This window comes from Paraglaciecola sp. 25GB23A (assembly GCF_040012495.1).
Classification (GTDB): domain Bacteria; phylum Pseudomonadota; class Gammaproteobacteria; order Enterobacterales; family Alteromonadaceae; genus Paraglaciecola.
On sequence record NZ_JBDYKM010000015.1, the window covers coordinates 1 to 57,671 of the forward strand.

Annotated in this window: 56 protein-coding genes (1 of these 56 running past the window's edge); 26 read left to right on the top strand and 30 right to left on the bottom strand. The window is 41.6% G+C overall.

Annotated elements, in window-relative coordinates:
- The first annotated feature begins 341 nt into the window (after positions 1-341).
- Positions 342-995 carry a hypothetical protein gene (locus ABKW31_RS16360; RefSeq protein WP_348617645.1) on the top strand — a complete coding sequence of 218 codons (654 nt, stop codon included), beginning with the start codon at positions 342-344 and terminating at the stop codon, positions 993-995.
- A gap of 349 nt (positions 996-1,344) precedes the next feature.
- On the opposite strand, the gene ABKW31_RS16365 is transcribed toward ABKW31_RS16360, so the two are convergent.
- Positions 1,345-2,946 (bottom strand): methyl-accepting chemotaxis protein, encoded by a 1,602-nt coding sequence (locus tag ABKW31_RS16365; RefSeq protein ID WP_348617646.1) that lies wholly within the window; start codon positions 2,944-2,946, stop codon positions 1,345-1,347.
- Between the two features lie 519 nt (positions 2,947-3,465).
- On the opposite strand from ABKW31_RS16365, the gene ABKW31_RS16370 reads away from it, so the two are divergent.
- The 3 genes from ABKW31_RS16370 (at position 3,466) to ABKW31_RS16380 (ending at position 5,819) form a co-directional block, all read left to right on the top strand.
- The gene (locus ABKW31_RS16370; RefSeq protein WP_348617647.1) at positions 3,466-5,121 is read left to right on the top strand and encodes a response regulator; all 1,656 of its coding nucleotides are present in this window, start codon (positions 3,466-3,468) and stop codon (positions 5,119-5,121) included.
- A gap of 114 nt (positions 5,122-5,235) precedes the next feature.
- On the top strand, positions 5,236-5,559 hold the full coding sequence (locus ABKW31_RS16375; RefSeq protein WP_348617648.1) for a hypothetical protein: 324 nt from the start codon (positions 5,236-5,238) through the stop codon (positions 5,557-5,559).
- Positions 5,535-5,819: a hypothetical protein gene (locus ABKW31_RS16380; RefSeq protein ID WP_348617649.1), complete on the top strand. Its 285-nt coding sequence runs from the start codon at positions 5,535-5,537 to the stop codon at positions 5,817-5,819. The genes ABKW31_RS16375 and ABKW31_RS16380 overlap by 25 nt, the downstream gene beginning before the upstream one ends.
- Before the next feature lie 137 nt (positions 5,820-5,956).
- On the opposite strand, the gene ABKW31_RS16385 is transcribed toward ABKW31_RS16380, so the two are convergent.
- The 8 genes from ABKW31_RS16385 to ABKW31_RS16420 all read right to left on the bottom strand — a co-directional run bounded on the left by ABKW31_RS16385 (position 5,957) and on the right by ABKW31_RS16420 (position 15,850).
- A complete protein-coding gene (locus ABKW31_RS16385; RefSeq protein ID WP_348617650.1) occupies positions 5,957-6,748 on the bottom strand; it encodes a transporter substrate-binding domain-containing protein in 792 nt (263 codons plus the stop codon).
- A gap of 213 nt (positions 6,749-6,961) precedes the next feature.
- Complete coding sequence (locus ABKW31_RS16390) at positions 6,962-7,762, bottom strand: formyl transferase (protein WP_348617651.1); 801 nt, start codon at positions 7,760-7,762, stop codon at positions 6,962-6,964.
- A 3-nt stretch (positions 7,763-7,765) separates the two neighbouring features.
- A complete protein-coding gene (locus tag ABKW31_RS16395) occupies positions 7,766-8,629 on the bottom strand; it encodes a mechanosensitive ion channel domain-containing protein (protein ID WP_348617652.1) in 864 nt (287 codons plus the stop codon).
- An 80-nt stretch (positions 8,630-8,709) separates the two neighbouring features.
- Positions 8,710-10,410: a D-lactate dehydrogenase gene (gene dld / locus ABKW31_RS16400; RefSeq protein WP_348617654.1), complete on the bottom strand. Its 1,701-nt coding sequence runs from the start codon at positions 10,408-10,410 to the stop codon at positions 8,710-8,712.
- 27 nt (positions 10,411-10,437) lie between these two features.
- Positions 10,438-11,505, bottom strand: a complete 1,068-nt coding sequence (locus tag ABKW31_RS16405; RefSeq protein WP_348617729.1) for a peptidase M42 — start codon at positions 11,503-11,505, stop codon at positions 10,438-10,440.
- 36 nt (positions 11,506-11,541) lie between these two features.
- Positions 11,542-13,431 (bottom strand): bifunctional glutathionylspermidine amidase/synthase, encoded by a 1,890-nt coding sequence (gene gss / locus ABKW31_RS16410; RefSeq protein WP_348617655.1) that lies wholly within the window; start codon positions 13,429-13,431, stop codon positions 11,542-11,544.
- 32 nt (positions 13,432-13,463) lie between these two features.
- Positions 13,464-14,393 carry an alpha-E domain-containing protein gene (locus ABKW31_RS16415; RefSeq protein ID WP_348617656.1) on the bottom strand — a complete coding sequence of 310 codons (930 nt, stop codon included), beginning with the start codon at positions 14,391-14,393 and terminating at the stop codon, positions 13,464-13,466.
- 2 nt (positions 14,394-14,395) lie between these two features.
- Positions 14,396-15,850, bottom strand: a complete 1,455-nt coding sequence (locus tag ABKW31_RS16420) for a circularly permuted type 2 ATP-grasp protein (RefSeq protein WP_348617730.1) — start codon at positions 15,848-15,850, stop codon at positions 14,396-14,398.
- A 142-nt stretch (positions 15,851-15,992) separates the two neighbouring features.
- On the opposite strand from ABKW31_RS16420, the gene ABKW31_RS16425 reads away from it, so the two are divergent.
- Positions 15,993-16,775 carry a peptidase gene (locus ABKW31_RS16425; RefSeq protein ID WP_348617657.1) on the top strand — a complete coding sequence of 261 codons (783 nt, stop codon included), beginning with the start codon at positions 15,993-15,995 and terminating at the stop codon, positions 16,773-16,775.
- Positions 16,776-16,777: 2 nt separating this feature from the next.
- Here ABKW31_RS16425 and ABKW31_RS16430 read toward each other — a convergent pair whose 3' ends face one another.
- On the bottom strand, positions 16,778-17,881 hold the full coding sequence (locus ABKW31_RS16430) for a putative zinc-binding metallopeptidase (RefSeq protein ID WP_348617658.1): 1,104 nt from the start codon (positions 17,879-17,881) through the stop codon (positions 16,778-16,780).
- 200 nt (positions 17,882-18,081) lie between these two features.
- Between ABKW31_RS16430 and ABKW31_RS16435 the strand changes: the two genes are divergently transcribed.
- Entirely contained in the window at positions 18,082-19,002 is a 921-nt protein-coding gene (locus ABKW31_RS16435) for a diguanylate cyclase (protein WP_348617659.1), read from the top strand.
- A 2-nt stretch (positions 19,003-19,004) separates the two neighbouring features.
- Here ABKW31_RS16435 and yrfG read toward each other — a convergent pair whose 3' ends face one another.
- The gene (gene yrfG / locus ABKW31_RS16440; RefSeq protein WP_348617660.1) at positions 19,005-19,697 is read right to left on the bottom strand and encodes a GMP/IMP nucleotidase; all 693 of its coding nucleotides are present in this window, start codon (positions 19,695-19,697) and stop codon (positions 19,005-19,007) included.
- A 107-nt stretch (positions 19,698-19,804) separates the two neighbouring features.
- Here yrfG and nudE point away from each other — a divergent pair, with 107 nt between their 5' ends.
- From nudE to ABKW31_RS16455, 3 genes are read left to right on the top strand one after another with little or no spacing between them, the layout of a single operon-like run.
- Entirely contained in the window at positions 19,805-20,368 is a 564-nt protein-coding gene (gene nudE / locus ABKW31_RS16445; protein ID WP_348617661.1) for an ADP compounds hydrolase NudE, read from the top strand.
- Positions 20,368-21,204, top strand: coding sequence for a 3'(2'),5'-bisphosphate nucleotidase CysQ (gene cysQ, locus ABKW31_RS16450; protein ID WP_348617662.1), 837 nt, complete (start codon positions 20,368-20,370; stop codon positions 21,202-21,204). Before nudE ends, cysQ begins: the two co-directional genes overlap by 1 nt.
- Positions 21,201-21,782, top strand: coding sequence for a YceI family protein (locus ABKW31_RS16455; protein ID WP_348617663.1), 582 nt, complete (start codon positions 21,201-21,203; stop codon positions 21,780-21,782). Before cysQ ends, ABKW31_RS16455 begins: the two co-directional genes overlap by 4 nt.
- Here the strand turns inward: ABKW31_RS16455 and ABKW31_RS16460 are convergent.
- From ABKW31_RS16460 to ABKW31_RS16470, 3 genes are read right to left on the bottom strand one after another with little or no spacing between them, the layout of a single operon-like run.
- Positions 21,779-22,012: a YheU family protein gene (locus tag ABKW31_RS16460; protein ID WP_348617664.1), complete on the bottom strand. Its 234-nt coding sequence runs from the start codon at positions 22,010-22,012 to the stop codon at positions 21,779-21,781. The genes ABKW31_RS16455 and ABKW31_RS16460 overlap by 4 nt on opposite strands.
- Positions 22,009-23,046, bottom strand: coding sequence for a hydrolase (locus ABKW31_RS16465; RefSeq protein ID WP_348617731.1), 1,038 nt, complete (start codon positions 23,044-23,046; stop codon positions 22,009-22,011). The genes ABKW31_RS16460 and ABKW31_RS16465 overlap by 4 nt, the downstream gene beginning before the upstream one ends.
- 26 nt (positions 23,047-23,072) lie before the next feature.
- Positions 23,073-24,983: an ATP-binding cassette domain-containing protein gene (locus ABKW31_RS16470; RefSeq protein ID WP_348617665.1), complete on the bottom strand. Its 1,911-nt coding sequence runs from the start codon at positions 24,981-24,983 to the stop codon at positions 23,073-23,075.
- A gap of 79 nt (positions 24,984-25,062) precedes the next feature.
- Here ABKW31_RS16470 and ABKW31_RS16475 point away from each other — a divergent pair, with 79 nt between their 5' ends.
- Complete coding sequence (locus ABKW31_RS16475; RefSeq protein WP_348617666.1) at positions 25,063-25,269, top strand: YheV family putative zinc ribbon protein; 207 nt, start codon at positions 25,063-25,065, stop codon at positions 25,267-25,269.
- Between the two features lie 19 nt (positions 25,270-25,288).
- On the opposite strand, the gene ABKW31_RS16480 is transcribed toward ABKW31_RS16475, so the two are convergent.
- The 3 genes from ABKW31_RS16480 to ABKW31_RS16490 form a co-directional block, all read right to left on the bottom strand.
- Entirely contained in the window at positions 25,289-26,227 is a 939-nt protein-coding gene (locus ABKW31_RS16480; protein ID WP_348617667.1) for an AEC family transporter, read from the bottom strand.
- Between the two features lie 79 nt (positions 26,228-26,306).
- On the bottom strand, positions 26,307-26,519 hold the full coding sequence (locus tag ABKW31_RS16485; protein WP_348617668.1) for a SlyX family protein: 213 nt from the start codon (positions 26,517-26,519) through the stop codon (positions 26,307-26,309).
- A 1-nt stretch (position 26,520) separates the two neighbouring features.
- A complete protein-coding gene (locus ABKW31_RS16490; RefSeq protein WP_348617732.1) occupies positions 26,521-27,459 on the bottom strand; it encodes a hypothetical protein in 939 nt (312 codons plus the stop codon).
- A 152-nt stretch (positions 27,460-27,611) separates the two neighbouring features.
- Here ABKW31_RS16490 and fkpA point away from each other — a divergent pair, with 152 nt between their 5' ends.
- The 4 genes from fkpA (at position 27,612) to ABKW31_RS16510 (ending at position 31,705) form a co-directional block, all read left to right on the top strand.
- The gene (fkpA, locus tag ABKW31_RS16495; RefSeq protein WP_348617669.1) at positions 27,612-28,364 is read left to right on the top strand and encodes an FKBP-type peptidyl-prolyl cis-trans isomerase; all 753 of its coding nucleotides are present in this window, start codon (positions 27,612-27,614) and stop codon (positions 28,362-28,364) included.
- A gap of 567 nt (positions 28,365-28,931) precedes the next feature.
- Entirely contained in the window at positions 28,932-29,411 is a 480-nt protein-coding gene (gene greB / locus ABKW31_RS16500; protein ID WP_348617670.1) for a transcription elongation factor GreB, read from the top strand.
- 122 nt (positions 29,412-29,533) lie between these two features.
- Positions 29,534-31,363, top strand: a complete 1,830-nt coding sequence (locus ABKW31_RS16505; protein ID WP_348617671.1) for a PAS domain S-box protein — start codon at positions 29,534-29,536, stop codon at positions 31,361-31,363.
- A gap of 3 nt (positions 31,364-31,366) precedes the next feature.
- Positions 31,367-31,705 carry a response regulator gene (locus ABKW31_RS16510; protein ID WP_348617672.1) on the top strand — a complete coding sequence of 113 codons (339 nt, stop codon included), beginning with the start codon at positions 31,367-31,369 and terminating at the stop codon, positions 31,703-31,705.
- A 10-nt stretch (positions 31,706-31,715) separates the two neighbouring features.
- Here the strand turns inward: ABKW31_RS16510 and ABKW31_RS16515 are convergent, their stop codons facing one another.
- From ABKW31_RS16515 to ABKW31_RS16535, 5 genes are all read right to left on the bottom strand, one after another.
- Positions 31,716-32,924: an EAL domain-containing response regulator gene (locus tag ABKW31_RS16515; RefSeq protein WP_348617673.1), complete on the bottom strand. Its 1,209-nt coding sequence runs from the start codon at positions 32,922-32,924 to the stop codon at positions 31,716-31,718.
- A gap of 93 nt (positions 32,925-33,017) precedes the next feature.
- Complete coding sequence (locus tag ABKW31_RS16520; protein WP_348617674.1) at positions 33,018-33,209, bottom strand: hypothetical protein; 192 nt, start codon at positions 33,207-33,209, stop codon at positions 33,018-33,020.
- A 68-nt stretch (positions 33,210-33,277) separates the two neighbouring features.
- Positions 33,278-34,441: a response regulator gene (locus ABKW31_RS16525; RefSeq protein ID WP_348617675.1), complete on the bottom strand. Its 1,164-nt coding sequence runs from the start codon at positions 34,439-34,441 to the stop codon at positions 33,278-33,280.
- A gap of 151 nt (positions 34,442-34,592) precedes the next feature.
- Positions 34,593-35,696: a PAS domain-containing sensor histidine kinase gene (locus tag ABKW31_RS16530; RefSeq protein ID WP_348617676.1), complete on the bottom strand. Its 1,104-nt coding sequence runs from the start codon at positions 35,694-35,696 to the stop codon at positions 34,593-34,595.
- Positions 35,697-35,783: 87 nt separating this feature from the next.
- Positions 35,784-36,398: a response regulator gene (locus ABKW31_RS16535; RefSeq protein WP_348617677.1), complete on the bottom strand. Its 615-nt coding sequence runs from the start codon at positions 36,396-36,398 to the stop codon at positions 35,784-35,786.
- A 438-nt stretch (positions 36,399-36,836) separates the two neighbouring features.
- On the opposite strand from ABKW31_RS16535, the gene ABKW31_RS16540 reads away from it, so the two are divergent.
- The 8 genes from ABKW31_RS16540 (at position 36,837) to ABKW31_RS16575 (ending at position 47,143) form a co-directional block, all read left to right on the top strand.
- Positions 36,837-37,202 carry a response regulator gene (locus tag ABKW31_RS16540; protein WP_348617678.1) on the top strand — a complete coding sequence of 122 codons (366 nt, stop codon included), beginning with the start codon at positions 36,837-36,839 and terminating at the stop codon, positions 37,200-37,202.
- Positions 37,203-37,219: 17 nt separating this feature from the next.
- A complete protein-coding gene (locus ABKW31_RS16545) occupies positions 37,220-39,145 on the top strand; it encodes a chemotaxis protein CheW (protein ID WP_348617679.1) in 1,926 nt (641 codons plus the stop codon).
- Positions 39,138-39,650 carry a chemotaxis protein CheW gene (locus ABKW31_RS16550; RefSeq protein ID WP_348617680.1) on the top strand — a complete coding sequence of 171 codons (513 nt, stop codon included), beginning with the start codon at positions 39,138-39,140 and terminating at the stop codon, positions 39,648-39,650. Before ABKW31_RS16545 ends, ABKW31_RS16550 begins: the two co-directional genes overlap by 8 nt.
- Positions 39,651-39,756: 106 nt before the next feature.
- Complete coding sequence (locus tag ABKW31_RS16555) at positions 39,757-42,036, top strand: methyl-accepting chemotaxis protein (RefSeq protein ID WP_348617681.1); 2,280 nt, start codon at positions 39,757-39,759, stop codon at positions 42,034-42,036.
- Positions 42,037-42,047: 11 nt separating this feature from the next.
- Positions 42,048-42,875, top strand: a complete 828-nt coding sequence (locus ABKW31_RS16560) for a CheR family methyltransferase (protein ID WP_348617682.1) — start codon at positions 42,048-42,050, stop codon at positions 42,873-42,875.
- A 2-nt stretch (positions 42,876-42,877) separates the two neighbouring features.
- The gene (cheD, locus tag ABKW31_RS16565; RefSeq protein ID WP_348617683.1) at positions 42,878-43,495 is read left to right on the top strand and encodes a chemoreceptor glutamine deamidase CheD; all 618 of its coding nucleotides are present in this window, start codon (positions 42,878-42,880) and stop codon (positions 43,493-43,495) included.
- An 11-nt stretch (positions 43,496-43,506) separates the two neighbouring features.
- Positions 43,507-44,553 carry a chemotaxis response regulator protein-glutamate methylesterase gene (locus ABKW31_RS16570; protein WP_348617684.1) on the top strand — a complete coding sequence of 349 codons (1,047 nt, stop codon included), beginning with the start codon at positions 43,507-43,509 and terminating at the stop codon, positions 44,551-44,553.
- Between the two features lie 253 nt (positions 44,554-44,806).
- Positions 44,807-47,143 (top strand): Tex family protein, encoded by a 2,337-nt coding sequence (locus ABKW31_RS16575; RefSeq protein ID WP_348617685.1) that lies wholly within the window; start codon positions 44,807-44,809, stop codon positions 47,141-47,143.
- 78 nt (positions 47,144-47,221) lie between these two features.
- On the opposite strand, the gene ABKW31_RS16580 is transcribed toward ABKW31_RS16575, so the two are convergent.
- From ABKW31_RS16580 to bioH, 3 genes are all read right to left on the bottom strand, one after another.
- Positions 47,222-48,202 (bottom strand): putative metalloprotease CJM1_0395 family protein, encoded by a 981-nt coding sequence (locus ABKW31_RS16580; RefSeq protein ID WP_348617686.1) that lies wholly within the window; start codon positions 48,200-48,202, stop codon positions 47,222-47,224.
- Positions 48,203-48,209: 7 nt separating this feature from the next.
- The gene (locus tag ABKW31_RS16585) at positions 48,210-48,539 is read right to left on the bottom strand and encodes a hypothetical protein (protein ID WP_348617687.1); all 330 of its coding nucleotides are present in this window, start codon (positions 48,537-48,539) and stop codon (positions 48,210-48,212) included.
- 64 nt (positions 48,540-48,603) lie between these two features.
- A complete protein-coding gene (bioH, locus tag ABKW31_RS16590) occupies positions 48,604-49,371 on the bottom strand; it encodes a pimeloyl-ACP methyl ester esterase BioH (RefSeq protein ID WP_348617733.1) in 768 nt (255 codons plus the stop codon).
- 54 nt (positions 49,372-49,425) lie between these two features.
- Between bioH and ABKW31_RS16595 the strand changes: the two genes are divergently transcribed.
- Positions 49,426-50,103 carry a ComF family protein gene (locus tag ABKW31_RS16595; protein WP_348617688.1) on the top strand — a complete coding sequence of 226 codons (678 nt, stop codon included), beginning with the start codon at positions 49,426-49,428 and terminating at the stop codon, positions 50,101-50,103.
- Here ABKW31_RS16595 and ABKW31_RS16600 read toward each other — a convergent pair.
- Complete coding sequence (locus ABKW31_RS16600) at positions 50,097-52,646, bottom strand: M14 metallopeptidase family protein (RefSeq protein ID WP_348617689.1); 2,550 nt, start codon at positions 52,644-52,646, stop codon at positions 50,097-50,099. The genes ABKW31_RS16595 and ABKW31_RS16600 overlap by 7 nt on opposite strands.
- A 155-nt stretch (positions 52,647-52,801) precedes the next feature.
- Between ABKW31_RS16600 and nfuA the strand changes: the two genes are divergently transcribed.
- Together nfuA and ABKW31_RS16610 are read left to right on the top strand one after the other, a co-directional pair.
- Positions 52,802-53,380 carry a Fe-S biogenesis protein NfuA gene (gene nfuA, locus ABKW31_RS16605; protein WP_348617690.1) on the top strand — a complete coding sequence of 193 codons (579 nt, stop codon included), beginning with the start codon at positions 52,802-52,804 and terminating at the stop codon, positions 53,378-53,380.
- A gap of 14 nt (positions 53,381-53,394) precedes the next feature.
- Positions 53,395-53,658, top strand: coding sequence for a hypothetical protein (locus ABKW31_RS16610; protein ID WP_348617691.1), 264 nt, complete (start codon positions 53,395-53,397; stop codon positions 53,656-53,658).
- On the opposite strand, the gene ABKW31_RS16615 is transcribed toward ABKW31_RS16610, so the two are convergent.
- Entirely contained in the window at positions 53,621-54,883 is a 1,263-nt protein-coding gene (locus ABKW31_RS16615; RefSeq protein WP_348617692.1) for an MATE family efflux transporter, read from the bottom strand. The two genes, ABKW31_RS16610 and ABKW31_RS16615, sit on opposite strands and share 38 nt — an antisense overlap.
- A gap of 101 nt (positions 54,884-54,984) precedes the next feature.
- Here ABKW31_RS16615 and ABKW31_RS16620 point away from each other — a divergent pair, with 101 nt between their 5' ends.
- A complete protein-coding gene (locus ABKW31_RS16620) occupies positions 54,985-56,040 on the top strand; it encodes a polysaccharide deacetylase family protein (protein WP_348617693.1) in 1,056 nt (351 codons plus the stop codon).
- Here ABKW31_RS16620 and ABKW31_RS16625 read toward each other — a convergent pair.
- The 3 genes in view from ABKW31_RS16625 to cyoE are tightly spaced (at most 15 nt apart) and all read right to left on the bottom strand, a layout consistent with a single transcriptional unit that may run on beyond the window.
- A complete protein-coding gene (locus ABKW31_RS16625; protein ID WP_348617694.1) occupies positions 56,032-56,649 on the bottom strand; it encodes a GNAT family N-acetyltransferase in 618 nt (205 codons plus the stop codon). The genes ABKW31_RS16620 and ABKW31_RS16625 overlap by 9 nt on opposite strands.
- 15 nt (positions 56,650-56,664) lie before the next feature.
- Positions 56,665-57,297: an SCO family protein gene (locus ABKW31_RS16630; RefSeq protein ID WP_348617695.1), complete on the bottom strand. Its 633-nt coding sequence runs from the start codon at positions 57,295-57,297 to the stop codon at positions 56,665-56,667.
- Between the two features lie 2 nt (positions 57,298-57,299).
- Positions 57,300-57,671: the final stretch of a heme o synthase gene (cyoE, locus tag ABKW31_RS16635; protein WP_348617696.1), read on the bottom strand. It continues 540 nt past the right edge of the window; only the last 372 of its 912 coding nucleotides appear in the window; the start codon falls outside the window, past its right edge; its stop codon occupies positions 57,300-57,302.

Sequence of the window (57,671 nt, forward strand, 5' to 3'; positions counted from 1 at the left end):
TTCTATCTACTATTTACTAGCAACTATCTACTCATCCTTCGCCCCTAAAGGAGCTCCTACAAAAGAAACCTCCGTGACTCTGTGCCCTCTGTGGTGAGATCGCTTTTGCATTTGTATTTGCAGTTGTTTTGTCTATCTACTATTTACTAGCATCTATCTACTTATCCTTCGCAGATCCAAATAATAAAGACTAGGCTTTTGGCAATCAAAAGAAGACCATAGGGCAGAGAGAGGTTGATGTTATAAACGGCCATATTGCAAGCCGAGTATTTTCTAACAACTTCGGTGCTATTAAAAAAGTTGCCGTGGCTTGAGTTTTAGTTTTTCTGTCGTGAGGTTATATGTGGTACCACCTGTTGGGTTGGCTTAGTTCACTGGTTTTTGTATTTACTTGGTATGGTTTATCACACCAAATTTTTCAAATGCTAAGTGCAAAAAAGAATGGAAAGGCTGCCAGTCAAAGTCTGTCTATTAATCAGTTTTCTGCTAGTTTTTTTGCATTTTATGCTAATTTCATTTTTGGTTTATCCGCTGATAATTTTAATCATTATTTAGTTTGGACTCGCCTCGGAGCCTTGCTATTACTGTTGGTGATTTTAGGGTATATCTGGAAGGACAGGCGCTCATTTCTAAGTCTTTTTGCCTTTTCTGGCGCAACATTGGCTATTGTAATGGGTTTTGTGGCGATGTATTTTCGACCGTTTCCAGCCCTCGCCACTTATGGTACCAATGGTTTTGTGGTCATAGTGGCTCTTATCTTGGTGCAAGGTACGGTTCATCAATGCATGGTTATCAACAAACAAAAAACCGTCGGCTCTTTATCTGAATCTATGATCTTATCTATAATATTAAAAGACCTGAGTACTTTAGCCTTCGCTCTTACTATGCCTCTTGCAGTGGCTTGGCCATTATTATTTATGAATGGCTCTAGTATTTTGAGCCGAGGGTTTTTGTGGCTAACAATGCGAAAGGTGGGCCGACAAAGTGACAATTAGGTGACTGATATAAATTATCAGGAAATTACAAAAAATTACGAAGACATCAACGATAATTATTAAACATCTATTCGTCCCTCAGTCTTTCGGAAAGCTTTTCCAAAGACTATTGCCTCATTGCGATGAAGTAACCTGCTTACACTGCGGAAAACTATCTCCCACAGGGCTCTGATGAAGCTTTGTCAGGTTCAACTTATGGGCTTAATACCCTGCACTCCACTAATAATATTGCTTGTTCTTTAGGTAGTTACCCTTATTACCACTACTGATGTAAAGGTAATAAAAGGGTAACCAAGCCTTCATAAATAGCTAGCAGCAATCTCAATCGTTAACAATATTCTCTGATTGTCTATTTTAAGAACGAAGCCAGTTGATCAACATGAGATTGAGTTTCGTTGATGAGTAAGCCAATTTGCACAGCCGCCTGATTTGATGTTTTCGCAAGGTTACGCACTTCGTCAGCCACTACTGCAAAACCTCGGCCCGCTTCACCTGCTCTGGCTGCTTCAATAGCAGCATTTAAAGCAAGTAGATTAGTTTGGTCTGCCACTGCGTTAATTGTCGTCACGGTAGTTTGAATTTTGCTAAGCACCGTAGACATTGCTTGATGTGTTTCAGTGACTAGCTTATTGCGCGAAGACACATTACTACCAAACACAATGTACTTAGAAACATTACCATTTAAATCTGTAATCGACGAAATAATACAATCCAAAATAACTTCAATGCCTTGGTAACTAAGTGTTATTAATACAGCAGTCGGCTCGCCTTGCTGAATTTTCTTCTCCCCCGCTTGATCCAAATGGTCTTTTAAATTGCCGACCACTTTTTGCATTTGTGAATGATCATGAATGTTTAACTGCTCTAGGGTGTAGTCATTAGCTGAAATAAATTGGCCACCGTGACTAAATTCCAACACAGCAGAATGGCTGCTAATAGCATCTCTTTGATTGATCTGCTCTAGGACTAGACGTTTAATATCTCGTACATCCGAGCTAACACCAACAAACCCAGTATGTTCGCCTTTTTTACTAAAAATTGGATTCACTGATAAAACAATCCAATAGGGCACGCCTGCTTTATCAAAGTTGAGTATCTCTTCATAAAAGGGCTCTCGTGCTTTGAGTTTTTGCGAAATCCGTTTAACCGTTTCTTTATCGGTTTGTTCGCCCTGCAATAAAACCCCAGGTTTTTTACCCTTTACTTCTGCCAAAGTTAAACCTGATAGTTTTTCAAAGCCGGGGTTAACATATTCGACCAACCCATTTTTATCTGTGATCAAGACACTAGTACTGGTATTACTTACCACCTTGGACAACATTTCAAACTGCTTATAATCAGCGTTTTGAGCTTGATGGGATAACACAAAAGCAGTTAACGGGCCTCGTTCCGAAGAAAGCGTGCAAGAGTTTACATGATAATAAAGATCATCTTGCTCAGATAAACAAAGTATCTGATCTGTAGATTTTTGAGCGGTTTGCAATATTTGTAATAGGTGTTTGTCTGCTTGGTCTAGATACCTGACCCCAGCATTTATTGGCTCTAAGTTCGCGATGACCAATTTACCAAATTTATCAAACACCACATACGCATCTTTATTAAGGGCTAACAGTTGTTGCCATGCTTGTTCGCTAAGTATTTTTAAAGGCACAGCTTCGAACACGTATAACGAACAAGATTCTAGGTCTTTAACTGTGAGTGAGACAGAACTTTGGCTTAGTTGTAATTCTGCATCGAGATGAATTGTCTTGCTATCTTCGTTATAAAGTTTACGCAAACTAGTAAAAGTTTGATTGTGGTCAGACAGTTTCATGCGCCGACTCAATTGGTTAAATGCTTCATTAGTCGCGATAAACTGCTGCTCGGCATCAATCACGATAGCGGCTGATTGATGAGTTAACACTAGCTGTTCAGCCAGCGTTTTTCTTTTAACTTTTGCACTAAACCACATGACGGCAATCACTTGATACAGGAATACGGAATATGTATACGCGAACTATTGGAAAAGAGATAATAAAAATGAAAATATATTCTAACTCAGGTATGAGGGAGCGATGCAAGACGCCTTAACACTGGCTCTCGGTCTGGTTAATTAAAGGGCGCCAAACATTAAACTGTGTTACAGCTTTAAATTGCTAAGCTTTTATTGATGAATTAAACCCTACCATTTTTGTCCACCGTAGGTAGAAATATTCACTGTCGAATTAAGGTGTGCTCACTTCTTTTGGCTATTGACCATAGTTACGGAATAAATATACAGTAGGCGTAGTCAGGAAGGCTTTATTTATCAGAATTTTAGATTATATAACTCAACCGAGCCGACACATTAGACATGCATTCGTTGCACTGACGTTATTTAAACGTTTAGTTAAACCCTTGCTTTTAAAACAGAATTTAATACTTGGTGTTATGTCATATAGGCATATACTAAGGGCTCATCCAAGCATTATAAAAGGTTGGAAAGCAGGACGTGATAGAGATCCCAGCGCAAAAGACTATTGAAGCACAAAAGGTACTGATTATTGATGGGCAAACTTTAGTCCATGAAGTCATCAAATCAGCCTTATTAGAGCTTGGGATTAAACAAGTTCAAAGTGCCGAAAATGCTTATTTTGCCTTGAGACTATGTGAAAAAACCAAATTTGACGTGGTTCTCGTGTCTTTTGATGTAAAAAGCGACAAAGATGGCTTTAATTTATTAGAAGAAATGAAGTTTAAAGGTTTTATCACTAAAACTACCACTGTCATTTTTCTTAGCGCTGATACCTCCTCTGGTTTAGTTAATTGTGTCGTTGAACTACAACCTAATGATTTTTGGGTCAAACCCCTTGATCGCCATAAAATAGAAAAACGCTTTATTTATTTGTTCACCATTAAACAAAAGCTTTACCGCCTTAATTACTGTGTTGATAAACAAGAATATGCCACAGCAGTTTATTATGCTGAGCGTCAGTTAGCCGATCCTGGGCTGACACAGTTTCATCCACAAATAAACCGCGTAATTGGTGATTGCCTACTACTACTTTTGCAATTTGAACAAGCCGAAAGTTTTTTTAAGAAATTGTTAGAGCAATATAAATATGGTTGGGTGTCGGTCAATTTAGCCCGTAGCTTGCTAAAACAAGACAAGCTAGAGGAAGCACAAACCCTGATTGACCAACTCTTAGAAAGAGATGATACGCGTTTTACCACCTATGACATATTAGCCGAATATTACATTGAAAAAGAAAACTATGAAAAAGGCTACGAGATAATTAAAGAAGCGACCAAGCTTGCTCCGCGAAACATTTCTCGAAATAAAAAATCTTGGAATTTAGCGCGCTTAAATCATGATCGCCATGGCCAATATATCGCCACCCAGAATATGGCAAAATATGCTAAAAATTCCATTCATGACTCCCCTCATCTAGCGCTAAATGTGATTCGTGCGGCCATTGATCTTGCTGCCACATTGCCGGGTCCAGAGGGTATTAAGCTGCTAACTAAAACGGAACGCGACTTTGGAGTATTACAAGAGAGTTTTGGTGCCCAAAATCAGTTAGGCGATCAATTAAGTATTATTAGTGCACGCATGTTAAACCTCAGATGCGATAAAAATGGCGCAGAAACCATTGTTCGCGATCATATGGATGTGCGTAAAGAACATTCAATTGAAGACAATTTAGACAAAGTAAAAGCCTTTCATGAATTAGGTTACTGGGAACACTCACTCGCACTGTTAGATAAAATCAAAACCCAAATCGAGGGGGACTCTTTTATAGCCCAAGTGATTAACGAATACCTTGAGCAAGAGTCTCAAGAACGCACGGCAATTCATTATTCACCAAAAGAGTTGGTCGATATGGCCTCAACTCATTATAAAAATAAACGTTATAAACCTTCCTATGCTTTGTTGAAACAAGCCATCGTCCTCACACCTAAAAATGCCAACATTGCCTTAAGTTTGGTCAAAGTCATCGCCAAAATTGCCATAGATGCGCGCTTAGAAAGTGAACACCTTGAAACATTTGAAAAATGTAAGATTTTAGTCAACACCTCTCCCCTCACAGCAGCCCAAAGAACAAAAATGGAAGAATACAGCCACATTATTCATCCCGCAATTGTGCGAAAAATGCACAAAGGTTGAAACTCACGCAGATTTTTTGGGTACTTGTTTAAAATTTTTATTTGTCGCATTTGCTTAAAACACTCCGCCTTGACTATGCTTAAGCGCTAAGTAATCACAGAGATTTTAAAGCTTATGACCACCATTAAATCTAAGCAACTTAAAGTTAACAAAACCATCAGCACCACAGACACGAGTCTCAATATAGAAAACGACAGCGCAGAACCATTAGTGCCGGGGGTTTATGATTTTCAGCTAATAGTAAACGATGACTCGGGCAATCAGTCCTCTCCAACCATCGCCAGAGTGATTATTGTTGATGATAAAAAACCAACGGCAGTTATCGATGCACCTAGCCGGATTGGATTTGCTGAAGATCTGTTATTGAGCGCACAACGCTCGGTCGATATTGGTGGCAAGATCGTGGAGTATAAATGGACGTTAATCAAAAACCCGTAACACTTCAATTGAACAGCCCCAGAATCACTGACACCACCACTTTGTTGGTGGCTGGATTAAAGCAGCCAGGTGAGTACGCAATTCAACTGGTGGTTACTGATGCTGTAGGCAACAAAAGTGCTGCCTTTGAGCATAAATTCGCTGTGAATTATCCTGTTAGCTTGCGTCAAAAGCTATCTTATTACTACGTCTCTTTGCTTCTATGGTGGTCAAGACTTGGATTTCAAACAACCACGAGCCAAAATCGACCTTTTGAATAAGACAGTCTTACTGAAACATCTTTTAAGGGATTTATTTAGCACTTAATTTGATGATTCTAAGCTGTTGAGCTAAGTCTAAACAACTGAGATAAATGCGTTACATAAGCTCATTTTCTTTAAGTTTTTCAAGAGGTGATTTAACAACTAGGCAAGATTGGAAAGTGGCGTCCTTTTGAATGCCTAGCAAGAGATGCATCAAATTTACCACTCGAAATATAATCTTGTAGTTGCGCATCGATAAGAGTTTTTATGTTCTGCATGTCTTGGCGCATCATAAAAACCAAGTCGACCGAGCTTGTAGCTAAGGGGGATTGATGAATACTAAGACCACAAAAACTATGGTCAGAAAAGGTCACTGCCGCGTTAAAATCATTCATAACTGCATAATCACAGCGTTGTTTAGCTAACATGGCAGCCATTGCTGCTTGGCTGCTTGAATCAACTCTAAGCAGCACATTGCTATTAAATAAGTCTTCTAAACCTGTATAAACAAAGCCACTTCGGGTGCAAATTCGTTTACCAGCGGCCTTAGCCAGCTCAAAATCAAGTGGAAACTCATTCAAACTGTATAAAAATGAGTGATGAGATAAAATAGTAGTGCTCGCGATAAAATCTTCAGGTTGTTTTAACCATTTAGGGTTGGCTAAAAACATATCTATCTTGCCTTCCCTTAAAAACTGTTCGCTACGGCTACGGTTAGAATCTACATAGTTGGCGGTAAACGAGCCATGACCCGCGGTAAATTCAAAAAAATCGCGCACCAAACCTTGGTAGGATTGACTATCAGTATCAAAATACGCATAGGGTGGAGAACCCGGTGAATTAACCGCAAACACCAGTACAGACACTTCGCCTGCAAGCGCTACTTTGACGGTCGGTAAGGGTGTAAACAACAGCAACAAACCAATTAATAAAGTTTTTTTAAACAATCTAACTCCCTGTTGCTTTAATTTGTAAAAGTTAAAATTAACAAAGATGGGCCAAACCACCTAGGACAAATATCTTAAAGATCTTGGCTTAACTGGCTGAAGATAGTAACCCATGCTGGGGCTTAGAAAAAGAATCTTACCAAGCTCTGCTTGATCAAATTTACTGTAATAAAATACTGTCGATCAAAAAAAACAGCGACAATAAAGTCATGCTTAAAGATATTGCTCAACGACCTGAGCTAAATGTGCATAATCAAACAAGCGTAGACCGCTTGCCCTAAAGTCATCAATTTCAGCTTCAGATGGGAAACTATAATAATTTCCCTGTGAAGATTGCGGAAAACTGGCAACCACACCATCACGTTCTATAGTACTTATGGCCCGCAGCACCTGTTTTACTCCACCTTGATACAGGTTTAGCACATTTTCTAGATAGGAGAGCTGGTAATTTAATGCAGTAGTGCTGTAGCTAATAATATCGCCGCAATCGATACTATCATCTCGAATATAATGCAAGGTACTGGAATGCTGTATCTCATTGTTTTGCATGGCCCTAAAACACGCCATTACACCACGATAATCAGGTAATTTACCTGAATGTAGGTTTATTACTCCATATTCTGGTATCGCCAATACCGCCTGTTTTAGGATCAAACCAAAACGAATAGACACAATCAGATCGGGTTTACTGTCCCTGATAATCTGCTGCCCTTGGGCGCAATTGACAGAACTTATATCCTTAATTTCAAGTCCTAGAGCCTTAAGATCACCAAAACCTAAAAGTCTGTCTTTGAGTTTACCGCCACGGCTACGCAAGGCAGGAAAAATCATCTGATTAAATAAAGCCTGCTCAGCAAAAGCGAGCTCTTGTAACGCTAGTGGTTTCTTGACTCGACCGCCTACCTGGGCTGACAGCAAAACGCGCAATACATGCTGAGGCTCTAGTCCCTGATACAAGTAATTTAAGGCTAGATTACTGGCTAAGTCTCGATTTGCCAGCAGGGTAATATTCATTGATTAGTCTGCTTTATGTAAGGTCAATTTGCCATCAACATGAATATCTCGCTGAGGGAAAGCAATACAAATATCATGTTCACTGAATAGCTCATCTATTCGATAACGAATATTGCTGCGGATCATGCGTAAATGTCCTTCAACACTGGCATTCATCCAAAAATACACCACAAACATTAAGGCATTGTCGCCAAAATCATCAAAAATAACCACCGGGGCAGGCGTCTTAAGAATATCAGCTTGTTCATCTACCGCTTGGGCAATTAATTCAGCGACTTTGCGACATGGCGAACCGTAAGCCACACCGACACTCACCGTCGTGCGAGTCATATTGTCAATTAAGGTCCAATTAACCACGGTATTTTCAAGCAACAAACTATTGGGTATCATCATATGCACGCCATCGGTACGTCTGATGCGGGTAGAGCGAGTATTTATGGCTTCAACATTACCCTTTACCCCGTCCACCTCTAAAAAGTCACCGATTCGAATGGGACGTTCCCACATTAAAATCCAGCCACTGATAAAGTTATTAATAATGTTTTGTGCACCAAAACCGAAGCCAATGGCTACCGCGCCCGATAAAAAAGCAAAGGCAGTGATAGGCACATTGATTAAGTCTAAGATGGTGATAAACAATGCTAGCAAGGCAATAATGAATAATATGCGTCTAACCAAATGCACCACATCAGGGGCAACGCCCTTTTTGCGCATGCGCATGGTAATCAGTTTTATGCTCCAACTGATCAGGAAATAACCGACAAATAAAGCGCTTGGCAATAGTAATAAATCGCCTAGAGAAATGACTTTGTCATGGATACTAAATAGGGGCTCTTTAAAAAACGCGACAATTTCTGTTAGATTCATTGTTATCTCATTTATATATTTGCGGTTAATCAGAAGCTAAAAATGGCGTTCACTGAAAGCTTCAACCAATCTGCTTTGAATTAAGCTTGGCAACTGCAATTGCGGCGGTGTCGCTCAGTTTTCCCAATACCTGGATTAAAAGAATTGGTAGGGTCAAGTTGGGTGTAAAACTCACGTAAACTTTGCTCGGCTGAATAGAGGTGGCCTACGTTATGTTCAGCTGGATATTTTGCAGCACGCCCCTCTAACAAAGCTAGCATATGTTGTTTTACTTTTTTGGCATCAACGCCCTTTTTCAAGATATAGTCTTGATGGAAAACATGACAGAAGAAATGCCCATAATAGAGTTTCTTGTCGAGTATGTGTTCAAGTTTTGGCGGCAAAACTTCAAGCCAGTCAACATCATTACGGCGTAAAGCGATGTCTAGTGACAACAAATCTCCTACCGTTTGCTGGTGCAGCAGTTGGTAACGCATGGCCGCTCCCGCAGCCGCAAACCGATGTAAAAGTGCGCTGGCGCCTTCATCTGCGTTGCATTCAAAATAGTCGCCCTGATGTTGCTTAAAAAATACTGCCAAGTGGTCGCGGGCTTCAGTTATGCCCTCGTCGCTCATTTTAAGGATCAGATGATGTTCGTATTTATCGCGATATTGCAGCATTCGTGTAGGCAAGTGCTGAGGAAAAAGCCGCGCTGCCAGTTGCATTACTTTGTCGCTAAGATGCACAGAAACCATTGGTAAGGCTTTGCACCACGCATCAATACGCCCTTTTAAAGAAAATAACGCGGGCAAGCGGTCAGTACCAAGGTATTTCACACTCAAAAACGTGTCTTTGCCATATTTGGCGGAAATATCAAAAACATCTTTGTGTAAGTACTCACCCACCTCTGGCAAGTTGCGATAGTTTTTTAAAATGTCACGTCTGAGCTGCCCCAATACCAATGGGTCATTACTACCGATATAAAAAACTTGCTCTTGTTTTGCCGTGACAAAAGTATCTAAACGTACAGCAAAAACCGCTAATTTTCCGGCACATCCACTGGCTTCAAACAAACGCCTAGGATCAGCATTGAAACGACTTGGCGTACTTTCATCAATAGCTCTGACCCGTGCTTGATATTCTTGATCAGAAGCGAGGGCCGAACCTTTTTTTAAGTTTTCGGTGGCAAAATTACCCTGCATAAGATTGTTGAGTATTTGCTCCGGCTCTTCACCTAAGTCAATACCCAAATGGTTGACTAATTGCAATTTGCCTTGCTCATCAATACGCGCAAATAAAGCCAGCTCAGTATAAGCCGGCCCACGTTTAACCAATGCACCGCCAGAGTTATTGGCGATACCGCCAACCACTGAAGCGCCGAGACAAGATGAACCTATGACCGAATGCGGTGCGCGCCCCAATGGTTTCAGCTGTTTTTCTAAACTGAATAAAGTCGTACCAGGAAAGCTCAATACCTGTTGGCCCTGCTCTAATAGATAGATCTTATCCATAGCCAAGGTGTTAATAATGATAATAGGGCGGTCATAGTCATCACCATTAGGCGTAGAACCTTCGGTTAAGCCAGTATTCGCAGCTTGCATGATTATAATCGCTTGATGTTCAACGCAGACCTGTAAAATTCGATAATAAATAAGTAAGTCTTGCGGAATCACTACCGCTAATGCTTTGCCGCCGCCTGAACGCCATCCATGTCGAAATTTTTGCGACTTTTTTTCATCACTAAGCACAAATGGCTGACCCGCAATGGACTGAAGTTGAGCAAGTAAGCTTGCGTTTTGCATAATTTGACTACTAAAAAAGAGACGACATTAGCTATTGGCTAATTCAGTCATAATACTTAAGAAGGCAACTACTGAGCCTAAGGGTGCTGATTCAGACATGGTGTGATAACCACTTGAAGGAATTTGCAAGGTGGTGCCATCAACCAAACCATTAGATGCGGCGATAATGCGGCCCATTTCGGTAGAGCCATAAGACGATAAAGGCTCGCCTTTTTGTTCTTGTAGCCGGTTTTGTGCCGCCACGTACTCATCTTTGAATTGATAACTCACGCCAAGACGCTGGCAAATACTGACTAACTCTTGGTTGAGGGAAGCATTAAAATTAGCGTTAGCGTCTTTATTGCGTAGAACCAATTGCTGCTGCTTAGCCGTCGGTAAATCTGGATAGGGGCTGGTATCCACCACTATCAGTTTGTTGGTTGAACCACCAAATCGTCTGAACCATTCTAGTAAATAACGCCAACTTTTGCCCGCTTCTTCCTGAGCGGTAAAAAATGCCGTGCCTTGAAAGCCATTTTCGAAAAGATGCACTAGGGCAGCAGTGGTTAATACATTATCTAATTGCCCCACTAAGGCTTGCTCAGTGATGGTCAGCTTATCGGTAAAAGCTACCGGTGTGCCGGCAACAAGATGCTCTAGCCCATCGACTTTAAAAATCAGGTTATTACGATATTCACAAATGTAAGCACCAATGATTTTACCTCGTCCTCGGTAAGCACCAGACCAAGGTTCAAATGCATAAACACTTTCAGCATCAAAGCGGTCAACGATCTTTTGCATCAAGGACTCACTCACCGAGTTACCCAGTAAATCAGAACGAGCTCCTGCAACAAAAGCAGCATATTGAAACTCATTGGGTCCGGTGCAAACTAAGCCATGTCTGTCGATATGCGCCGAAAACATGCGGGAATCAGGTTTACTGCCTTGGGCCACCAGCAAACCTTCATACCAAGTGACCTTGGCACCACGCTCTTCTAGTTCACGCTGCAAAACACGAAAAAAAGAGTGCTCTGCACCCGTTACACTGGGGCTGCGCATCAAGGTACGCAGGAGTTCAATAAAAGACTCTGGTAAGTCGGTTTGTCCATTTAACATTGCATCTACAGCCTTGACCTTGGTATTCACTATTTATTACTCATCTAAAAAGGATAAATCATCGTCTATACGCAAAGCCATACAGTCACTGTCTTTACCAATAATCATCGACGGATCAACTCTGACACCACTTCCAGCGTAATTTCCGGCCGCGGTAAATGTACAGACTTGTACATAGTAACTACCCACTTTAGGTAAGGCAAAAAGCTGTTGATAAATTTGCGTCCTATCGGCAAAAGCCCCTCCCTTGTCTGCGAGTACATTACGGTCTTTATCGATAAGCTGAATATTGGCACCACAGCGCCCCACAATAGGCTTGACCACATATCCACTGGCTTCCAATTCAGGACTAAGTTCAAAACTAGTATTAAGCAGTAAGGGGTGATTTGGAAATAAGGACCAAAGGACTGGCAAAATGGCTTTATTACTTGGTATTAGGGTCCAAAGTGGTTCAAATACCATGATTTCTTTTCTCAGCAATACATCACTCAGGTTAGGTACCGAACCGGGTGGCCTAATTTTATCGGTAATGGTTTGCTGCTCATCTTGCTCGACCCGCAATTGGTCTAAGGCTGTTTCCCACGCCCAGGTTTTCCATACCCAACACACCTTATTACCATGGGCATCAACAATATCACCCTGTTCATTCCAACTAAGTGAACTGAGTCCAACCACTCGTTCACATTTGTGACCTGCTGCTTCAATGGCCGACAACATAAACAGTGCATGGTAGTCTTCTTCTGGATCAGTATCTTGTAATACGTGGACTAAACCTTCAACTTCACTTTCGCGCCACGCCTTAACCAATTCTGCAAAGAGCTCGCCACCAGCATCTTCACCATGTTTTAGGCCCAGATGTTTGGCCCACTTACCCTGCACTTTTCCGGTTTCCATATAACAAGAAGCGGAATCGCAGTTGTATTCATAAACTTTTAAGCCCTTGTCAGACATGGAAAAGTCAAAACGACTAGTAATTAACTGATTTAAGCGATTATCCCACGATTGACGAATTCGCGGCAAAATAGACTCAGGCAAACCAAAAGATTGCAGCAAGTCATCGTGTTGCAGTACGTAGTCAGTGGCGTGCATAAACAAACCATGTAGTTCATCGGTGGCTGATTCAAGCGCTTCTTGAGCGCTTTGCGACATCATATAATAACTAAGATGATCCGCTTCGACCGACGTCAGCCAGTGGCCTTTCATCATCTCAACATAGGCTGCTTCATCATCATTAGCGATATTCAACCAAGGTTTGACTGCTTGAGCTGAACTATGGGCCGTAGCGGGTTTTAAGTTAAATAACTCTCGCAGTTCTGGCTCTGATATCTCGGCATGAGCCTTATCATCTGTTTGAATCATCCATCCCAGTATAGTAGCGTCACTGAATGAGCACTCTATCCAGAAGTCATTTTCGCGGCCAATCTTGACTTTAATTTCACGAGAATAGTCTTGTCCCTCAGGCCAAGGTACAAAATTCATATTTTGCTCAACAATGCGCACATAAGCATCACTCACCTCAGTGATGATAGCCACATGACCCGTATTGACAAATTCTCCACCCTCTTCCCAAATCAGCAAACTGCCAACCTCAGGATGACGCTGAGCACCGTTTTTATAAGATTGCAAAGGCAGCAATTCGTTGCTGGCGATTTCTCTTACGCTGGGTAAATTGAAAATCTCATAGGCCATGGACACATCATTAAAGATGTAACCTTTATTGATATATAACCAACGCCTTGCAAACTCCACACATTGCCACTTATAACCCATGTAAATACCATCAAAATAACTTCGATAGGCACTGCGATTGGGATAAAGGGATTGATCAGCGGTTTCATAATCACTTGAGTATGAAACAACACCGCCGGGCGCGGTGCCCAGCGGTGTGCCAAAAGGAGTGGATCCTAAGTCTATTTTAGGCGACATAGATTTCCTTGTGGTTAGTAATAACAGACCTATTAGTTATTTGGAAAATAGGTTTGGTTTATTTTGTCAAAAATCGTATTCAAGCCGAGCTGCATATCATCAATAAAGTCATGTAACTTTTCTTGAATCAAGGTTTGCGGGTTAGCTTCCAACAATTGATTTTCCACTACCCGAATTTGCATAATCGCTTCTTCGTTATTGGGTAATTTTTTCAAACACTCTTCTACCTGCTGCAAGGTGTGTAACAAGGAACGTGGAAATCTGTCTTCCAATAGCAGAAACTTCAATACATCAGGCCGACGTATACGTAAACGCACTTCACGACGATACATTTGATAAGCGGTTAAGGACTTTAATACACTCATCCATTGCAGGTTTTCAAATGCGGATTGCGAGGTTTCGGTTTCTTGCAATAACGAAGCTGACCTGACATCAATGATACGTGTGGTCATGTCGGCACGTTCTAGGTTTCGCCCGATACGTAAAAACTGATAACCTTCATCATGGGTCATGGTGCCAGCCAAAATACCGGTAATAGTTTGGTTAGAACGAATTATTTCATTTAAAAAACCATAACGTGAACGTCTGGCTTGCGCCTTCTGACAGTTTTCCTTGGCATAGGTAAACAATTCATTAATCTGTTCCCATGCCTCACGTGGAATAATCTCTCGAATGGTACGTGCGTTTTCACGAGCAGCACTTAAGGCGCTAATAATTGAGCCTTGGTTTTTTTGATCGGCAACCATAAAGTTAATCACGTTACGCTCTACGGCTTCTTTATGATTAGAGTAAAATAAATCACGATACGACAGAATATCAACGATGGGCTCCCAGCCCAGCGAAATACTCTTAGGCAGGTCCAACATTAAATTTGAGTTAACGTTAATGATGCGCGCGGTATTTTCAGCACGCTCTAAATATCTTCCAAACCAACATAGGTTACTGGCGACTCTTGATAACATAATTAAGACCCCTCCATATCAACAATCCAGGTATCTTTACTACCACCACCTTGTGATGAGTTTACTACTGTTGAACCTCTTATCATGGCCACGCGAGTCAATCCGCCCGTGGTCACTTTGACGTCTTTGCCACTTAAAATAAAGGGACGCAAATCTAAATGTCGTGGTTCAACTTTGGTATCAACCATCACCGGAGCAGTGGATAAAATTAACATCGGTTGAGCAACATAGTTGCGCGGATCTTCTTGAATTAATTTACGAAACTTATCATGTTCTTTGGCGTTAGAATGCGGGCCAATTAGCATACCGTAACCACCCGATTCATTGGCTGGCTTGACGACCATAGAAGCTATATTTTCTAATACATAAGCACGCTCATCTTCGTTGACACACTTATAAGTGGGTACGTTTTGCAAGATAGGCTCTTCGTTTAAGTAATATTTAATAATATCAGGCACAAAGGCATAAACCACTTTGTCATCTGCGACACCCGAACCAGGTGCATTAGCCAGCGCTACGTTACCAGCCTTCCAAGCTCGCATGATACCCGGCACACCTAGGGTGGATTCAGGGTTAAATACTTCAGGGTCAAGAAACCAATCATCAATCCGACGATAAACCACATCTACTCGAGACAAACCATTGATAGTGCGCATGTATACACAGTCGTCTTCACCCACGACCAAATCTGGGCCTTCAACCAATTCTGCACCCATCTGCTGAGCTAAGTAGGCATGCTCAAAATAAGCTGAATTGTAAGTGCCGGGAGTCAGTACCACGATTTCTGGCTCTGGAATATCGCGGGGTGACATCGCTGCCAACATATCGTACAAGTCAGAAGGGTAATCATCCACGGGCATAATATTCAGTTTTTCGAACATTTCTGGAAAAACTCGCTTCATCACTTGGCGATTCTCTAGCATGTAAGATACACCTGAAGGAACGCGCAAGTTATCTTCTAATACATACACAGTGCCTTTATTGTCTCTGACAAGATCAGAACCACAGATATGCGCCCACACACCCAATGGCGGGCTAAAGCCCTTACATTCCTCTAGAAAGTTTTTGGACTTATCCAGCAAATCAGCGGGGAATACCCCGTCTTTGATAATATTTTGGCCGTTATACAAGTCATCGATAAACATGTTTAAGGCTTTGACGCGCTGCTTCAAACCAATTTCAATATCATTCCATTCTTTTTTATCAATTAATCGAGGAATAATATCAAAGGGCCAAGCGCGGTCTATTGAGCCTTCTTCGTCGTTGTATACTCGAAAGGTAATTCCCATTACTTGAATGGCCGAATCAGCTGCAGCTTTGTATTCTATGATTTCAGCGTCACTCAAATCGCGCAAATAATCGCATAAATCTTGTGCATAAGGTCTTGGTTTACCACTAGCTCGCAGTAGTTCATCGTGCAAATTTGCAACTTTATAACTTCCCCATCGAATAGCCATAGGCGTCCCTTTTGCTGATAAATTAGTCATTCAGTATACGGGGAACTCAAATGTTTAAAAGACGTTTTTATTACAAAAATATGATTTGTATTTAATTCTCTACAGATTCATTATAATAAATATGAAATTTTTGACTGGGTTTATGACTACCCAGTTTTGTGAGTTAAGAGAGTCCAAATTGACCTATTGTTTAGCGATAAATGTGAATAAAGGAATTGTGTTTGCGTCTGATTCACGCACCAACGCAGGCGTTGATTATGTTGCCACTTATAGCAAAATGACCACTTTTGTTTTTCCCGGAGACCGCAGCTTAGTTTTACTAACGTCTGGCAGTTTAGCCACGTCTCAGGCGGTGATTAATTCGATTAAAACAGACTTAAATAATCCCGAAGCTGAGTTTGATTTATGTAAGGGCAAATATTTACATGAAATAGCCAAATATATCGGCCAAATTAGCCAGCGAGAGCAAAAACAGCATGCAGAAGCGATGGAAAGATCGAGAACAAGTGCTGAGTCGACTTTTATTTTAGGTGGACAAATTGCTGGCCAGCCCTGTGAAATATTTTTAATTTATCCACAAGGCAATTACATTGCCGCATCACCAGAAACACCTTATATCCAGATTGGTGAAAATAAATATGGCAAGCCTATTCTAGATCGCATGATAGCGGCCAATACAACCTTAGAAGATGCTGCACGCTGCGCTATTGTGTCACTAGATTCAACCATACGTAGCAATATTTCAGTGGGTCCGCCCATAGAATTGGCCATATATACGAATAATCATATAGAAGCGCCTTATCGAACGTCGCTAAATACCAATAGCGTGATGTATAAATCGGTGCAAAAACATTGGAATGAGGGCTTAAAGCGCGCGTTTAATAAACTGCCGCGCTTTGAATGGGAAAAGTCAGCAACAAAATAGGCTTATTTTAGACTATCTTGATAAAGACCATCATTTTGCAATACAACTTGGTGCACAAAGCGCAATTTGTCCAGTGCACTAATCGGTATAACAAAAGGATAAGCATCGTCTAGGCCCATGCTTCGGTTTAAGCCATTAAGTACCTCTGTCAATCGACACCAATCATTAAATAAGTGGGTGAAACTGGTCGCGGTATAAACATGATCGTGTTGTCCACTAGCCACTAAAGGGTTCGCTACTTTATTGCCTGACACACTAAAATCAAAATCACTGGCCGTTTCTAAGGTATCGACCATGTGCAAATAGTGGGCCCAAGTTTCGGCCCAATCTTCCCAAGGATGCATGCTCGCGTAAGCGCTGATCCATACATTTTGCCAATTCTTTTTAGGTCCTTCAGCGTAATAAACCTTCATGGCTTGTGAATAATTCATCCGTTCATCGCCAAATAAGTCTCTAAAGTCATTAAGCAAATAACCATTTTTGACAAAGCGATCCCAATAATAATGGCCTGACTCATGCCGAAAGTGACCGAGAAGGGTACGGTAGTTTTCGTTTAAACTTTCGCGTAATCTTAAGCGGGTGCTATGTTCTGCCTCTTTGATATCGATGGTCACTAAGCCTGCTGAATGGCCAGTAGAAACATAGTTTTTAACGGTTAATTCATTGCCATACTCGTCTGCAACTTCGTCTTCAAGAAAGCTAAAACCTAAGCCGGTCGTAGGCTCTTGCCGACGATTAACCACGGGCACCTTGAGTTTAAACAGGGTATACAGTAAACGACGTTTAGCCTGTTCCAAGCGATACCAAAACTGCTTATTGCCCTCCACATCTAAATTAGGAGTGACCTCATTTAATTGACAAGATGGACAAAAATCTTGGGGGTCGTCGAAAGGTACCATCCAATTGCAGACATTGTGGTCGATGTAATTTTTGCACTGGCGATAAATACGACCATTACTGGAGGCCTGTAAGTTACCAAAGCCGTTACGAGTGAAGGCGCTGAGTAATACATCATCAGGTAAAAACCCAAGCAATAAGCCACACACCACACATTGACTGTTAGAAAAATAGAGTTTATTGCCACATTGGCAAACAAAAGTTTTCAAAAATATCCCTCAGCTAACTGACTGTTAACATAATTTGCGCATAATGAGCCATTTAAGCCAGCATAGCAATGTCATTTATGGTGCAAACCTTTTAGAATCTTGGTTAAATTTTAAACATAAAATATAAAAAACTAATCGATTAAACTAAGCTTACTAAGCTAAGATATAATTTCAGTAAATGGATACATCTCAGGGATGCCATGAATTTAAACCCTACATTGCCTCGTTCAGTTTTATTGTTGGTAGAGTCCAACAATAAAACACTGGATACCTTGCGTACAATGTTTGGTCAACAATATATTATCGAAGTTGCTGAAGATGGCCAACAGGCCTTAAATTTAGTTTATGAACTTGATATTGACCTTATTTTAAGTGCTGTTGAGATACCCATTATATCCGGTCTAGAACTGTGCAAAAGGGTGAATAACAATCCCTTAACTCAACATATTCCTGTTATTTTTTTGGCCTCTGCGGCTTCAATTGAAGAGGAGCAGATGTGTTTAGAAATAGGCGCCATCGATTATATCAACCAATTCGCCACACCGCAGATCATTCATGCACGCATAATCAACCATATGCGCTTGGTGGAACAGCAAAAAGTATTTGAATATGTCTCTTGCACCGACGGCTTAACTGGTTTGGCTAATCGCATGCAATTGGATACCACATTAAATCGTGTTTGGCATGCTGCCATTAGAGCAGGGTATTCTATTGGTTTGTTAATGATAGATATTGACCATTTTAAAGACTACAACGATCAATATGGCCATATAGAAGGCGACGAATGTTTAAAATTGGTCGCTACTACTATTGCCAGCAGTAAAGGACGAGAAGAGGATTTTGCCGCTCGCTTTGGCGGCGAAGAATTCGTTTTACTATTACCTTACACCGATCTAGTGGGAGCTAAACGAGTAGCCAGACAACTCATTAAAAACATTCAAAATCTGAATATTCCAGCGGCAAAAAGCGCTAACGCTGAACAGGTAACAGTGAGTGTTGGGGTAGCAGCTATATCACCTAAATTTAACCCTCTACAAAATAGCAGCCCACTCGAATTAATCAACCAAGCAGACATCAATTTATTCAAAGCAAAACGCGCTGGGCGCAATCGTATTTGCTAATATTAGCCAGCATTCCCCTCAAAAGGATGATTAAGAATATCTTCCAGTAATACTCGGTAGTCAGACACTGAGCTAAAGTCTTCTGTATCGTTTAACGGTTTTTTACTATCTGGATTACTCACGGCGAGTAAATGGCTGATGCCGAAGCGTTTAGCTGCATGCAATATTGTCAAACTGTCGTCGACGAATAGTGTCGAAGCATTAACAAAGGGGATTTTTGCTTGCAGTTTTTGCCACAATAATTGTGATTCTTTAGTCACGCCAAATTCGTGTGTCGATATCAAGTGGTCAATATGGTCGTCTAACTTAGTGTGCTCTATTTTTAAAGATAAACTATCTGGGTGGGCATTTGTTAACAAGATTACTTGTCTACCCGATTTTTTAAGGGCGTCAATAAAAGGCAGTGCATCTGCACGTAAACTAATCAAATGCTCAATTTCGCGTTTTGCTTGCACAATATCAAGGCCTAGTTTTTTACCCCAATAATCCAAGCAATACCAACTAATTGTGCCCTGAACTTTAGTATATTCGGCGCTGATGTCTTCTTTCGCTTGGGCAATTGGTATATTGTTGATAAGCGCTAACTTCGCAGGCAGGTGCTCCAACCAGAAATGGTTGTCAAAGTGCAGGTCAAGCAGTGTACCATCCATGTCTAACAAGACGGTTTGAATTTGATTCCAAGCTATAATTGACAATGGTGTGACTCTTGTTTAAATGGGGTAAGCGCAACTAGCTGGGCCTGTGAGACCACCCCGAAAATTAATAACAAATCGATTGGCATTAATAGTAACGTGAAAAAGACATGAGCAAAATAGACAATAATAAAACCTTGCCGACAATACATCAGCGCAAAGTCATCGCACAAAGTGGCCTATTTAGGGTTGAGCAACTTGATCTCGAGTTTAGCAACGGTGAAAAACGTCAGTTTGAACGCATGGCTGGCAGTGGTCGAGGGGCTGTCATGATAGTTCCCTTCATTAATGATCACGAATTTTTACTGGTCAGAGAATATGCTGCAGGGAATCATACCTACCAATTGGGTTTCCCTAAAGGCTTGATAGATCCGGGTGAATCAGCCATGGTTGCTGCTAATCGAGAGTTGAAGGAAGAAGTGGGTTATGGCGCGCAGCAACTTCTGTCTTTGCAAACCGTGAGCATGGCCCCAGCTTTTTTTGATGCCAAAATGGAAATCTTTATCGCCCAGCAACTCTACCCTGAAAGGTTAGTCGGCGACGAACCAGAGCCATTGGAAGTAATTCCTTGGTCGATTAATAACACAGATGCACTTCTTGCCAGAGAAGATTTTACCGAAGCAAGATGTTACGCCGCCTTGTTTTTAGCATTGAAATGGATAAGGACACGTTAATGGTAACCAATAATCATCAGAGCCTGCTTGATATAGCAAAACATGCAGCTCGTGTGGCGGGCGAAGAAGTGATGAAAATCTATGATAGTGGTGATTTTTCTAGCTATCAAAAAGAGGATGATTCACCTGTCACCAGTGCTGACTACAAGGCAAATGAAATTATCTTAGGGATTTTGCAGTCACAGACGCCCGACATTCCCATCATGTCAGAAGAAACAGATAATGCAAAATTAGCCATTCGCAAAGAATGGAAGCGCTATTGGTTAATTGATCCTATTGATGGCACCCAAGAATTTATCGCACGCAGTGGCGATTTTGCGGTCAATATTGCCTTAGTGGAAGATAATGTGCCGGTTATTGGCGTTATTTACTGGCCGCCAGGTGATACCCTGTATTACGCATCAAAAGGTCAAGGTGCGTTTAAAGAGAGTCCCTCTGAAAATAAGCAAATCAAAGTACGACGGTTTGATGATGCAGAACAAGGTGTAGTGATGATAGCTATTAGTCGGCGTCAGGCCCGTGAAAAAGTCATGAATAGCATGAGTAACCACCGCATTTATCATACCTTACCCCTAGGCAGTTGCTCTTTAAAAGCCTGCTTTATTGCTGAGGGCAAAGCAGATGTGTTTTTACGGATCGGCATTACAGGTGAATGGGATACCGGGGCATCACAGTGCATTGTTGGCGAAGCAGGTGGGTCAATTTTAGCCCATAACTTTGAGCCATTAAGTTATAACCAACGTAAGAGTGTCAATAATCCAGATTTTATTGTGATGGGCGATCAGAGAGTAGATTGGCCATCAATTGTTAAATACCAACTTGGAGACTTATCGTGAGTAATGTGAGAAAATTTTTACCGAACTGTTTAGTAGCCCTAAGTGTATTATCCACCGCTGCATTGGCAGACTGGAAGGTAGACAGTGAGCAGTCTAAGGTGTTTTTTATATCCACTAAAAACCTCAATATTAGTGAAATACACAGTTTTAGCCGCATTGACGGGCAATTGAGCAGTGATGGGCAGTTTAGCGCAGACATTAGCTTAAGCTCAGTTGAAACGGGCATAGATATCCGTAATCAAAGAATGCGTGATATGTTGTTTAAAGTAGACTTATTCCCCAAAGCAAACATTAGCGCCACCTTGCCCAAAGGTATCATGAGCTTGGCTAAGGGCGAAAGTATGCATACTGAATTACCGGCAACATTGACCTTAATGGGGGCAAGTAAAGCCTTAAATTTAGATCTTATTGTTAGCAAAACCAACGACGGTAAATATATGGTCAGCAGTGCTAAACCTGTATTGTTAGGCGCCAGTGAACTGGGTTTACAAGACGGGGTTGAAGCCTTACAAAAAATAGCCGGCTTAACCAGCATAGGTTTAACCGTGCCGGTCACCTTTAACTTGGTTCTCAATTAATCCACAGTTTCATCCAGCTTAAGATGCTCTTTTGCCACAATATTGACCGTTTCGTGCAATTCTGAATACACTAAAAAGGCCTCACCTGACTTAAGTTGGGTGAGAACCTGCTGTACTTTGTCAGCTAAATCTACATCCTGTTCGCCGTACTCGGTTCCCTCTTGTAGCACAAAGGCTTCAATAATATTGAGCAAAATTTCATACTCAACGTCGCCAATGGGAATAATCATTTAACCGCTCCTATCGTTTGCTTTTGTGCTTCATCAAAGCGCATTAAAAATTGACTGACACGTTGTTGCATCCAAATTTTTGGACGCCAAGGACTGCCTTGCACAAAACCCACATGTCCTCCGTGTTCACTCAACTCAACACGAATAAATTTCGACAGTTGATCAGTGCGAGGCAGTACATTCTCATTCATAAAGGGGTCGTCTTTGGCATGTAACACTAAGGTAGGGGTTTGTATTTTACTTAAATAGGGCATAGCACTGCAACGCAAGTAATAGTCATCAGCCCCCAGAAAACCATGTAATGGTGCGGTAACGTATTGATCAAAATCGCGAAAGTTCTTGAGTTGATGTAAGTCCTTGTATTTTATAGTGAGGTGCTTTTGATAATCCATAATGGACATTTTATGTCTCAGGTTAGTGACCATACTCTTTAGCAAATAACTCTGATACAGCTTAGAAAATCCTTGGTTAATACTCTGTGCACACTCAGCTAACTGTAGCGGTGCAGATATGGCTAGTGCCGCTTTGATGATACCTTGCTGGGGTCTTTCACCTAGCAGTTTTAACAACATATTACCGCCCAAAGAAAAGCCAATAGCGAATTTGTCTAGGTTAGGATAAGACGCTTGCAGCCAACTGATAAATTCCCAAGGATCCGAGGTTTCTCCAGAATGATAAGCACGGGGGGTTTGATTTGATTCTCCTCCACACCCCCGAAAATGCATCACCACCACCGCAAAACCTTGGCGAGCTAAGTCGGCAGCCATATCATGACAATAATGAGAATAAATGGAGCCTTCCAAACCATGAAACATGATAACCAAACCTTTCGCCGATGATATATCGCCTACCCAAGCTAGTTGCACAAAGTCGCCATCGCTTAGGATGAAGCGTTCTTTACGAAAAACTAAGGCTTGGCGCTTTTGTAAGAAACGCGGAAAAATGGTTTGCACGTGACGATTTTTTGCCCACCAAGGTGCCACAAAATCACTTTGCACCACCCGACCGAAGTACGAATCAACATGCTGCGGCATGGCGTTAATTGGCATGACTTGGAGGCTCACTCTGCACTCAACGATTGTTCAAACTCAGTCTGTTGCAGCTCTAACTGCTCCTGAGTATCGAGCCATTGCATTTCGACATCCTCTAATTGCCCTTTGTATGATGCTTGTTGGCTTATTATTTTCTTGAGTTGCTCTTTGTTTTCAGCACTATAGATGTCGGTATGACTTAACTCAGCTTCGATTTTCTCGAGCTTACTGTGCAGTTCAGCCATTACCTTTTCACATTGACTAATGGTTTTTCGCAAGCCTTGAGTGGCTTGTCGAAATTCAGCCTCAAGACGCTTGGTGTTTTTACGCTCAGGTTTTACCTTTGGTTTCTCGCTTGCATTGGCGCTTTGTTCTGGTTTAAGGATCCACGCCTTATAATCGTCTAAATCACCATCAAAGGCTTGTACTTGGCCGCTATCAACCAAGTAAAAATCATCACACACCGACGATAATAAAAACCTATCGTGCGAAACCAATACCATCGCGCCTTCAAAACCTTGCAGTGCAATGTTTAAGGCATGGCGCATATCGAGATCCAAGTGGTTAGTGGGCTCATCTAACAACAATAAGTTGGGCTTTTGATAAACCGTTAAAGCCAAGACTAAACGTGCTTTCTCACCACCTGACATAGGTGCCACTTTGGCCATGGCATCGTCACCACGAAAACCGAAGCCGCCCAGAAAATCACGTAAGCTCTGCTCTGTCGCTTTTGGATCTAAACGCTGAATGTGGGCTAAAGGTGTATCATCGGCTCTTAAAAATTCCAGTTGGTGCTGAGCAAAATAACCGATACGTAAACCAGCAGAAGCTTCATACAAACCCTGCAATGGGGTATTTTCACCAGCAAGTAGCTTAATTAAAGTGGACTTACCCGCACCATTTTTACCCAGTAGACCAATGCGACTGCCAGGCACGAGATTAAGCTGGAGTTTTTCCAGAATCACTTTTTCACCATAGCCTACTTTTACCTGCTCAATCTTCACTAATGGATTAGGCAGTTTGGGCGGAGCTAAAAAACGAAAATTAAAATGAGAATCAGCCATCACAGGTAACAAGGTTTCCATTCTGGCTAATTGTTTTACTCGACTTTGTGCCTGCTTAGCCTTGCTGGCTTTGGCCCCAAAACGATTAATAAAAGATTCTAGGTGGGATATTTGATCTTGTTGCTTTTGATATTGCAGGCTTTGCAAACGTAAACGCTCAGCACGCTGAGTTTCATAGGCATCATAGTTACCGGTATAACTCACCAGTTTTTGTTGCTCAACACTGATAATTTCATTGATGGTACTGTCTAAAAAAGATTTGTCGTGAGAAATCAGTAACAAGGTACCGCTATAGCGCTGCAGCCATTTTTCTAACCAAATAACCGCATCTAAATCCAAGTGGTTGGTTGGTTCATCGAGTAACAGTAGATCGGAATAACACAACAAGGCTTGAGCTAGATTAAGGCGCATACGCCAGCCACCCGAAAAAGCACTGACAGGATTTTGCATCACATCATTAGCAAAACCTAAACCAGCCAAAATGGTGGCAGCTCTAGATTCAATATCATAAGCACCGGCTTGTTCTAACAAACCATGTATGACGGCTATTTGCTCACCATTATGCGCCTCTTCGGCGACGCTTAAACGCGCCTGAAGTTGTCTAAACTTAAGGTCGCCATCAATAACGTAGTCTAAGGCGCAGCGGTCTACTGCTGGAGTCTCTTGTGCCACCCATACAATTTGCCAATCTTTTGGGATCGCAAAATTCCCTTGCTCTGGGTGCAGCTCACCTCTGATTAAGGCAAATAAACTGGATTTTCCACAACCGTTGGCACCAATTAGACCCGCTTTGTGGCCTGGATACACGGTGGCATTGACATCTTGCAGCAGCATTTTACTACCACGCATTAGAGAAAGATCTGAAAATTGGATCATGCTTGCCTGTTTACTAATAACACTTATATTCGATACGGGTTATGATACCAAGATGGTGAGCTAAATTATTCTTTAAATCATGGTTAATAAAATAAAAAAACGCTTTGTCGCTGGCGCAGTATGCCCTAAGTGCAAAGCACAAGACTCAATAATGTTGTATTTTGAAAACAACGTAGAACAGATTGAATGTGTGCATTGTGACTATCACGAATCACAGGTAGACAAAAAAGTCTCTAGTGCCAGTAAAGGTAGCACTGGGGTTATTGGTATCTTTAAGCCTGAGTAAGCCTTATCTATGTGCGGGCTTATACCCAGCCTAAATAATGTAATGCAAACAACCCTAAGGTGGACGTAAACATAGAAAAAAGCGTACTTCCTGCAATAATTGCGGCTGTTAGGTGGTAGTCACCGCCGATGGCCCTAACCATTGGGTAAGCCGCTGCGGCGGTTGGCGCGGCAGTCATCACATATAGCACCCCAAGTTCTTCCCCGCGTAAACCACAATAATAAGCAATGATACTTGCCAACAAGGGCAGTAATATTATCTTACTGGTAATCGCCGCATACAATAAGCCTGAGGCACGAAACTCATGCCATCTTATGGATGCGCCAACACATAACAACGCTAAAGGTAGAGTCATACGTGCTACGTAATTGCCCGTATCAATCACAAACTTAGGTAATTCAACCGCTAATAAAGCAATAACTATGGCAATAAAAATAGCGATGGCTAGGGGGTTTTTGACCACACTCATGGCGATTTTTTTAGCCGATGGCACATCAGATTGATGATAATACAAGGTAAGAATCGACAGAATATTAACTGGAATAACTAGCGCCGCCAAATACATTGAAGCTAAGGGTAACACCTGCTCACCGAAGGCATTAGCTGACAACGCCAAACCAATGATCGCCATATTGCTGCGACATGCCCCCTGAACAAAGGCACCCCGAGAGAATTGAGTAGGAATAGCCATGGCGATCCCATGCATCACTGCAAAAGAACCCAGCATGATGGCACCCGCCACAACAATCAACAAAAACGGAAAATGGCTGGTTAAATCAGTAGTGGCAATATTAACAAATAACAAAGCAGGCAGGGTTACGTTAAAAACTAAACGCGAACCCACTTCGGCAAATTCATCATTAATCCAGCGCAAACGTTTTAGCACTACACCCAATACTATGATCAAGCTGATAGGCAAGGTAACGTCAACCGCAAAAAATAAAGAGTCTAAGATCATGTTGACGCTACTACCTTAAGTGGCCAGTCCAAAGCCTAACTAAGTAAGTGAAGAACAATAAAGCGAAAAAATAATACAATCAATAATGGGGGGGAGGGGACTCTTCATGTTCAGCCGCCATATTACTCGGCTCAATGGCCAGTACTTTATTAGAAAGTTGTTTAAATGCAAATTGCAGCTCTTCAAGCTGCCTTTGCTGGGCAATCAAAGCTTTGTTAAGACTCTCTATTGTATCTTCTTGGAAAGCCACTTTCATTTGAAGCTGCTCAATATCATCAATAATGTGTTGCATGTTAATTACTCTGTATAGGCCATATTTCAGCTAAACCGCTACTACTTTCGGAAATCACTTTGTTGTCATTCCAAAATCCAACTGCATATACTACCGCGGTTTGTGGTCTGGTGCCCGCTCGGGGTGTTACCCGCCAAGATTTAATTTCTTCGCCCGTTTGCACATCCCACAAATTTAAGCGCCGCGCGGGTGAACCTGTGACTAAGTATTTACCATCTTTTGAAAATACCGCAGTACTAAAAATTTTCTGCCGCTCAAAATAATGTAAATAACTGATCACTTGCCCCGTACTTAAGTCCCAAATTCTTGCATCTCGCTTACTGTCAGCGGTAAAAGCGAAGCGACCTTCATCATCTAGAACCACTTTGGTCACCCTACTCGAATGCTCAAATTTGTATATCACTTGACCACTGCGGGTATCCCACAAGTAGGCAACATAATCATTACCACCGCTTAAGGCATAAAATCCATTGGGTGATATATCAATACTATTGATTTTTTCGGTATGACCTAAAAACTCCAAGCGCCGCCCAGTTTGAGGCTCAAAGTACATTACTTTACCGTTACTACGACCAACGAGTACACCCAATCCTTGATTGGTGACCGCAATATCTCGAATGTTGGATTCATCTATGCGCCAGAACCCTTCTGGCTCACCATTAGTTAAGTTCCATAATACAAAAGCTTCTTGGTCTGACGTCACCGCATAACTATTGTCGTAAGCAATATGAATAGTAACCACCAGATTACCTTCATCCCCTTGATTCCACACGTAACGTTTAGTATTGCTGGTTAAATCCCAAACTGAAATGCCATTGGATAGATTTGACACTATGGCTATTGAAGCGTCAGCTGAAATACTGGCCGCATCAACGCCACCATCATCATGATGAAAGGTCTTTTCAGCTTCATCAGTTAACTCACCACAAGCGGTTAACATCACAATAAGTAACATAAAATAGCTGCGAAATAGGAAAAGATTGCTCATCTATGGGTTTCTCTTTGTTATCGCTACGTTTAGACTAGGCGTTTACTTAGTCAACCCAGTTTGCTTGAATTAACTCAAGTTTTCACATCTATCGGAGAATTATAATGAAAAAGGCGTTAATCGCTATCTTAATAGGCTCAGCATTAGGTTTAAGTGCCTGTCAACCTGCCCCTGAACCCGTTGATATGTTAAAAGTAGAAGTATTGACTCTTGAAACCGATGAGCAAAAGCAAGCTTACGCCATGGGTGCCAGTGTCGGTCAATTTATTGAAAGTAAAGTACTTGTTCAAGAAAAGCTTGGTGTTGACTATGACAAGACCATCATGGCAAAAGGTTTTATTGCAGCCCTGCAAGGTCAGTCACAATTGAGTATGGAAGAAATGCAAGTCATCACGCAAAGCATTGAAGCCAAAATAAGAGAAAAACAAACCGAAATGGCCGCCCAAGCAGGTATAGCTAATATTGCTGCTGGTGAAGCGTTCTTAGCTGAAAATGCTCAACGCGAAGGTGTTGTGGTAACCGATTCAGGTTTGCAGTATGAAGTATTAACTCAAGGTGAAGGTGCACAGCCTGTGGCTGCAGATACGGTTAAAGTGCACTACCGCGGTACTTTGTTAGATGGAACAGAATTTGACTCATCTTATGCTCGCAATGAACCAGCTGAGTTTCCACTCTCTCGAGTGATCAGCGGTTGGACGGAAGGCGTGCAATTGATGAAAGTGGGGTCTAAATTTAAATTCTATATCCCATCTGAATTAGCCTATGGCGAGCGTAGCACCGGTAAAATAACCAGTAATTCAACCCTTATTTTTGAAGTCGAACTACTTGAAGTGACGCCAGCGGCAGCACCTCAATAAATCTGACTTTTCAGTAGTGCAAAAAAAGCCGAATATCTATTCGGCTTTTTCATTTAATAAACCAGCTAATTTCCTTGCTGAACCTTATTCCCTCGTCGCTGTTGCCCTTCAAAAGGGCCGATAAGCCCAGACTAAACTGGGTAAATGTAGTCATTTATTTGTAATACACTTAACTTAGTAACGATTCAGCTTTCCTCTTAGTATTTATAAACACTATTATTGCCAAAATGAATACGCTTAATTCTTCAGAAAATAAGTTAAATATCGACAACGTTTTAATGGCAAAATGTTAAAACGATGACCTAGTCAAAGTGAGGTCTTAATTTGCTTAACAACACTCTGATTAAGTTTAAGCATAGTAGAAGATAAACTTTATGCTGCATAAATTAGGATAATTTGTAGTAACAAATTGCGATAACAAAAGCCTTTTTAATTCCACATTCTACTTTTACAATTACTCTTATCTTGCCTAATCATCCATAGTAAGTAACAAGTGATATTGCCTCTTGCTAAGTTTGTTATGCTAGTCAAAATATACTCCTAACTACTTTCTATTTGAGTCCCAGCTTGAAAACAAAACTAATTACACCCGAGGGTTACGCCAAGCTCAAAAATGAACATGACCTGCTTTGGTATGAACAACGACCTGAAATCACCAAAATTGTTACCTGGGCTGCCAGTCTAGGCGATAGAAGTGAAAACGCAGATTATCAGTACAACAAACGTAAATTACGCGAGATTGACCGTCGTGTGCGCTACTTAAGAAAATTACTGCCAGAGCTGAAAATTGTCACTTATTCACCGCAGCAGCAAGGTAAGGTTTTTTTTGGCGCTTCAGTTGAAATAGAAAATGAGGCAGGCGATAAAAAGCAATTTCGTATAGTCGGCCCTGAGGAGATTTATGGTGATGCCAAAGGCTACATTTCCATTGATTCGCCCATGGCCCGAGCTCTGCTTAATAAACAAGTCGACGATGCAGCTGTTGTGAGTACCCCTTCCGGTGATAAAGAGTGGTATATCAACAGCATTCATTATATGAAAACCTAAACAGGCTCACCACATGCCAAAGAGCCAAATAGCGCAAGACTAAAAAACAATTTAGTGCTAAATTTGCCTTGCAGATAAATTAATCATTTATATGTTAATTAAACTAGCACAGGGAACACCATTTGAGTCCAACACAGATTGATGAAAAGCAAGAGTTTGAACAGTTATTCAACCTTCCTCTAGACATGATATGCATAGCTGGAACAGACGGTTATTTCAAAAGAATAAACCCGTCTTTTTCTAGAATCTTGGGCTACGATGATGACTTTTTATTGATGACTCCCATTTTGCAATTAATTCACCCTGATGATGTAGAAAGGACTAGGCTCCTTATAGACAAATTAAATGTTGAATTAACCGTGCAAAATTTCGAAAACCGTTACCGTCACCAAGACGGCAGTTATCGGATTTTTTCTTGGTCAACCTCCTTTGATCCACTATCAAAAAGACTGTTTGCTATTGCTCGAGATATCACCAATGAGCGCCATTACCAAAGTCAACTCACGCAAATGCACAATGTTTTAAACAAAGAAACAATTGTCGCTATGACTAACCGGGCCGGTGATATTATCGAAGTTAATGATAAATTTTGTCAGATTAGTGGTTACAGCAAAGATGAACTCCTTGGTCAAAACCATAGAATTATTAATTCAGGCAAACACCCGAAAGCATTTTTCAAGCAGATGTGGGACACCATATCTTCAGGTAAAACCTGGGCAGGCAAAATTGAAAATCGGGCGAAAAATGGCGAGCATTATTTTGTTAAAACAATCATTTCTCCCATTTTTGATTCGCAAGGTAATATTTCCAACTTTTTAGCCATTCGCTTTGATATTACCGAAGAAGTTCGTAACAAAGAAATGTTAACTAGAACCTTAGAGATATTACGTGAAACCGGTTCAATTGCTCATGTTGGAGGCTGGGAGCTGCATATCGCCAGTGGCGTTCTAACGTGGACCGATGAAACATTTAAGATCCTCGACGTTGAACCCTCAGACAACCATCAGCCACTTTTACCCGAAGGTTTAGATTTATTTATTGAAGAACACAAACCCATTATTGAAAAAGCGGTGCAAAGAGCCATTGAATTTGGCGAGCCATATGAGTTGGAGTTGCAAGCCCAAACAGCTAAAGGGAAAACCCTATGGGTATATACCACCGGCAAAGCCAATTATCAAAATGGCCAGCGAATTTCTATTTCGGGCACGATCCAAGACATCAACACCAGAAAAATAGCAGAACAACAATTAGAATTAGAGAGAATCAAAAGTATTCGTAATGCCAAACTGGCTTCTTTAGGGGAGCTCGCTGCCGGTGTGGCTCATGAAATCAATAACCCTCTCGCTATTATTGACGGCATGTCCAAATTAATCCCTAAACACTTAAATAATCCTGCTAAACTTAATTCTTACCTAAAAAGCATTGAAAAATCCTGTAACCGGATTGCTCGTATTGTGAATAATCTCAAAAAGTTTTCGCGCTCTAGTGATACAAAACAATATAACAAACATCGTTTGCTCGATATCGTTAAGGAATCGATGTTATTAACTGAAACAAAAGTAAAGCGGCACAATACGACAATTGAACTGAGTCAATTGTCTAAGGCCTTTATTTTTTGTGATGAAATCGAAATTGAACAGGTTGTGGTTAACTTAATTAATAATGCAATAGATGCGGTAAAAGACTTGCCAGAGCGCTGGATCAAAATTTATATATTACAAGAACAAGACAATATACTTTTAAAAATAATCGACTCTGGTTTGGGCATTCCTTTGGCAGTTCAAGACAAACTATTTGATCCGTTTTTTACCACCAAAAAAGTAGGAGAAGGCACGGGTTTGGGTTTATCTATCACTAAAGGCATTCTTGATGAACACGGCGCTTCTCTGACTATTGATAGACAGGCGTCCAATACTTGTTTTGTTGTTTCATTCTCAATTTTTAGAGATTAACCTATGCCATTTACTGTATTTTATTTAGACGATGAAGAAGCCCTCTGCGAAATATTTTCTGACTTTTTTAGCTCAGACTCAGTACAAATAGAGACTTTTAGCGAAGCAAATAGTCTGTTTGAAGCCACTCTTCGAACTCCACCTGACTTATTTTTTATCGATTACCGGCTACCAGAACAAAATGGTGATGAGATAGCCAAAGCATTACCACAATCTATTCCCAAAGTATTAGTGACTGGTGAGATAAGAGCAGACTACACATATAATTTTATAGCGGTATTGAGCAAGCCTTACGACTATAAATTAGTGCAAGAAATAATCGATCGTTACAAGCCACTATAAAGAATTACCATTAAGCGGTCGCCCCAGATAAAAACAAATTATCATTGCGCTTTAAAAACAGAATTAGGTCTTTGAGTGATAAGGGACGTGCAAATAAATAACCTTGCACGACTGGACATTTTAAACCCAAAAGTACCTCTGCTTGCTGCTGCGTTTCTACTCCCTCCGCGACCAAGGTGAAATTTAGCTTCGCAGCTAAATCGATGGTAGTTGACACAATCACCTCTGACGATTTTTTATGCTGCATAGACTGGACAAAAGTTTTGTCTACTTTAATTTGGTTAAAGGGCATGGAGTCAATTTCTTGAAACGTGGCATAACCGGTACCAAAATCATCAAGGGATAAATTAAAGCCTTTAAGACGTAATTTAGTTAATATTTTTTTACTATCTTGAGTCATAGATAAAGTGGATGTTTCAGTTAGCTCCAACACGATATCGCTGCTATTAATTTTGTGTTGTTCACAACAGGCTAATAACCTCAACAAAAAGTCCTCATGAATTGAGGTCGCTGAAATATTAAAGGCAATTTTTGTTGCTGATGGAAGATCTAGCTTTTCAAGTTGGCTAAGCCCCAGTTCAATAATATACAAAGTAAAGTCATCCATCAGCCCATGTTTATCGAGGGCAGGAATAAAGACATCAGGCATAACCATTTTGTGCTCTGGCGTATGCAAGCGTGCTAAGCACTCTACTCCATGTAACGTTCCGCTATAACTATAAATTTGCGGTTGATAACATAAGCTAAATAGATGCTGCGTTAGCGCCTCGCTTAAGCGCTTAGCATCCCAATCATCTTCACGCGGCACCTCCTTAATAAAAATCGGCTCGTTGGTGGGTAAACTGGCAAGTGAATGTGACTCAATCATCTGCTTAAATTGTTTGAAGGAAAAGGGCTTAACGAGGTTGCCCGCATAACTAAGGCCATTGGTTTTCAGCACATCAGCCGCGGCTTCAATCACATTTTCATCGTGGCCACTGCACAGTAAAATTGGGGTATTGAGTTTTTCTTGTGTTAGATGTTCGATAATATCTAAGCCATCAAAGTCTGGTAATGAAAGATCTAAAATAATCAACTCTGCTGATTTAAGCTGACTGAGCTCGATATCTGACCAAGAGCTTACACTGTAAACAGCTAAACCTAAGTGCTCGGCATATTTAGATACAATATGAAGAATATTAGGGTCGTCATCGATGATACAGATGCGTTTAATGCTCACAAGCTACACCCCCTATTCACTAAAATAATTAACATTGATTAAACTGACTGGCCATAAAGGCCAATATAATTAAGATGGTTATTCTCGTCATTATCAGTAAAAATCACTGGATTTAAAATCGATCAATACCTGAGTCGCACGCGCTAAATTATCCGCGACTTTTTGCACATTTTCTTTGGTAAGATTTTGCTCATCCATCAACATTAAAGAAACATAACCATCAACAATCATTAATTTGTTTGATAAGTCATGGGCAAATTTGCGCGCCAATTCTGATTTGTCCATATTAATCTGCCCCTATTAGTTTGTTACGGTACAACGCTTTTATTAAATCAGTAGTTAAGGTCAATAACCTAAAATAATTCCACATCTTGATAGTCAGCCAAAGGTGCCTGCTCTGCTATCTTGCTCATTTTTTGACTTTCTTTTACTGAGACAAGGCAGTTATCAAGGGTATCGCGCAAATGAATAAATTTATTATCCACGGTTTTTTGGGTCAGTTTCTGTTCAATCAGATTCACAAAAAACGACTCTTGTACTTCGTTTAGCTCCAGTGTGTGAAAACTAGCACTAATATGCGCAATGATTTCTTCAAGAATTTGCTGTTTTTCTAACTCCATTGCCACTAAGCCGGAACTCACTAGTTCGATGGCCGAAGATAAAGTATCAATGCTTGTGGCAATGGCTGATTCATTACATAAACTGACAAAGCGATTATTGATGGCAGGAATAATTTTGGCGGCAACATCCACTAAAAAGCCATAAGAATGGGAATCCATTGACGGCATATTTTTGATAAGCAGAGAAACATGGTCGTCATTGAACATACTTCTGCGTCCAAAACTAAATATTCGCCCTTGGTCATGCAATACTTTGAATACGCGTAATTCATTTTCGGTACAAGTCTCAAAATCGATATCAAAGGTGACTATTTCGTCACTTGAACGCAACTGTACCGCTGAATAATAGCCTTTGGTCTTCATATAGGTAGCGACTTCCTTAGCAAGTTGCTGACTATTAGTAATACTATTAAGGCGAGAAATTAATTCCAATGCACTGCCATATTCTGATGCTTGTTGCATGGCAGTCTGGGCAATATTTTGCGATGCGTTTCGCTGACTCTCCAAGTTCTCATGATCAAGAATGTCACGCTCTAAGCGTTGCATACGCTGCACAAAAAGCAGGGGGGATATAGGCTTGACTATGTAGTCATCAATATTGAGCTCATAGGCGGCGGTAATTGTTGATTGGCTATTGTCCCCACTAGTGATAACAATGTGCGGTTTGAGTGTATTGTCTGAGTCTATGATCCACTGACATAATTCAAGGCCGCTCAAATCAGGCAAGTGAATATCTAAGATCAAAAAAAGAAAATCATGAGATTCTATTAATTTTTTCGCTTCAAACCCGTCTTTTGCCAATACAACATCAAAGTGAGGCGATAACAAGCCATCCATAATTGATAGTAAGTCTGGCTCATCCTCCGCGATAAGTATTTTACTTTTTTCTGATTCCACGTATTGGCCTCATTTTGCACAGAATTGTTTGTACCTAGAACATAGTTTTAACTTTTAACACCACTACTGTAGTCCAATCAATAATTCAGTAAATAGGTATATTTACTGAATTTGCATTGTGAGTGGTCGATGGATAAAACGTAGATGTTAATTAATGGACAGGTCTGAACAGCAGAGTAAAAGTTGAGCCATGATTTTCAATTGAGCTGACAAAACAATAACCTTGGCAGTTTTGTAAAAAGCCATAGACTAGGCTTAAACCTAATCCCTGGTGACTTTGTTTTTTTAATGTTGAAAAATAAGGGTTAAAAATTTTCGGTAAATCTTGGAGTGTAATTCCCACTCCATTATCGGAAATTTTTATTTGCACATATGTTGCTGGCACAACTAATTGCTGAAAAAAATCTCTTTGCTGTGGTACAAATATCAGGCTTGATTCAATAGAAATATTGCCTTCTGCCCCAGTTGCTTGCAGGGCATTTTTAACTAGTTGCTCAATACCGCGCATAAAGCTTTGAGGGTTGATATCTATCTTGCACATCTGAGAATGCAAATTAACACTGAGTTGCTGAGCAAAATCGAATTCGCTGCCTAAGTCGTTCAATTCCAGTGATGCTAATAACTGATCGACTACTACTTCTTGTTTTTTATCCGCTTTTTTTTGCGCAAATGACTGCAGTGATTCTGTAAGCCTAAGACCCTTCGCGGTTGAGCGAGTAATCGCCTGCAGCAAAGGAACAAACATGTTATTCAATTCTGCTTTGCTCATGATTAAATCTGCGTTACCCAGAACGACAGCAAAGATATTATTTAATTCATGAGAAACTGAAGACGCCATCAACTGCATCGCAGCGAGGGCCTTTGTATCAGCATAATTTGTGCATTCCATCTTATCTAAACCCAGCAAGGTGCCTTGCCATAGCCAGTACTCAGCTTGTCCTTTATCGTTTATAAGTGGTTTAACTGAAAAATTAAAACGCAATAAATCACCCTGGGCGTTACGTATATGCAACTCAGTCACTAAGGCTTCTTTGTGCTGGAAAGCCTCGGTGATAGAGTGCCTAGGAGAGGCTTGAGAGGGAAAGCAAAAGACATCGCTACAGGGTTTGTTAAATAAGTCTGGAAGGGATAATTCAGTGGCGCTTTTAAAACCAGCGCTGACCTCAATAATGACTGCCTGTACGTAATCCTCACCGCCATTTGTGAGTAAACAAATATCGTCTAGTGAAGCCATCAACGTTGTAAAAAGAGTCAATAAAAATCCTTGTTCAGGTTTTTCTGCAATGAAATTTAGTGTTGCACTGCTTTAACACCATGGCTTGACGATAAGATATTAAATTAACTAATTTTCAATCATATCGGCCAGTAAAATTAGTTGAGCTAAAAGTGCAACTGACTTTATTTGTAGCTTACTAAAGATACTTGCTCGATGTGCTTCAGCGGTGCGTCGGCTGATAAAAAGGGTATCGGCAACCTCATTGGCTGTTTTGCCATTAGCAAATAATTTTGCTATTTCAATTTCTCTAGGGCTTAGCAGTGTTAATAATTTTTGCGCATTTTGGCATTGAGCGTGATGTTTATCGATATGCTTAAAGCTTGCAATGGCATTTTCAACTTTTTCAATTAACACGTGATTGGGTGCTGGTTTTTGAATAAGCGTAAAAGCACCATCAGTCATGGCCATAACCGTCGCATCAACATCTGCTTTGCCAGAGTAAATCACTATAGGGATATGAATATTTTTATCTTTTAGTAATTCTTGAAATTGTAAACCACCAACGTCTGGCATATTTAAATCTAAAACAATACAACTATCAGTATCAAGTAACTTAAAAGATAAAGCCTCGTTAGCGCTTGCAAAGGACTTAACCATATAACCCGCAAAACGAAAAATGTTCTCCAAAGTAAACCGAACGTCATATTCGTCATCAATAATGTAAATAATACCTTTTGTCATTCTAACTAACCCTATTAACCACAACCAAAGCCACTCTAAAATTAATTTTTAAATCAATAAATTAGCGTATCAGTTAGTGAAAAACTGACTAAATAAATGGAGCAAAAAATCCTTGTTGAACGATGTTTGTTTGCCGACAAAAAACATATTTTTGTGGATAAATGACACGGTCTTTATTTCTTTGATTACGCTGTACAAAAGATAGCATAGCGACAAATAAAATCCATAAATTATATATAGCTAAAACAAGTATTTATTGATTTTTTAGGGCCAAAAAACACATTTGCCTAGCAATCACGGCTTATTGGTATTTTTACCTAATATTATTAAATAGGTATTTTTACCAATGCCGAAAACCTAAGCCTATGTAATAGTTTTTACACAAAATAGTGACCAACACTGTAATCCTGTGTTTCTAACCCAGCATAAGAGATAAATATGAGCAAAAGAATTTTGATTGTTGACGACTCGCCATCAATTCGACAAATGGTTGAAATGACGTTAAAAACTGCCTCATATGACGTAACAGCAGCTCCTGACGGCCAAGCGGCATTCGAGTTATGCCAAAAAAGTCAATTTGACTTTGTTTTAACCGACCAAAACATGCCCAGAATGGACGGTATAACCCTGATTAAGTCCCTGCGTGGTTTAGCTACCTTCAGTAAAACACCCATCATTGTTTTAACAACAGAAGCCAGTGACACCTTGAAGATGCAAGGTAAGGCAGCGGGCGCTACGGGCTGGATGGTGAAGCCATTTGATCCAAAAAAATTGCTTGATGTTGTTGCAAAAGTACTTGGTTAATCATCCGAGGAGCAAATATGTCAATTGACATGACGCAGTTCCATGGGGTGTTTTTTGATGAAAGTCAGGAGCATCTAGAAAACATGGAGCAAGAGTTAATGGACCTTAATCTCGACGATCCTGACGCCGAGCAACTTAATAGTATCTTCAGAGCCGCCCATTCCATTAAGGGCGGTAGCGGCATATTTGGTTTTGACGCCTTAACTGGCCTTACCCATATTATGGAAAATCTACTCGACAAGGCTCGTCAGGGTCAGGTCCAATTAACCACCGACATAGTCAATGTATTGTTACAAACCGTTGATATATTAAAGTTAACCCTCGATGCCTATCGAAATCATCAAGAAGTTGACCAACACAAGATAGAACAAGGGATTAATGTATTAGAGCTTGCACTTTTAGAACATCAGCCACAGGAAGAACCAGTATCTGATGTTGTTCCTGTGGATGAAGGTTTTGGCTTTTTTGATACTGATGAAGACATCACTGACACACTTGAAGATGACGGATTTGGTTTGTTTGAGCCTTTAGAACCATTATCAACAGCAAGCGACCAAACAGCAGAAGATGATGGCTTTGGCTTTTTTACAGACGATAGCCCAGCCCCCAAAATTGAAGAGCAAGCCTATGGCTTTTTCGAACCTTTTGAGCCACCAACTAAAGCTAAGGAATTAAAAACACCGATTAAAAAAGCACCGGTTTTATCTTCATCGACAAAAATAACAGACAACAAAACCCAGGCTCCCAAGATAAACACAGAATCAGGCTCAATAAGGGTCGATACTAGCAAAATAGATTCGCTGGTAAACCTTGTGGGTGAGCTTGTTATTACGCAGTCCATGTTGGCCATGATTGGCAATGAAGTCGCCGGCTCCATTGAAGAAAAATTACAAGCTGCCTTAGCGGAACTGCAACGCAATACCCGTGAAATCCAAGAATCAGTCATGTCAATGCGCATGTTGCCGATGAGCGTGACCTTCAATCGATTCCCCCGAGTGGTAAGAGATCTATCCACGAAATTAGGCAAGAAAGTTGACTTAAGAATAGAGGGTGGTAACACCGAAATAGATAAGGGCATGATTGAAAAGCTCGTCGATCCCCTTACTCATCTTGTGCGAAACAGTATTGACCATGGTATTGAAAAAACTGCAGACAGAATCGCCAAGGGCAAACCAGAGGAGGGTATAGTCATTCTGCGGGCGGAACAAAAAGGTAGCACCATTCAAATCAGTATTGTCGACGATGGCGCCGGTTTGAATCGTGAGAGGATCTTAGCTAAAGCGGCGGAGAATGGGCTTGATGTAGACCCCAATATGCCCGACGCACAAGTATGGAATCTGATTTTTGAAGCCGGTTTTTCAACCGCAGCAGAAGTTACCGATGTCTCTGGCAGAGGCGTGGGTATGGATGTAGTGCGCAGAAATATTGAGGCTATTGGTGGACGTATTGAAATTGAATCGACTGCGGGTGAAGGCTCAGGCTTTTATATTCAATTACCGCTGACTTTAGCCATAGTTGATGGCATGTGTGTGGGCGTAGGTGAGCAAATTTTTGTAATACCACTACTCAATATTGTCGAATCGATTCAGCCTTCTAAAGAGCAAGTCAAAACCATTTCGAATGATAGTTTACTGTGGATCAGAGACAAATATTGGCCTTTGATCCACCTGCATAAAAACATGCAAATCGACAATGCTATCCATGAACCAGACAAAGGAATTGTGGTGCTGTTAGAGAGCAATAAAAAGCGTTTTGGTTTGTTAGTTGATTCACTGGTTGGCCAACAGCAAGTGGTGATTAAGAGCTTAGAAAAACATTACAAACGAGTAACTGGTGTGGCTGGTGCAACAATAATGGGGGATGGCGGGGTGGCCATGATCCTTGATGTTGAATCGCTTGCAGACTCAGTAACACAAACAAGTACTGGGGGGATTGATGAATAATCAGAGAAAAGCTCACGACGAACAAGCGCATAGTGAAAGTGACTCAAAAGAGTTTCTTACCTTTGTATTGGGTGATGAACACTATGCACTGGATATTATGTCGGTGAAAGAAATTCGCGGTTATGAAGCGGTGACTAAAATCGCCAATGCGCCCGCGTTTATTAAAGGCGTGATGAACTTGCGCGGCGACATTGTACCAATAGTCGATTTACGCATTAAATTTTCAGTAGGTGAAGCCAGCTATAACGAATTTACTATCGTCATCATGCTTAACGTGGCAGAGCGCATTGTTGGCATAGTGGTAGATGGAGTATCCGACGTCATTCGACTGACCGACGACCAAATTCGTCCGCCCCCTCAATTTGGGGTGGCTTTTGATAGTCGTTATTTGCTAGGGCTAGTACCAATAGACGACCACATGGTCATTTTAGTCAATATAGAACGCTTGATTTCTAGCGATGAGCTTGGCTTGTTAGACACACAAATTAGCGCATCCCTAGAGTAATAAATGAATATTTTAGAATTGTTTAAGAAAATTATTCAGCAGGAACATCTAGTTCCAGTGCAAAAAATTTCCGTTAAACACTTTTCAATTTTTAAGGACATATACCATGAATAAAATCAAAACAACGTGGCTTTCGAAGTTGGTTAGCGGAGCACAACTAGATGCACAGGCGCAAGAATTAGCGGCAAAGTCGGCCCAACTAGATGAACAAGCTGCCGAGATAGCAGCCTTACAAAAGGAAATGGCCAATACGGCGCAGGAACTCAAAGTTCGCTGCGATATTATGGACTTGACCAGTATTGTATCGTTTGCAGACCTCAAGGGTGACATTGTCACGGTTAACGACAAATTCATCGAAGTGTCTAAATACAATAGAGCAGAGCTAATAGGCCAACCACATAACACTACCCGTCACCCTGATATGCCCAAAGAAACCTTTAAACAGGTCTGGGCCACAATCAGACGCGGCGACACCTTCCGCGGCGTCATTAAAAACCGCGCCAAAGACGGAACGCCATACTACGTAGATGCAGTTATTGCCCCCTTTATTGGCGACAACGGTAAACCTAGCAGATACTTAGGCGTTCGTTACGACATTACCGAGCAGGAAATTGAGCGCCAAAATGCCATGGGTATTCTGGGTGCCATCGATGAATCATATGGTTATATCGAATTCGACTTGAACGGCACTATTATCAAAGCAAACAAAAATTTCTTAAATTTAATGGAATACCAGCTCGATGAAATTGAGGGTAAACATCACCGAATTTTCGTAGATCCAGCTCAGTCGGCCCTGCCAGCTTATGCTCAGTTTTGGAGTGACCTTAATGCGGGTAAGGCACAAAACGATATATTTAAACGCATTACCAAATCACGCAAAGAGGTCTGGATTCAAGCAGTCTATGCGCCGGTGAAGGATGAGATGGGCCGCGTATTCAAGATTGTCAAAATTGCCACCGACATCACAGCACAAAGAACGCAGGCGGCTGACTACGAAGGTCAAATAGAAGCCATCAGTAAGTCTCAGGCGGTTATCGAATTTAATATGGATGGCGTAATTCAGACTGCCAATGAGGCATTTCTGAGCACCATGGGGTATACCTTGTCTGAACTTAGAGGCAAACATCACAGTATGTTTGTGGATAACGCTTATCGCAGTAGCCATGAGTATAAAGTGTTTTGGGAACAACTTAATGCAGGTGAGTATGCAACTGGCGAATACAAGCGGATTGCCAAAGGAGGCGCTGAAGTTTGGTTGCAGGCTTCATATAACCCTATTTTGGATTTAAATGGGAATCCGTTTAAAGTTGTTAAATACGCCAGTAATATTACCGGTCGTAAAACGGCTATTAATGAAGTTAAACGGGTCTTAATGAGCTTGTCTGAAGGTGATTTGACAACCTCGATTGAAGAAGAATTTGAAGGTGAATTTAAAGAATTAGGTGACGCAATCAACAGTTTTGTAACGGAGCTTAGTGATACTATTTCACAAATTCATGAGGCCGTGGAAACCATTAGCAGCGCGTCTACTGAAATTTCTCAAGGTAATACAGATTTATCCAGTCGCACCGAACAGCAAGCTTCAAGCTTAGAAGAAACCGCCTCGAGTATGGAAGAATTAACCGGCACAGTGAGGTTAAACTCTGAAAATGCGACACAGGCAAACGGTCTGGCATCACAGGCATCTACTGTAGCAATGGAAGGTGGCGCCTTAATTCAAAAAGTTGTGACTACTATGTCGTCCATCAATGATTCAGCCAGGAAGATTGCCGACATCATTGGTGTGATTGATGGCATTGCTTTTCAAACCAATATACTTGCCTTAAATGCGGCGGTTGAAGCGGCAAGAGCTGGCGAACAGGGCCGCGGATTTGCAGTCGTCGCCTCAGAAGTCAGGACCTTAGCGCAGCGTTCTGCCAACGCAGCAAAAGATATTAAGGAGCTGATTTCTGATTCCGTTACTAAAATTGAGTCGGGTAATACTCTAGTCAATCAATCAGGCGAAACCATGGATAAAGTGGTTACGTCGATAAAACGCGTTAACGATATTATGTCTGAAATAGCTGCCGCCTCAGTTGAGCAAGCTACGGGCATTGATGAAGTAGGTAAAGCTATTGCGCAAATGGATGAAGTAACCCAACAGAATGCCGCACTAGTAGAAGAGGCCGCCGCCGCCGCAGAAAGCTTACAATCTCAAGCTGAACAACTAGCGATGCGAGTGTCTATATTTAAAATTGCCGGTAAAAGTACAGCAAAAGCTCTGTCTGCCCCACATCCAGTTAAAAGCCGGAATACAGCGCGAATAGCACCACCCAAAGCTGCGGCAAAACCGCCAACTCGCAAGCAATCAGTATCGCCTGCCGAAGATGAGTGGGAAAGCTTTTAAGGTGAAGCCTAGTGACGACTTCTGCAGCAGATAAAGAGTTTTTATTCAGTCGCCAAGATTTCGACGAAGTTAGGCGCATCCTTTATGAAAAAACAGGGATACGCTTGGCTGAGAGTAAAGACTCCATGGTTTATAGCCGTCTGGCGCGACGTTTGCGCCAGTTAAAAATCGTTAGTTTTGCTGCCTACCTAAGCTATTTGAAAACGACACCAGCAGAAGAGCAATCTTTTGTTAATTCACTGACCACGAATTTGACCTCTTTTTTTCGCGAGGCTCATCATTTTCCGATTTTGCGTCAATATTTGGAAAGACATTCAGGCAAAAAACGAATTTGGTGCGCGGCAAGTAGCACTGGGGAAGAACCCTACTCAATTGCTATGACTGTCGCTGAAACCTTTGGCAGTTTTTCAACTGGCGTCGATATTATTGCTTCGGATATTGATAGTACGGTATTAGAAAAAGCGGATCAGGGTATTTATGCTTTAAGTAGCATTGAAGCTTTAAGCCAAGTGCAACGCAAACAGTTTTTCCTAAAGGGCAAAGGGAGCAACAGTGGTAAGGTCAAAGTAGTGCCAGAATTGCGTGATATGGTGACATTTAAACAACTAAATCTGACCCACAGCACTTGGGACATTGAACCAACAATAGATATAATCTTTTGTCGCAATGTGATGATTTATTTCGATAAAAGCACCCAATTACGCATCTTAGCTAAAATGATTGGTTTGATGCCTGCAAATGGATTGTATGTTGCTGGTCATTCTGAAACCTTCGCCAATGCGGCTAATCTCGTGACACCTATGGGAAAAACAATTTACCGCCCCAATAAAAACGGATAACTATGGACTTTAATCATGGCGATGAAAACCGCAGCCATTCACCGAATCGTTATCACGATAGTCATTTTAATTTAGCTGCTGTCAAAATTTTGCCTGGGGAATATTACGCCACAACCGAAGACGCGCTCATCGTCACCGTGCTTGGTTCATGCGTGTCAGTTTGCTTACGAGACCCCTTAAGAAGAATTGGCGGTATGAATCATTTTTTATTACCAAGTGATGGTGCGGCAGCCATTTCTTCAGTTTCAGAGTCTGCTCGATATGGTGTATATGCCATGGAGTTATTAATTAATCAAATGATGAAATTAGGCGCGGATAAACGCAGGTTAGAGGCCAAAGTATTTGGTGGCGGGAACGTTCTTAAGGGATTTACGGTTAATAACGTGGGTGAAAGAAACGCTGAATTTGTACTCGATTATTTAAGCGCCGAACACATTCCAATTGTGGCCAGCGATTTACTTGATCGCTTTCCGCGCAAAGTCTATTTTTTTGTTGCCTCAGGGGAGGTAAAAGTAAAGAAAATCAAATCACTGCATAACACCACCATTATGGACAGAGAAAGTGAATATCGCATGCGAGTTAAACAAGCGCCTAAAGTAGGCAATGTCGATTTATTTTAAGAAGAAAACTTATGCCAATAAAAGTACTAGTTGTTGATGACTCTGCCTTAATTCGAAGTTTACTAGGTACTATTATTAAGGCTGAGAAAGACTTGCTGTTAGTTGGTGCCGCGCCTGATGCCTATGCAGCCAGAGAATTAATTAATCAATTCTCACCGGATGTCATTACCCTAGATATAGAAATGCCAAAAGTCGATGGCTTAACTTTTTTAGAGAAATTAATGAAGGCCCGACCTACTCCTGTTGTGATGATTTCCACATTGACGGAACAAGGAGCTGATGCCACATTGCGCGCATTAGAATTAGGCGCGATTGATTTTATCGCTAAACCCAAATTAGATATTGCCCAAGGTATAGAGCAATATCGCGTGCTTATTCTTGAAAAAATTCGAATGGCGGCAACGGCAAAGGTTAAAAAAACTGAAAAAGCCAAAATTAGTAGCCAGTTAACAATGGGCTTTAGTGGTACAGAAAAAATTATTGCAGTCGGCGCTTCAACCGGAGGCACTGAAGCAATTAAAGATTTTCTAGTGCAGTTACCGGTCAATAGTCCAGCGGTAGTAATTACTCAGCACATGCCCCCGGGATTCACCACTAGCTTTGCAAAACGCTTAGACAGCTTATGTCGCTTGAAAGTACAAGAAGTGGTAGGCGGTGAGCGCATTTTGCCAGGCAACGCATATCTTGCGCCAGGCAATTATCATCTATCGATAAAGAGAAGTGGCGCAGACTACATTGCGCAGCTACTGGATTCTGAGCGGGTAAGCGGACACAAACCTTCGGTGGATGTTATGTTCCAATCGCTATCAAGCTGTGCGGCAAAAAACACCGTGGCGGTGATCCTAACCGGTATGGGCAAAGACGGCGCAGCTGGCATGTATAACCTTCATCAGAATGGTGCCTATACCTTTGCACAAGATGAAGCTAGCTGTGTTGTTTTTGGTATGCCAAAAGAAGCAATAAATCTAGGAGGCGTAGATGAGGTATTGCCACTTAATGACTTAGCAGCTGCCGTGGTTAAGCGTCTACAAAAAATCAATGCAGGCTCTCGCGTTTAAACGGGTTATTGAGCTTTGTGAAAATCGCCAGTTATAGCGATTTTCCACATACTGAACATGGTTAATCTATTTTCAAAATACTGAGCCAGTGACACCAAAATTTAAGCCCTTTCTTGTGGATAAGCATTTCAACTGTTTGTGGTTGGCGATATTTCACGCTAATAAGCAAGTTTTGCCATTTTTATGCAAGTTTAACTGGTAATTTGCTGTGCTAATCCCTATATAAGCAGCAGGTTAAAAGTAAGGTAATCACATGATAATTGAAAAAATCGCGCAAGAACTGCAAGTCAAGGTCGAACAAGTAAGATCTGCGGTTAGCTTGCTTGATGAGGGATCAACAGTACCCTTTATAGCACGCTACCGAAAAGAGGCCACAGCAGGCTTAGACGATATACAGTTACGCACCCTAGAACAACGTCTTAGCTATTTACGTGACTTAGAAGACAGACGTGCGGTGATCATTAAGTCAATTAGTGAACAAGGTAAAATGAGTGATGTATTACTCAGGGGTTTGCAGCAGGCGAGTAATAAAACTGAACTTGAAGATATCTACTTACCCTACAAGCCAAAACGCCGAACCAAAGGGCAAATCGCCATTGAAGCGGGCTTAGAACCCTTAGCAAATGCCTTATTCGAAGATCGTAATTTAGATCCAGAAGTCACCGCCCAATCTTATGTAAATGTGGATTTATCGGTGCCAGATACCAAAGGTGCTCTTGAGGGTGCTAAATACATATTGATGGAGCGTTTTGCTGAAGATGCGTTTTTGTTGCAGAAAATTCGTCAGTATCTGACTAAAAATGCACATATAAAGAGTCAGATCGTCAGCGGCAAAGAACAAGATGGTAGTAAATATAGTGACTATTTTTCTCATAGTGAACTCTTGATTAATACGCCATCTCATCGCGCATTGGCGATGTTTAGAGGTCGTAATGAAGGGGTATTGCAAGTCAACTTAGACGCTGATCCACAACAGGATGAGGGGCTGAAAAGTTCATATTGTGAACAAATTATTGCTGAACATTTAGGCCTGAAGTTTAGCGGTTTAGCCAGCGACAAATGGTTCTCTGGCGTGGTGCAATGGACGTGGCGCGTAAAAATCATGTTACACATGGAAAATGAATTATTTGGCACCTTGAGAGAAAAAGCCGAACAAGATGCGATAAGCGTTTTTGCCAAGAACCTCAATGATTTATTGATGGCGGCACCCGCTGGCGCCAAAGTCACCATGGGCCTTGATCCGGGCTTACGCACGGGTGTCAAAGTGGCCATCGTAGATGAAACAGGTAAAGTACTCACCACCAGTACGATTTTCCCCCATGTTCCACAAAACCAGTGGGATAAGTCATTACGCACCCTATGCGTTTTGTGCCAACAACATAAGGTAAAGTTAATCAGCATCGGCAATGGTACTGGCTCAAGAGAAACTGACAAATTAGTGGCTGAAATGATCAAAGCACATCCGGAACTTGGTGTAGCCAAAATCGTAGTCAGTGAGGCAGGTGCTTCAGTTTATTCCGCCTCTGAGCTTGCTTCGAATGAGTTGCCCAATATGGACGTTTCCCTAAGAGGTGCAGTTTCAATAGCCAGACGTTTACAAGACCCGCTGGCGGAACTGGTTAAAATTGAGCCAAAAGCGATTGGAGTAGGCCAATACCAACACGACGTTAGTCAAAGCAACTTAGGTAAGTCATTAAATACTGTTATAGAAGACTGTGTAAATGCGGTGGGGGTTGATGTTAATACCGCTTCCATGGCTTTGCTCAGCCATGTTTCTGGCCTGAATAAAACATTGGCTAATAACATTGTGCAATTTCGTGATAAAAATGGCGCATTTCTAACACGTAAAAGCTTACTGCAAGTAGAGAGGCTGGGGCCAAAAGCGTATGAACAAGCCGCGGGTTTTTTACGCATTATGAATGGTACTGACCCACTCGATGCCTCCGCTGTGCATCCCGAGGCCTATCCTATTGTGCAAAGCATAGTGAAACACTCAGCGGTCGCGGTAAATGATATCGTGGGTAATAGTGACATTCTAAGAAAGCTCAAGCCTGAGGAATTTGTCACTGCACAATTTGGTTTACCGACAGTGACTGACATCATCAATGAGTTAACAAAACCAGGCCGAGATCCACGTCCTGAGTTTAAAACCGCTAACTTTAATGAAAATGTGCATTCTTTAAACGACTTAACGGTAGGTATGGTGCTAGAGGGAGTGGTGAGTAACGTAGCTAACTTTGGAGCTTTTGTGGATGTTGGTGTGCATCAAGATGGTTTGGTACATATCAGTGCGATGACAGATAAATTTATTTCTGACCCTCGGGAAATTGTTAAAGCCGGTGACATCGTAAAAGTCAAAGTCATGGAAGTCGATGTGGCTAGAAAACGGGTGTCTTTTACCATGCGTTTAAATGACTCGGCTCCTCAGGCATCAAGCCCTAAAGAGCAAGGTAAACCGAGTGGCAAACGAGACACGCAAGCTAAAAAGAGTGCCCAACATCAACAAAATCGTCAACAAACACAAACCCCTGCTAACCCATTAATGGGTAATGCTTTTGCCGATGCCTTTGCTAAAGCGAAAAAAAAGTGAGCCTTTAAACGGCATCAGTAATAACACTAAAAACGCCCATTGATATGGGCGTTTTTAATTAATCTTACATCGAATCATCTAGGCAGTTTGTCTGAAACCTTGCTCTTTGGGTACCGTAGATTGCTGATAGAAGCTATCAATGATGGCTAAGCGGCGAACCATTTTTTCATCACGGTTTTCATAAAATAATTTCATCTGCTGGGCCATGATCGCCTCTTCAGACGAATTGGTACCAAGGAACTCAATTCCATCCTCCAAAGAGCGAGTAGGAGCACTTATGTCAATACCATTGGCTGTTTCATCAACAGACGGGACTTGAGGGTTTAGCTTTGGCGATTGCTCGTTAACATTAGACGACTGCTGGGCAGTTCTGCCTTGTTCAAGAGCCTGTTTGGCTTGCTCAGCTTTTTCTTGCGCTATATCGTTGCGCGCTTCGACTGAGCGTTGAGCAGCCTCAGATGCAACTCGCAAATCTTGTGCCGAGGGTTGAGCGGGGGCAAGTGCTGCAGCTTGAACTTGTTGCATTTTACGTACGGTTTCTTCAGGAGTCGCACCAGAAGAAATATTTATGGATACCTCACCACCCACTGCATATTGACGACCGTCAGGCCCAGTTTCATATTCATATTTGGGTGAAGCAGCATGTTGGCCGCCTATTGCAGCATGGGCTTGCTCATGAGCCCTTACTTCACTATCCCGTTGTTTTAATTCTTTAACCTGCGCTTCGTCTGCTTGTTGCTGTTCTTTTTGACGATTCTCGGCGTCTTCGCGACCGGCACTTTGCTCACTAGCATTATCTTTGTTTTGACCGCCTTGTTGTCCGTCGAATAACTGACTTTGGCCAACTTGAGGTTTTTCATAGGTTAAAGATGGGGGAGCCTGGCCGGGCGTTTTGGCCCTATCAAACTCTGAAGCTGGGCCTTTTTCAGCTCCGCTCTTTTCATTTTGATTTGTGCTTGGTATGGTTTCTTTAAGCGTATTATCTCGCCGCGCAGCCTCATTATTCACCGTACCGGTATTAAAGGTAATATTAGAGGGGATGGGAGGGATGATATTCATCTGCGGCCTAGACTAAGATATCTAGAATAGTGCCAACGGTATCATTAGCAGTTCCCATTACCTTGGCTGACGCTTGGGCATTAAGACTGTTGACTGACAAACTCACTAACTCAGAAGTGATATCACCTGATGCAGTAGGAAGCATCTGCTTTACCACTCCCAACTGCGTTTTAACCGCTTCGACCAGAAATGTTTGGGGATCTTGTGACTGTTGAGATGTGCTTGATAGTTGTGCAATATTGAAGGCATTCTGCGTAATGTTGTTTGAGGCACGCGACAAACCAAACTGGCCACTAACGATAGCAGAATTAATATTATTACTCAGATTAAACGACATCGTTTCGGCCCCCCAGCCTCAGATGTCTAATTATTAACCATTTTAGTCTTTTTTGAAAGCTTCTTTATTTATTACTCATAAGAAAGTCGACAAAACAACCTTGCTGTGAAATAAATGGCGCATGAGAGGAGTGCTCAAACACTGTCACCTGAATAGATGGGTTTAACTGCTGGATATCGTGTTTTAGCTTAATCGGCACTAAACTATCCAATCGACCTAGCAGTAACTGACAAGGCATACTTAAGTCAATTAACTTGGCTCTAAGATCACTGGTCACCAGCAGTTCGAGCCCAGCGCTTAATGCCACAGGGCTGGCCGGCGGATGAACATCTACCTGTTGCTTGATTAATTTAATATCGTGTTTTGCGCTTGGGCTCCCCATCGCTTGAATCGCTAAAAAACGACTAACAGTTGCCCCCGGATTGTCCAATAACTGGTTTTTAAAGCTATCTAATATTTGTATTTTTATACCCGGCCACTCGCCTTTCGCAATAAAACAAGGGCTTGTGGCAAGTAAAATGAGTTGCTTTACTTTCTGTGGAAAACTCAAAGCTATTTGCTGTGCGACTAAACCGCCTAGTGACCACCCCAATAAACTGGCGTTTTTTGGCATAAGAGTGCTAACGCCTTGGGCGACGTTTTCTAGCGAATACCTATCAGGCATTTCTGCGTGATTTAATCCAAAACCAGGCAAATCGATAGTAGTAATCGTAAAGTGAGCAGCTAAGTCCTTAATAATCCCTTGCCAAACACCGCTATTTAAACCCCAACCGTGCAATAACACGAGATGGGGACCTTGTCCTACTGTTGCAGAAACTAAGTTCAAATTGATTTTTCTTCTATGCTTTAACTTAAGGAAGTAGGTTGTTAATAAGGGAATCCCACCATGCAGTCGCTAATCATACAAGATTGTTTAATCTGTCGGCAAACAAGTGCAGGTTTAATTTGTACTTTTTGCCGACAAGACCTAAATAAATTAGCTTTTTCGAGCAGCGACAAAAACCTCATGCTTTTACCGAAAGTAGCACGCGGATTAAGCCAGGTGGACTTTGCGATTTTATATGCTGTTTGTGATTATCAGTGGCCGGTTTCGAGCTTGTTAACTGGCTTAAAATTTTCGGCTAAATTACCTCATGCCCTTGCTCTGGCCGAGCTCTTTGTTGAACACAATATGGATGAGAATTTTGTTTTTCCGCAGGCTATTATTCCCATTCCCTTGCACAACAATCGTTATTTATGGCGCAAATATAATCAAAGCCTCGAGATATGCCGTCATCTGACAAAGTTAACTGATATACCTACCTTGCATCAGGTGCTAATAAGAAAATTTGCTACCCAAGCACAAACTAAATTGTCGGCGGCACAACGAAAAAGCAATCTTAAAAAAGCATTTCAATTAACACCTCATAGTCAGAGACTGCTAAGTCAGTATCGACATATTGCCATCTTTGACGATGTCACCACCACGGGCGCAACGACCAACGCCGCTTATGGCTGTATCAAAAAAGCATTTCCGCAACTTCAAATAGATATTTGGAGTATTTGTGTAACTCTAGTTCATTGACCTGGCGCTTCGATAAATCCTGCCATAAAAATAGCGTTATCTAATAGTCGACTAGTGCCTTGCCATACCCCACGAAAATTAATATCGTCATTAAAAGCAATAACCTTACCTTTGCCTACTCGATGGGCAATGATAGCGGCACTATTGCTAATCAACTCTTGTAACTCGGGTGAGGTATAACCAGCAAGTAAGGGTTTTTCAGTGTATTTGGCTACTGTGATAAAGGGCGTATCTGGTTTTAATATCACTTGGTTGTCATTTTTAAACATGGGTAGAGATGCACTGTTAAAGCCAAAGGCAAGAGGATGACTGATATCTAACTGGGTACTAAATACGGCCCCTGCTATGCGTTTTTTAGCTTTAAATCCCTCTATATCAGCATACTGTAAATCTTTAATTTCAAATGCTAGATCAATATCACTATCAGATTTAATGCGTGCCTTTAGCCAGCCTTTGTCAACAAACCAACTCGCCGCATTTTTTTGACCAATAAGCACGCCCCCTTCTTTTAGCCACGCTGAGATTGCTTTGGCGTTATTTTCACTGACATCCTTATAGCTACCTTTAACCCAAATAATGTGACTGTAATTAGCTAGTTCAATGCTTGCTAGGCGCTCAAGATCAACAATAGTTAGGGGCAACTCTAGCTGCAAATCCAGATGATGCCATATTTCGCCTGCTTCATATTCTGAGGTTTCCTTGCCTGCGACTAATAGTACCTTTGGCAGGCTTAGTTTGAGCATTTGACGACTACCCAAGTCAATACCTTGTTTGGTTAAACCCGAATTGATACTCCACAAGGTTAAAGGTAAATCTTGACTCAGTCCCTGTACTAAACTGACTAAATTTGGCGGCTGTGCAAAAGCAGTGGGGATAACAACACTGCCAGCAGGAAAGTTAATTGCGCCTTGACTGGTCTGCGCTACAAAGGGTGCACCGGCAACTTGTAACTTAACTTTTGCTTGTAATAAACGACTGAGCAGAGTGGCGGCGGAGGAATCATCCCAAGAAAAGGCATAAGCATAAGCCTGTTGTAATAACTCAGATTCGAGGACTTTTGGCTTAAACAGACGGTTTGTATCTACGGCAATTTTGCCTTTCACTGGCGTATATTGCAGGTTAAAGGCAAGCGCCAAATTCCAATTGGATACATCATAAAAGGTGTTGTCGTCAAAACTCTGCCGAGTAGAAAACAGCGATTTAATTAAACGATAGGAGGCCTGTTGCAGGGGAATAAAGACGCTGCTCACTGCTCGATAATTTACCCCTTCAATTTCCACATCCTGTTTCAAAGGCCAATAGTTGATATTATGAGCATTCAGAATAGATAAAAAACCTTGCAAACGAGATAAGTCTTTTTCTTCCTGCACTAAATAACCGCTCCACTTGTCCTTTTTACTCAGCTCCAGAGTGTCTTGCGCAAAGCTTTGTTGATAGGCCAACAAAGCGTCTTTATTGGCTAATGCTCCACTGAAGGTCGAAATTGATGTTGTAACTTGATTCTGAATGGTTTGTTGAAAAGATAAGAGCCCATTTGCAGTTTCACGTAAATGCCCCCGACTACTCGCTTGTTCAAATAAAATTCCAATACTGCCAAATGCATCGGGGTAGGTTGAACCCTTGCCATAATAAAAATCGTCATAACTTTCTTGTGTGAAATACAATTGTTTACTTTGATCCAGGGCTTTTGCATGAAATTGACCAAGAGCATCGGTCAATTCAACATTTTTTATAGGGGTCCATGGATTTTTTCGCGACGGAACACCTGGTTGAAAGAAAAAGGTACTATCAGAGCCCATCTCATGAAAGTCGGTTAAAACATGAGGCCGCCATTGCTGAAATTGTGCCACCCGTGCCTTGGATTCAGGGTGTACTTGCAACAACCAGTCTCGATTTAAATCAAACCAATAGTGATTCGTCCGCCCGTTTGGCCAGGCCTCTTGATGTTCTCTATTTTGCGGGTCGGTCACTAAGCTGCGACTTTTATGCATATTCGCCCACTGCGCAAAGCGTGACAAACCGTCAGGGTTGATACTGGGGTCGAGTAATACAATATTATTATTCAACAATTGCTCAATTTGCTTGTTTTGCCCGGCTGCTAAGTAATAGGCAATCAGCAGTGCCGCATTGCTGCCTGAAGATTCGTTGCCATGCACGCTATAACCCATCCACAAGACCAAAGGAGCATTAGGCTGCGGTTTCCCTGTTAGACTAGCTAAATGATCAGCTCGCATTGTGGCCAATTTAGCTTGATTGGTGGCAGAGGTAAAAGCCAGTAAGACTAAGGGTCTATTTTCATGGCTTCGTCCCGTTTCAATCAAACTGACCCGTTCAGATTGTTCAGCCAAAGTGCGCATATAACCAAGCAGTTGATCATGACGAACATGCCACTCGCCAACTTCATTACCCAAAGCCTCGGTCGGTGTTGTGATAGCCTGCAGATAAGTAGTGTCGGGCGGAAGATAGTCTTTGTCTTGAATAGCAAAAAGGGTTTGGCTGATAAAAACTAAGCTGAATAACAATAAAGTAAACAATCGAGGCATGGCGAACGGTCCAATAGTTTTAGTGCTAAAATCTTGTAAAACAAAAGAGTCGCATGTTTTAGTTAAAATTAACATAAGGAAAAGCGATTACTTGAGTGTTTTACTCAAGTAATATTTGTTATGCTATACGCAAAGTAAAGCTAGTAGGTAAAACCATGATTTCTATTTCTGAAACCGCCCAAGCGCATTTTTGTAAGTTGCTCAATAAGCAGGAAGAAGGGACTAACATTCGCGTATTTGTTGTCAATCCTGGCACGCCGAGTGCCGAATGTGGTGTATCTTATTGTCCACCAGACGCAGTAGAATCTACTGATACGACCTTAGAGTTCAACGGCTTTGATGCCGTAGTCGATTTGGAAAGCGCACCTTTTTTAGAAGGTGCCGAAATTGACTTCACCACTGATCAAATGGGCTCGCAGCTCACTTTAAAAGCGCCTAATGCTAAAGCGCGCAAAGTCGAAGAAGATGCGCCATTAATAGATCGTATTGGCTATATGATTGAAGCAGAAATAAACCCGCAATTAGCGAGCCACGGCGGGAAAGTTGCTCTAATCGAAGTCACTGCAGACAAAATTGCTATCTTGCAATTTGGTGGTGGCTGCAATGGCTGCTCAATGGTCGACGTGACACTAAAAGACGGTATCGAAAAACAAATGTTAGCCAAGTTTTCTGGTGAGCTAATCGGTGTGCGAGACGAAACAGAGCATAAAGCTGGTGAGCATTCTTATTATTAATTCGGCCACTGACCTTGAATTGGCTGCAACGTTTAGCCAGTGAACCGACTCAACGCTGGACCGAGTTTAAACTCGGTCTTGGCATTTTTGTAGTCGGTGCAATCGCTATTTTAGCAGGCGCTAAATATTGGATTTGGCTGCAGATACCGGGAGTAGTGTTGATTGCCCTAGGCAGCCTTATCGCTGCAAAAGGCTATGCTGGCATTTTACTGTTTCGTCTAAGCAGTAGCTTTAATAAAACTAAACCACCAGCCTCTTTATTCGATAAAGATAAATAAAATAAACCCCAAGGCTTATCCCTCTGGCCAATAAAAAGCCAAGTAAAGCAAGCCACAGCCCTTGATTACCCATAGAGCGAAATAAAAACCACAAGGGCACATAAACCAATAGCGCACTGATTAACATTGAGTTTTGCATCGCTCTTGCACGCGTCAAACCAATAAAAACGCCATCTAACAAAAAACACCAATGGGCAAACAGAGGTAATAAAGCAATAATCGGTAGATAGTCGCTGGCAGCCATCTGTAAGTCTGCATGCGTCGTGAGTAAAGCAACAATACCATCGCCATACACATAGAATATGAGGCTATAGCTAAAGGCAAATCCAAGAGACCATAGCAAACTTTGGCTGGTAACACTGGCTATGCCCCAGGCACTTTTTTTGCCCTGCTGCTCACCAACTAAAGCCTCAGCGCTATAAGCAACACCATCTAAGCCCAAGGCAATAAGGCTAAAGAACTGTAATAAAATGGCGTTTACCGCAGCACTCGTGGCGCCGAACCGCATCCCCTGAAAGACCAAAAATGCTAAACAAAGCTGCAAGGTAATATTGCGCACGAATGAATGACCGTTTAAAGCCAATAGTTGACGTAACTGCGTAAATTTAAACCACTGTGAGTCAATGGAATATGCTGGCAGTAATTTCCTAATAGACCATAAACTCAGCCCCGTAATACTGTATTCTGCAATAACGGTAGCAAGCGCAACACCACTAACATCAAGTTGCCAAAACACCACAAGGCTAACGCTGAGTAATGCATTAATGAGATTACCCACCACTTGGATCCAAAGTACCGTTTTAGCTCTTTGCTGGCCAATCAGCCAACCGATGAGTACCAAGTTAGTCAATGCTGCTGGTGCGCCCCAAATTCTCATCGAAAAGTAGTCACGGATAACTTCGGCAACCTGTTGTTGCGCATTTGCAAGCACAAGCACTAGCTCTAACCACAGTGATTGGCTTGCTAGAATAACGGCAGCTATCAACAGACTTAAAACAATACCCTGTACTAATGTCTGAGTTGCCTTCAAGCTATCTTGCTGACCTTTTGCTTGGGCGCTTAAACCTGTGCTGGTCATGCGTAAAAAACCACAAAGCCAATATAACTGAGTAATAAAGAGGGCTGATACAGAGGCTCCAGCTAAATAATAGGTGGCATCTAAGTGTCCAAGTACTGCTGTATCCACTAATCCCATTATAGGACTGGTTAGATTGCTCAGAATCATTGGGCCTGCAATAAAAAGTATTGAGTGATGTAAGCTGGGTTTGAAAAAATTTGCTAAACTGCGCACAGAATTACTCACTTAGAAAAAGATTGGATTGATACATGATGAAAAAAGGTTTGTGGTCTATTGTAATACTTTTATTTGCTGCACTGGCACAAACGGCTAAGGCAAAAGATAATGCAGTGATCTTACTTTACCACCATGTTTCTGAACAAACACCTGCGGTCACCTCAGTTTCGCCAGATGTTTTTCGGCAACACCTTGAATACCTTGCAGCTAATTATCAAGTTTTGCCCTTACAAGAGGTTGTCCAAGCTATCTCTCAAAACAAGCCCTTACCCGACAAAGCTGTAGTCATTACCTTTGACGACGGTTATGACAATATTTTTGATAACGCCCATCCTTTATTAAAAGAGTTTAAGTTCCCTTATACCGTATTTATTAATCCCCCACTGATTGGTAATGCAAGCTACCAACTTAGCTGGCAGCAAGTTCAACTTATGAGTAAAGAAGGTGCCACCTTTGCCAATCATGGTAATACCCATGAACACCTTTTAGCTAAATATGCAGGAGAAAACGAAAAACAGTGGCTAGCTAGGGTCATGCAGAATATCAATCAAGCCGAGCAGACCTTAGCGCAGCAAGTGGGGTATAGCCTCAAGTATTTTGCCTACCCTTATGGCGAATTTAATTTAAAATTAAAACAGGCCTTACGCCAACAAGGCTATGTTGGATTTGCACAGATCTCTGGGGCAGTTGCCAGTTATAGTGACTTTGGTGCGCTTCCTCGTTATCCTGCTGCCGGGATTTACAGTAATATCAATAGCCTTAAAACTAAACTCGACAGTTTGGCCATGCCAGTGAGTAATACGACTCCAGCCGAACCGCAGTTAACTTTGCCTATCCCTGCTTTTCAATTTAAATTTGATGTGCTTGCAGATGACTTGCGTATGAGCCAAGTTAATTGTTTTGTAGCAGATAAAGTCGTGCCTTTAAGTTTTGCCAAAAACACTATAACGCTGCCTTTTAAAGCTCAGCAAAGAGCCGGACGCCAACGAATTAACTGTACCGCTCCGAGTATTACTGAGCCCAACCGTTACTATTGGTTTTCACAACCTTGGTTTGTGCCCACCGAAGAAGGTCAGTGGCTAGACTAAAGATTTCCCCATGTGCAAATGACGAGAGAAGCCAGCATCCAGCATAGCTTGACTTAAAATCGATTGCTGTTGAATTGTAAAACCGTGGTGCTGATAAAAAGTGATAGCGCTGTGGTTATCGATGGGCACGTCTAAACTTAATTCAATCTTGTTATGTTGCTTTGCTTCCTGACTCATAACATCCAGTAGCACTGTAGCTGCTCCTTGACGTTGACAGGACTCAGCCACAGCTAAGTGACCAATACACCATTGGTGAGCCTTAGGTTTAGGGATGAATTCTTGCACTAACTGACTGCGCGACAGGACCTCTAGTACAGTCTCAGCATCATAATATTGCATAAGACTTTGCAAGGTTGCCTGATGAAAGGTCTTATCAAGTTCACTATGCCAAGCCGATACCGAACCAATCACTGCACCTTGCTGTTCAATGACCCAGTGGTTAGCATAGCCAAATTGGCCATTTTCATTAGCCAGCGCACTGAGTAAAAATCCCTTACAATAAAACTGGCTATTAATATCAAAGATGGCGGTCAAACTTTGTGGAGCAGAAGCAAGGATTAAATCGCTAAGACTTTCGCAGTCATGTTGGTTAGCAAGGCGCACTTTCATCCTAGCACTACCTTTTTATTCGGTGATTAAGGCCATATCTGCCAAAATAAGTTGGCTGTCGCTAAGCGCTATTTTCCCGGGTTCAAATTTCGCCTTAAAGCGGCCAATAACTTGGGCTTGCGGATTGACCAGCACCACAGATGAACTATGATCCACCAAATAATTGGGGTTATCAGTGCTCTCACTCATCGAATACATCATGCCCATGGCTTTTACTAAGGGGAAGAGATACTTATGCTCGCCACTTACACCAATAAATTCAGGCTCAAAAAAGTTCACATATTCGTTAAGTCGCTCGGGCGTATCTCGCTGTGGATCGACAGATAAAAACACCACTTGGACAGGATGCTCACTTGGTAAAGCAACAAGTTTAGGATATATACTGCTGAGCTCAGCCAAAGTGGTAGGACAAATGTCAGGGCAAAAGGTGTAGCCAACAAACACCAAGCTCCAATGCCCCTTCAATTGACTCGTGGTGAAAGCTTGTTGGTGATTATCCACCAACTCAAACTCTGGTAACGCCCGAGGTTGAGGGTATAAGCTTAAATATTGAGGTTCATCGCTACTGGGCGGACTGATAGTTAAGGCCACAAAAATACCAAGTCCCAAGGCTATTGCAGCAACAATTCCGGCTTGTAATTTATTCATAATTAAAATTTAAGGTAATGGTCAACAAGTAATACCACAAACAGTACCATTAAATGAATAATAGAAAACCTGAAGGTTTGCATTGCAGTTTCACTGGTACTGGCAAATTTCAGTTTCCATGCATAATATAAAAATCCAGCATTCAACAAGGATGAACCAATCAAATAAATTAAGCCCGTCATACCAATAAGATAAGGCAGTAAACACACCACACAAAGGAGTACGGTATACAGTAATATTGATGTTTTAGTAAATTCAATTCCATGGGTAACCGGCAACATCGGGACTTGCGCGCGAGCATAATCCTTTTCACGGTGAATCGCCAAAGCCCAAAAATGCGGTGGAGTCCAAGTGAAAATAATTAACACCAGCAA

Bases quoted from the DNA above. Each gene is read 5' to 3' on its own strand.
- nudE (WP_348617661.1), top strand. From the start codon at position 19,805: ATGAGCAAAATAGACAATAATAAAACCTTGCCGACAATACATCAGCGC.
- ABKW31_RS16470 (WP_348617665.1), bottom strand. From the start codon at position 24,983: ATGATCCAATTTTCAGATCTTTCTCTAATGCGTGGTAGTAAAATGCTG.
- ABKW31_RS16575 (WP_348617685.1), top strand. From the start codon at position 44,807: ATGATAATTGAAAAAATCGCGCAAGAACTGCAAGTCAAGGTCGAACAA.
- ABKW31_RS16490 (WP_348617732.1), bottom strand. From the start codon at position 27,459: ATGTTAACCGCTTGTGGTGAGTTAACTGATGAAGCTGAAAAGACCTTT.
- ABKW31_RS16600 (WP_348617689.1), bottom strand. From the start codon at position 52,646: ATGCCTCGATTGTTTACTTTATTGTTATTCAGCTTAGTTTTTATCAGC.
- ABKW31_RS16380 (WP_348617649.1), top strand. From the start codon at position 5,535: ATGGACGTTAATCAAAAACCCGTAACACTTCAATTGAACAGCCCCAGA.
- ABKW31_RS16625 (WP_348617694.1), bottom strand. From the start codon at position 56,649: ATGAAAGTGCGCCTTGCTAACCAACATGACTGCGAAAGTCTTAGCGAT.
- ABKW31_RS16485 (WP_348617668.1), bottom strand. From the start codon at position 26,519: ATGCAACACATTATTGATGATATTGAGCAGCTTCAAATGAAAGTGGCT.
- ABKW31_RS16360 (WP_348617645.1), top strand. From the start codon at position 342: ATGTGGTACCACCTGTTGGGTTGGCTTAGTTCACTGGTTTTTGTATTT.
- ABKW31_RS16435 (WP_348617659.1), top strand. From the start codon at position 18,082: ATGAATTTAAACCCTACATTGCCTCGTTCAGTTTTATTGTTGGTAGAG.
- ABKW31_RS16365 (WP_348617646.1), bottom strand. From the start codon at position 2,946: ATGTGGTTTAGTGCAAAAGTTAAAAGAAAAACGCTGGCTGAACAGCTA.
- ABKW31_RS16550 (WP_348617680.1), top strand. From the start codon at position 39,138: ATGAATAATCAGAGAAAAGCTCACGACGAACAAGCGCATAGTGAAAGT.
- ABKW31_RS16415 (WP_348617656.1), bottom strand. From the start codon at position 14,393: ATGTTATCAAGAGTCGCCAGTAACCTATGTTGGTTTGGAAGATATTTA.
- ABKW31_RS16595 (WP_348617688.1), top strand. From the start codon at position 49,426: ATGCAGTCGCTAATCATACAAGATTGTTTAATCTGTCGGCAAACAAGT.
- ABKW31_RS16390 (WP_348617651.1), bottom strand. From the start codon at position 7,762: ATGAATATTACCCTGCTGGCAAATCGAGACTTAGCCAGTAATCTAGCC.
- ABKW31_RS16480 (WP_348617667.1), bottom strand. From the start codon at position 26,227: ATGATCTTAGACTCTTTATTTTTTGCGGTTGACGTTACCTTGCCTATC.
- ABKW31_RS16540 (WP_348617678.1), top strand. From the start codon at position 36,837: ATGAGCAAAAGAATTTTGATTGTTGACGACTCGCCATCAATTCGACAA.
- ABKW31_RS16545 (WP_348617679.1), top strand. From the start codon at position 37,220: ATGTCAATTGACATGACGCAGTTCCATGGGGTGTTTTTTGATGAAAGT.
- ABKW31_RS16510 (WP_348617672.1), top strand. From the start codon at position 31,367: ATGCCATTTACTGTATTTTATTTAGACGATGAAGAAGCCCTCTGCGAA.
- ABKW31_RS16460 (WP_348617664.1), bottom strand. From the start codon at position 22,012: ATGATTATTCCCATTGGCGACGTTGAGTATGAAATTTTGCTCAATATT.
- ABKW31_RS16405 (WP_348617729.1), bottom strand. From the start codon at position 11,505: ATGTTAAATGGACAAACCGACTTACCAGAGTCTTTTATTGAACTCCTG.
- ABKW31_RS16570 (WP_348617684.1), top strand. From the start codon at position 43,507: ATGCCAATAAAAGTACTAGTTGTTGATGACTCTGCCTTAATTCGAAGT.
- ABKW31_RS16425 (WP_348617657.1), top strand. From the start codon at position 15,993: ATGACTACCCAGTTTTGTGAGTTAAGAGAGTCCAAATTGACCTATTGT.
- ABKW31_RS16520 (WP_348617674.1), bottom strand. From the start codon at position 33,209: ATGGACAAATCAGAATTGGCGCGCAAATTTGCCCATGACTTATCAAAC.
- ABKW31_RS16535 (WP_348617677.1), bottom strand. From the start codon at position 36,398: ATGACAAAAGGTATTATTTACATTATTGATGACGAATATGACGTTCGG.
- ABKW31_RS16585 (WP_348617687.1), bottom strand. From the start codon at position 48,539: ATGTCGTTTAATCTGAGTAATAATATTAATTCTGCTATCGTTAGTGGC.
- ABKW31_RS16375 (WP_348617648.1), top strand. From the start codon at position 5,236: ATGACCACCATTAAATCTAAGCAACTTAAAGTTAACAAAACCATCAGC.
- ABKW31_RS16615 (WP_348617692.1), bottom strand. From the start codon at position 54,883: ATGATTCTGAGCAATCTAACCAGTCCTATAATGGGATTAGTGGATACA.
- cheD (WP_348617683.1), top strand. From the start codon at position 42,878: ATGGACTTTAATCATGGCGATGAAAACCGCAGCCATTCACCGAATCGT.
- gss (WP_348617655.1), bottom strand. From the start codon at position 13,431: ATGTCGCCTAAAATAGACTTAGGATCCACTCCTTTTGGCACACCGCTG.
- ABKW31_RS16620 (WP_348617693.1), top strand. From the start codon at position 54,985: ATGATGAAAAAAGGTTTGTGGTCTATTGTAATACTTTTATTTGCTGCA.
- dld (WP_348617654.1), bottom strand. From the start codon at position 10,410: ATGCAAAACGCAAGCTTACTTGCTCAACTTCAGTCCATTGCGGGTCAG.
- fkpA (WP_348617669.1), top strand. From the start codon at position 27,612: ATGAAAAAGGCGTTAATCGCTATCTTAATAGGCTCAGCATTAGGTTTA.
- cysQ (WP_348617662.1), top strand. From the start codon at position 20,368: ATGGTAACCAATAATCATCAGAGCCTGCTTGATATAGCAAAACATGCA.
- nfuA (WP_348617690.1), top strand. From the start codon at position 52,802: ATGATTTCTATTTCTGAAACCGCCCAAGCGCATTTTTGTAAGTTGCTC.
- ABKW31_RS16630 (WP_348617695.1), bottom strand. From the start codon at position 57,297: ATGAATAAATTACAAGCCGGAATTGTTGCTGCAATAGCCTTGGGACTT.
- ABKW31_RS16395 (WP_348617652.1), bottom strand. From the start codon at position 8,629: ATGAATCTAACAGAAATTGTCGCGTTTTTTAAAGAGCCCCTATTTAGT.
- ABKW31_RS16465 (WP_348617731.1), bottom strand. From the start codon at position 23,046: ATGCCGCAGCATGTTGATTCGTACTTCGGTCGGGTGGTGCAAAGTGAT.
- ABKW31_RS16475 (WP_348617666.1), top strand. From the start codon at position 25,063: ATGGTTAATAAAATAAAAAAACGCTTTGTCGCTGGCGCAGTATGCCCT.
- ABKW31_RS16580 (WP_348617686.1), bottom strand. From the start codon at position 48,202: ATGAATATCATCCCTCCCATCCCCTCTAATATTACCTTTAATACCGGT.
- ABKW31_RS16420 (WP_348617730.1), bottom strand. From the start codon at position 15,850: ATGGCTATTCGATGGGGAAGTTATAAAGTTGCAAATTTGCACGATGAA.
- ABKW31_RS16555 (WP_348617681.1), top strand. From the start codon at position 39,757: ATGAATAAAATCAAAACAACGTGGCTTTCGAAGTTGGTTAGCGGAGCA.